The following is a 57,671-nucleotide window of genomic DNA, read 5'->3' on the forward strand; positions in this document are numbered from 1 at the left end:
CCATGTCTTTCCCATCATTAACAGTCCAAGCATTTAAAATCACTTTATTGTCTTTTGCTTCTTGGATCCACTCTGGATGCTTTTGAAAAACTGAATAATGATAATCAACTCCGTTAATTTTATCTGTTTTTACTTCTTTTGGAGATTTGTTTCCCTCTAAATACTGCAGAGAAGTCTTTGAATCGATCTCTCTGATTTTTTTTTCAAAATATCATAATCAAAACTGATGTAGCAGGTATTTTTATGGCTTTTAATTTTTTAATGGTTTCGACTGCTGCTACACCGTTTTTGTCCTCTTTCTTTACTGATTTCTGAAGGTTTTATTTCGCAAACCAAAAGAGTGTGTTTATTATTTCGCATTCCTTCTGAAATGTATTCATGAAGGGTTGGAAGTTTCTCTCCATTTGAAAGTTTAAATTTTATTAAATCTGCATAATTCGTTTCTTCAATAAGCATTTTGTTATAATGCGCATCATGATTGATGACAAGCGAATCATCTGCTGTTCTCCAAACATCAAACTCTGAGCCAGGTAATTTTAAATCTATTGCATGTCTTAACGATGCAATTGAATTTTCTGGCAGATGATTCTTTTTCCAAGCTCCGCGATGCGCTACTATTGCATTTTTTTGTGCATAGCTAGACGAAAAAGCCATAAGACAAACGGCACTAAATATTTTAAAAGTATTCATATAATCGTAGTTAAAAAATTACAAAAAGGTCTTGAGATTTAGAAAAAAAGCCCTCCAAACGAAGGGCTTTTCACTAATCAAATAAACCAACTATTTAGTTAACTCAAAACTAACTTTTTTATCAGCATTTGAATTTCCTCCAACGAAAACATCAAACTGCCCAGGCTCTGCTACGAATTGTAAATCAGAGTTATAGAATTTTAAATCTTCAACAGTAATATCAAAACTTACTGTTTGCTTTTCACCTTTTTTAAGTGCTATTTTCTGGAAACCTTTTAGCTCTCTAACCGGTCTTGTTACTGAACCAACTAAATCTCTAATGTATAATTGAACCGTTTCTTTTCCGTCAAAATTTCCAGTGTTTGTTACATCAACCGTTACTTTCAATTTTCCTGATGGATTCATTTTATCAGAAGAAATTTTCAAGTTTGAATAATCAAAAGTGGTGTAACTTAAACCAAATCCGAATGGGAATAAAGGCTCGTTTCTTTCGTCAATATAATTTGATCTGAATTTCTCAAATTTTCCTTCTGTATTAGAAAGCGGTCTTCCTGTATTTTTGTGAGCGTAGTAAATTGGCAATTGACCAACGCTTCTTGGAAAAGTTGAAGTTAATTTTCCAGAAGGATTTACATCTCCAAATATTACATCAGCAATAGCATAACCAGCTTCAGTACCAGCAAACCAAGCATTCAAAATTGCTGGAACTGTTTTTTCTTCGTCAGTAATTACCAACGGACGACCGTCAAATAAAACTAAAACAACTGGTTTTCCTGTTTTTAATAAAGCGTTTAATAAATCTTTTTGCGCTTGTGGAATTTCTAAGTTTGTACGGCTGCTTGATTCTCCGCTCATTTCAGCAGATTCACCTAAGGCTGCTACAATTACATCAGATTGTTCAGCAACTTTTAAAGCTTCTGCTAATAATTCTTCTTTTGTACGAGCATCACGGTGTAATGTTTTACCGAACATTGTTGCGTTCGTTTCAAAAGTTTCATCATAATCTAAGTTGCTTCCTTTAGCATATAAAACTTTAGTTCCAGCTCCAGCAACTTCCTTAATACCTCTCAATAATGAAACGGCATTTTCCATTTTTGTAGCCACACTCCAAGTTCCTGGCATATTTTCTTTAGCATCTGCTAATGGTCCGATTAAACCAATTGTTCCAGATTTTTTAAGAGGCAACAACTGATTTTGGTTTTTTAATAATACTAAAGATTGAGCTGCAATATCACGTGCTTCTTTTCTGCTGTCTGTAGTGAAAATTTCAGTTTTAGCTCTTTTCTCATCACAGTATTTATATGGATCTTGGAATAATCCTAAATCGTATTTTGCTTCTAAAATCAATTTTACAGCATTATCGATCGTTTCGATTTTACTTTTCCTTCGTCTAAAGATTTTTTCAAAGTCCCTAAGAAACCTTCACCAACCATATCCATTTCAACACCAGCATTCATAGCTAATGCAGACACATCTTGAAGATTTCCCATTCCGTGTTCGATCATTTCAGGAATACCTGTAAAGTCTGTTACTACAAATCCTTTGAAACCCCATTGTTTTCTTAAAACATCTGTCATTAACCATTTGTTTCCAGTTGCAGGAATTCCGTCAACTTCGTTGAAAGAAGCCATTACAGAACCTACACCAGCATCAACCGCTGCTTTGTACGGAGGAAAATAATCGTTGAACATTCTAATGTGGCTCATATCTACTGTGTTGTAATCACGTCCCTTCTGGAGCCCCGTATAATGCGAAATGTTTAACGCAAGCTAAAATTGAATTATTTTTAGAAAGATCGCGCTGTTGGTAACCGTTTACCATCGCTTTTGCAATCTGGCTTCCTAAGTACGGATCTTCTCCTGAACCTTCAGAAACTCTTCCCCATCTTGGGTCACGAGAAATGTCAACCATTGGAGAAAACGTCCAGTTAATTCCATCTGCACTAGCTTCTTTGGCAGCAATTTGAGCACTTCTTTCGATAAGATTCATATCCCAAGTACAAGACAATCCAAGCGGAATTGGGAATGTTGTTTCGTAACCGTGAATTACGTCCATACCAAAAAGCAAGGGAATTTTTCAAACGGCTTTTCTCAACCGCAATTTTCTGTACTTCTTTAATTTTTTGAACTGATTTAATGTTAAACAAACCGCCCACTTTTCCTTCAGCAATATTTTTTGCCACATTTGAGCTGTTTGCCTGCCCTGTGGTAATATCACCAGATGTTGGCAAGTTTAACTGACCCAATTTCTCGTCTAAAGTCATTTTTGACATTAATTCCGCCACAAATTCAGACTTTGGTTTAATTTTCACTGTATTTTAGCAGGCTTTTTTGAGCATAACCCAAAACCGCGCATCCTAAAAAAAGTAAGACTAATTTGTTTTCATTCTATTCTATTTATTTGTTTGTATTCGTTTTCTTCTGCTGTAACATCCAGTCGTAGATTGCTGCATTATCATAAACTCTTGTCCAACTGTCATGATTTGCATCATCAAAAATGGTCAGCTTCACGTCTTTAGCATTACACTTTTTCAATTCTTTGTAAATCGTGATGGCATAATTAACATCGACCACTTCATCTAATAATCCGTGGTAAATTCTGGTTGGAATATTGGCTATTTCACATGCTTTTTCTAACTGAATCAAATCTACAAGCCAGCGACAGGTACATTTGCGGCAAATAGATCCGGATGTGCAAAAGCCAAATTCCAAGAAGCCCAACCTCCTGAGCTCAAACCAGTAACATATATTCTTTCTGAATCGATTTTATTCTCTTTCTGAATTTTTACAATCAGCTGATAAATCGATTCTGTATCCCAGTTCTCATCTTCTTTACATTGCGGAGCTAGAACATAAGCATGTAATTGATGCGTTTTTAAATATTTCAAAGGACCATGAATCTTCACTTTCTCAAGATCAGTTCCTTTTTCTCCATCACCAGATATAAAAACTATTAATGGCTTTTTCTCTTTAATATTTACAGGCTTATGCAATACATAGCCCAACTCATATTTAGACATTATAACTGTATTAATTTTTCCAGTTGTTTCGTTTTGTGCCGAAACAATCATAGAAAATAATAGAAATACAAATGCCAGTTTATTTTTCATAGAAAATTAAATTCCGTATTTACCAGATTTAAATCCAAGTTTTGTTAAACCTTGTTTTACTTCCGGTGCATTCATAAATAATTTCCACAACAATCCTGTTCTGTAGTTTTCAATCATTACCACTTCTGGGCCTTGATCAATAGCTAAGTAACGTTTTGCCACCCATTTATTTCCTAAACTTAAAGCATCATAAAAACCGGCATCTCCCCAAGTTTCATCTTTATGGTTTTCGTATAAGTTTCTAATCAAAGCCATTGATTCCTTGGCGTATAAACAATTGAACTGATAGCAGCTGTTGGCGAAATCACACCTTGATCGTTGCTTGGCATGTGTGCGTTGTACCCAATAGAACCGTCAGGATTCTAGAATAAGAAGCTGTTAATCCCCAATATTCAGGTCCATAACCAGCATTTTTATTTGGATTTTCAACACAATATTGGTAATTGATTTTGGTCTGATTTACATTTAAATCCCAATAGTTCGCATATTTATCGCTTAATTGATTTGGATCTAAACCTACATAAGAATAATGAGCCCAGATAATGGACCACCAAATTCTTCTGCACCATTGTGCTTTAAAATAAGTGGGATATTATATTTGTTTTTGAAGAAACTATGCCACCGCTTCTCGCCCATCCTTCATGATATGCTTTCGCATCGATAGTATGTGTTGGCGAAGACGCTGCCATTAAATACGTAATAAGGCATTCGTTTATATCCTTGTAGTGGGAAATTCATCTCCCAAGCATAACTCGGAGACCAGTGCCAATATAATACATTTTTTGATTTGTGTACCATTGCCAATCAACACCTTCCAAAGTGCATCGTATTTTTGTGCTACTGCTTTTTCTTTTTCAGAACCATCTTTAAGATATTCACGAACTGTAATCATTCCTGCAACCAAAATGAGGTTTCAAACTAAATCTCCTCCATTATCCTTGGTTCCAAAAGGTTTTACTTTTCCTGTATTTTCCGTCAATCCAATGTGACCATGCTCCGTGAAACGATCAGCTTTGCCTAAAAAGTCCGCAATTTTGTTCAATCTTTCTACTCCTTGATCTTTCGTAATATAACCTTGTGACATTCCAGAAACAAGTGCCATTAATCCAAAACCTGACCCTCCTGTTGTTACGATATTAGAATCGTTTTCAGGATAAACTCCGTCTGGATGATAACGTTCTCTGGCTAATCCAGAATTTGGTTCTGCATAATCCCAGAAATATTTAAATGTTTGTTTTTGAACAGCATCCAAAAGCTGCTCATCTGTTAATGCAGTAACGCCAGAAGTATTTTCCTGTACATTTCCTTTCGACTTATCGGCATTAGATCCACAACTAAAAAAAGTAAAAGCTAAAAATAAAACTGAAATTCTAACCATTATAAAAATTTAAGATTGTATAAATAATCACTTCCTTCAGGAATCTGAAGGAAGTGATATCTGAGATTTTTGATTAATAACCAGGGTTTTGAGCTGATAATCCATCTGCTTGTAAAATGAATGATGCCGGAATAGGAAATAATTCATTTTTACCTACTGTAAATACTTTTCCATCTGCAGCAAAAGCACTTTCTGCCTGACCAGTTCTAACTAAATCAAAGAATCTGTCAAATTCAAAAGCAAGCTCAACTCTTCTTTCTTTCCAAATTGCACTTCTAACTGCTGTTTGAGAAGTTGCTGGAGTATCTCCTAATCCTGCTCTGTGTCTAATTTGGTTTAATAAACCAATTGCTTCAGAAGTTTGTCCTAATTCATTCAATGCCTCAGCTTTCATTAAAAGCACTTCACCATATCTTAAATATTTGATATTTGCATCTGTTTCCCATGCATCAGTGTATGCAGAAGAATATGCTTTGAAATTATACATAGGATTTTCTACCGTTTCAGGAACAACTCTTCCATCGTATAATGTTGAATTTCTAAAGATAATTGTAGCATCTTTTCTAACATCTCCAGGCTCATATGCATTTAATAAGCTTTGTGATGGAACATTGAATCCCCATCCCCATCCACCGGCACCACGTGCACCTTGTGTGTTAGAGTATCCAGCAATTCCTTTAGTAGGTACAGCACCATTTCCGTTTATTTCAAAAATTGACTCAATGTCATTTTCGCCTTCTAATCTGAACATTTTAGCGTAGCTTGGGTTAAGTGCGTAGCCTGTAATTTGATTACAGTTATCAACTACCTGTTGCCATTTCTTTTGATATAAACTTACTTTTGCTAATAAAGCATAAGCTGCACCTTTGAAGCTCTTGCTTTTTCATCTGCTGCATAAGCACTTCTATTTGGTAGTACTGCAATTGCTTCTTGCAAATCTTTTTCAATAAAAGCGTAAACTTCAGCTACTGGTTTACGAGTAAGCAACATTTTTTTATCTTCCTCTGATGTTGGACTTTGTAAACGATCAACTATTGGAACACCTCCGTAACATTTTACAAGAGTAAAGTACATGAAAGCTCTTAAAAATTTTGCCTCTCCTATTAATCTTTCTCTTAATGCAGGATCTGCCTTATCCAATTTAGGAATCATATTTAAAGCTTGATTACATCTATTGATACCGTCATACTGAGCGATAAAAGTACTTTCTGCAGATGGATTCGAAGCATTATATGTTAATGCATCTAAAACATCTTTATCAGTTCCAGTATCACCAGGAGAAGACCCTTTGTCTGCATCATCAGACGTAATACTTGCTAAACCAATCCAACCAAATGAGCTCATATCCCAATCTAAGAATTTAGCATAAATTGAAGTTACAAATGTCTTTGCACCACTATCTGTATTATAAAGCTCAACATCTGATGTTGGTATAGATTGTGTTGGAGCAACGTCTAAAAAATCATCTGCACATCCTGTAAAGAACAATGCTGACAATGCAAACATTGATATATATATCTTTTTCATAATATTAAAATTTTAAATTAGCACCAATAACGAAAGATCTTAAAGTAGGATAGGCATCAAGCTCAATTCCTTGCGTTCCGTATGGATCACCATTACCGTTCAATTCTGGAGAGAAACCAGAGAATTTTTGAGTAATGAATGGGTTAATTGCATTAACATAAAGTCTGCAATAATTGATAAAACTTGTTTCAGTTAAAGGAAGTTTATATCCTAAAGTGATATTGTTAATTCTAAAGAAATCCCCTGATTCCATATAGTATGTTGAAGCAACTGGCACTTCATTAAACGGCTTAGGATTTGCTGCTGTAGTATTAGTTGGTGTCCAATAGTTATTAGTTAAAGATGCCTCAATGTTTTCACCTGTAAAACGTTGTGCTTTTTTACCATTATAAACTTTAGCACCACCAGTACCATAACCATCAACAGAAAATCAATGTTTTTGTAGTTTAATCCTAAGGTAACCCCATAGTTGTTTTTAGGTAAAATAGAACCAACATATTTTTTATCTTTATTTGCATCAAGTAAGTTTTGAGTCACTTTATCGCCCGCTGCATTATAGTAAAGCATTTTACCATTTGTTGGATCGATGCCGGCATACTCATATAAGTAGAAACTTCCTAAAGGCTGGCCAACTGATGTTTTATTCAATATTTTAGTGTCCTGACCGTTACCTAAATTACCACCAATTAAAGGCGAAATATCAAAATCTTTTAAACTTGCAAGTTTGTTTGTATTATGAGAGAAGTTTCCGCCAACCCAATAGCTTAAGTTATCATTAATCTTATCATCCCAACGTAAAGCAACCTCAAAGCCTTTATTAGAAACCTCCCCTACGTGTGCTGGAGTTGAAATTGTCATACCAGATGTCGTGTATGGCTTCGTGTTTAAAATAACATTGTTTGTATTTTTATCATACACATCAAAAGAACCTTTTAATCTGTTGTTTAGGAATTCAAAATCGACACCTGCAGAGGCTTCTTCTGTAACCTCCCAAGATAAGCTTGGATCAATTTGAGAGTTAATTGTTGTTCCTTGATATAAAAGCGAACCTCCTAAATAAGCATTAAGTCCTGAAGCATAGGCTTGAGTGTTTAGAGGAACATTTTGATTTCCTAGTTTACCCCAGCTACCTCTCAATTTAATTAAATCAACACCTTTAATATCAGATAAGAAACTTTCTTTAGTCATAACCCAACCAATACCAAAAGATGGGAAAGTACCCCAACGGTAATCTTTAGCAAAGTTTGAAGAACCGTCACGTCTAATTGTTCCAGTAAATAAATATTTGTCCATTAATTTATACTGAACCCTTCCAAAGTATGAAGCTAATCTGCTTTCGTTGTATTTTATATCATATAAACTAGTAATATCAGCTACGTAATCTACCCCTTTTGCGTCTTTAGTATTATATAAAGACCAATAGTTAGAATTTTCGCTTACATTTTTTCTAGCAATTGTCAAAGTTTCTCTAGGTCCTTTTACAGAAGCCTCAATACCTGCGGTTAACTCAACATCGTGAATGTTTGCAAAAACTTTATTATAAGTAAAGTAGTTAGATAGATTCCAATTAAAGTATTCTTCTCTACCTCTTGTCAATAAGTTTACTGGGTCCGATGCGTGAGTAGCCACATAGTCTGCTGCTGTTGTATTAGGGTTAGCAGCCATCCAGATACCTTGCTTATCTTCAAAATTATATTGTTTCCAATTATAATATTCACCATTAAATTGAGAAGTGAATTTTAAACCATCAATAATTTCCCAGTCTAGTTTTAATCCTCCTTGTAGAGTAACACTTCTTTGTTGCTCATCATAGAAATCTAGTTGAGCAACTGGATTCCCTACGTTATTAAATGATGAACCTACAGGACCTGCTACACCATTAGCATCTACACGAGACACACCATATTGACCGTCAGCAAAACGTACTGGGACTATTGGCGATTGTTTGTATGCATTTGTAAAAGCTCCTAAAGGTTTTGGAGCAGATTTAGATGATGTAAAACTTAAATTTTGATTTAACGTAACTTTCTTAGACAATTTAAACTCATTATTGTTTCTGAATGTAGTACGTGAGTAATCAAGACCATTTAAAATTGCTTTTTCTTCATAATTTCCAGCACTAAAGAAATATTTAATATTTTCTGAAGCTCCTGAAACCGAAACGTTATTTTGAGTATAAGATCCTGTTCTTGTAATTTCGTCTAACCAGTTTGTGTTAACAGGCTGATTTGCTGCAAAAGTGTTTGTACCTAATGCAGCATTTGAGTAAGCAGCATACTGGTCTCCATTTGCCATTTTTACTTTTTTAAGTGGTGTTCTAACACCTGCAAAACTTTCAACTTCTACAGATACCTTATCTCCTTTACCTTTTTTAGTAGTAATAATGATAACTCCGTTTGCTGCTCTTGTTCCATAAATAGCCAATGCAGAAGCATCTTTTAAGATTTCATAAGAAGTAATATCATTTGTATTAATATTATTGATGTTTTCTGTTGGCATACCATCAACAATGTATAAAGGATTTCTACCTCCAAGAGCAGTACCTAAACCTCTAATAACTACAGAAGGTGTGCTTCCTGGAGCATCTGAAGAAGTTACTTGAACACCCGCGGCTTTACCTTGAATAGCTTGAGAAGCATTTAAAACTTTTGTTTTAGTAACATCCTCAGCTTTTAATGAAGCAACAGCAGAAGTGTTGTCAATTTTCTTTCTGGTTCCGTAACCAATAACTACCACTTCTTTTAAGGCTGTATCGCCAGCCTCTTTTAATGTGATCTTCATATCACCAACAGCTGCCGGAATAGAAACCGAATCGAAACCAAGCATAGAGATTTTTAAGGTTTCTCCAACTTTCGCGTTAATGGTAAAATTACCATCGAAGTCAGCATCAGCAGTAGTTCTAGATTCTGAAGCAGTAATAATTGCTCCCGGAACTCCCATTCCACTACTGTCTACTACTTTTCCTTTAATTGCTTGTGCTTGCCCCATCATATATGTAGGTAGCAGCAAGAGAGCTAAAAAGCTAAAAATAAAATTTTTCATACAGTACGTAATCGTTTAAGTTAGTAGAGCCAAATTAAGCAATTACAACGTTGTAGTACATCAAATACCACTACAACATAGCTACATCATTGTGTTAAAATTTTATATTATTATACTGATTATCAAACCAATAAATGTTAACAAAAATTCCTTAACATATCATTATGATGTAGTAATGATGTATCGTAATTATATAAAAAATGATATCGAAAAATATAAATTCTGTAAAAAATAAAATCAAATCTTACAGACTTAATAAAAACTTTGACAGGTTTTCGTCTTGCGTGAGGTTTAGCTTCTTTCTAAGACGATATCTATGCAGTTCTACACCTCTAAAAGAGATATTCATCATAGGAGCAATTTCCTTCGACGAAAGATTCATTTTAAGATAAACGCATAGTTTTATGTCCTTTGGAGTTAATTGTGGGTATTTTTTGGATAGATTTATAATAAACTCGTTATGGATTTGATTCAAATTGGTTTCAAATGTTTCCCATTCGTGTTTATTTACTTCATTAATCTTAATCGCTTTTCTAATTTCATTTTTAAGCTTACCAAAATCTTTCTCGGTTTCTAAAATACCTTGGATTTTATCAATCATTTCGGTTTGCTTGGCAATCGATAATGATTTGCCTGCAACTTCTGAAGATTTTGCTTGCAATTCTAATTCTAAAATATGCTTTTCGTATTCTTGAATGTTGAGTTCGTTTTCTTTTTTCAATTCCATTTCAAGAATTTCTCTCTGATGTTTTAATTCTTCAGCCTGCAATTTTAATTTTTGCATATAGCGGAGTTTATTCCATTTATAGTAGAAAAATAAAACTGCTCCGATTACAAGAAAATACAGTAAAATCATCCAAAATGAAAAATACCAAGGTTCTGCGACTTTAAATTTGTATGAGGAAACTGTTTCATAAGTTGCGCCATCATGTTTGAATATTTCTACAGTATGATATCCACTGCTTAAATTATTCAAAACAATCAATCCGTCTGAAATTGGAATGAAATCTTTTTCTTTATCTAGTTTATAAAATAAATTTGGTCTGCTTGCTCCATAAATTCCAGAAATAACATTAATCTTTAATTCGGTATTGAATTTAATTTTCTCATCACTCGGAATTAAAGCATCATCACTAAATGCTTCGATTTTAACTTCTGAATTCTGCTTATTTTCATATTCAAGTTTAAGCGAAATAAATCCGTCATCCAGATTAAATAAATAATAATTGTCTTTCTTGAAAATTCTTAGATTTTCATTAATCAATTTTCCTTTATAATATTTCTCCTGAATAATATTCCAGACAAATTTGTTTCCTTCAGCATAAATATGATATAAGATTCCGTTTTGCAGAACCATAAAATGATCTTCATCTATAGAAACGACATCTGTTACATTTCTAAAATTTGTATTAAACAAACTATTTTCTTCCAATTTATTGGATATCGAATTGTAGGTATACCAAGAATTATTAATTAGAAAAAGTATTTCTTTTCTAAATTCAAAAATCTTAATTCCAAAATCATTTTGGATTTTGCTTTGCTGCGTGACATTTTCAACTTTAAGCGTATTATAATTATCATCTAGCAAAACACGATACAAACCACGGTAATTATCGGCCGCCCAAATTTCATTCTTTTTATTTTGAGCCACATATTTGATCGGCTTTGCCAAATCTTTTATAATTTTATAATGGGACATGTTTGACGGATCATCATAAACCAAAATACCACTGTAAGTGGATTGAAAATAAGTATTATTAATACTGCTTTTAGACATATTCCAGCCTCCGCTTACCCCATTTATTTTCGTTAGAGTGTTATTTTCATATGAAAAAGTACCATCATTATGGCCAATAATATATTTTCCATCAATTAGAGAAATATTCCAACCTTGCCCTTGTGTATTTGGCATCATGTTAAATTTTCCAGCGCTGTATTCAAAAATACCGTGATTAGAAGCAATTAAATAACCTTTATTAATTGCAGCCACAGCATAAACAGAGCCTAAAAGACCCGAGTTGTCGTAGAAGAAAGAAATTGGAGAATTAACCTCAACATGGGCAATTCCATTATCTAAACCAACCCAGAGATCGTTTTCTTTATCCAAACCTAAACTTAGAACCGAATTATTCATGAGAACATTATCGCGTTCAATATTTTTATAAGAGTTGTTTTTTAAATCTAAAATAAAAATCCCACGATTTCCAGTTCCCACGATCAGCTTGTCATTTTTAACAAATTTTGCCACATTGATTGTTGCCGATTTTAAAGTTTCATTTATTGGATGTTCCCAGCTTTTTAATCCATTTCTTTCTACAATGAAAACCCCTTTTTTCTGTGTGAAGATATAAGTCTTGTTTTGAAATTTTTCAATGGCATGAACAACCGTATTTTTTAAAACGTTCCAACCTTTTGGATTGGCAATGTGTTTGCCATTCATTTTAAAAATTCCATCTCTGACTGAGGCTACATATAAATTTTCATCTACTCCAAAACAATACGAAATAAGAAAAGGAAACTTAATTTTCTTAATTGTTTTTCCGTTGTAAATAAAAACATCATTAAAAGATTGAAAATAAAGAGAGCCCTTAAACCTAAATATTTTCCAGATTTCTTCATTGTCCTTTTCATCAAACAATCTGAGATTTTTGGTAATCGAAACATAATGCATCGTCCCATCTTTTCTATACCAATAGCCAAATTCTTTATAAGAGCCAGAATAAATTTTATCTCCTTCAATCAAAATAGATCGAATGATGGTTTTGTTCGGAAGCGTATATTTTTCCCATTTTACCCCGTCATAACGAAGCAAATAGTGATTGTTGGCAAAATACATTGAATTGTCATTGCCTTGTGCTACATTCCAGATCTGATTATCTCCCTGATAATCTGATTTGCTGTAATTTTCGACAAAGGGAAGTAATTCTTGTGCTTGAAGCTGTAAAGCGATGAAAAAGAAGAAAACTGATTTAAAAAGTATCGATTTCAAGATATTCGTTTTTAAATTCAAAGATACTGACAAAAACTTAAACTGAAAGCATAAAAAAGGCTCCAAAAAGGAGCCTAAAATTAAGTTTAAAATAAAACTTTCTAATTTTCAAGTAATTGATAAACCTGATTTGCAATTTCGTATTCCTCATCAGTAGGGATAACCAGAACTTTTACAATAGACTTTTCTGAATTGATTTCTCTTAATTCTTTTGAACGTAGTTCATTTTTTCCTGTGTCAATTTCAATTCCGAAATAATCCATATCGGTACAAATCAAATTACGCATATAAGATGAATTCTCTCCGATTCCTGCTGTAAAAACAATGGCATTTAATCCGTTTAAAGCCGCTGCATAAGCTCCGATTGTTTTTCTAATTCTGTACGCATTCATTTGCAATGCCAAAATACAATCTTTATTGCCTTTTTCCGCTTCAGCTTCAATATCACGCAAGTCGCTATAACCCGTCAATCCAAGCATACCGCTTTGTTTCAGTAAAACAGCATTTACCTCGTCTGGAGTATATCCTAAATTTTTAATCATATAAAAAACAACAGACTGGTCAATATCTCCTGCACGAGTTCCCATAATTAAACCGTTTGAAGGCGAGAATCCCATTGAAGTATCAATACATTTTCCATCTTTAATCGCAGCCATACTGCAACCATTTCCTAAGTGAATGGTAATAATTTTAGAATTATCTTTTAAGTAATTAATGGCTTTTTCAGAAACATATTTGTGGCTTGTACCATGAAAACCATAAACACGCACTTTGTTTTCCGTTAAGAGATAATTCGGTATAGCATATTTATAAGCTACTTCTGGCATTGTCTGATGAAAAGCCGTGTCAAAAACGGCTATTTGTTCAGCCGAACTGAAAATTTCTTCTGCCACATTAATTCCTTCCAAATTGGCAGGATTGTGCAAAGGTGCCAATTCAAAAAGCTGCTTGATTTTTTCTTTTACTTTATCATCAATTTTTACTGTAGCGCTAAAATCGCTTCCTCCATGCACCACACGATGCCCGACAGCAGCAATTTCAGAAGTTGATTTAATTACTCCTTTTTCAGAATCTAAAAGCATATTGGCCACTTTCTGCAAACCTACTTTATGATTCGGAATTGGAAGTGTTTCTTCACGTGAAGCGGTTGCGGTTTTTAAAGTAATATTTGAAGTTTCTAAACCAATTCGGTCAATCATTCCAGAACAGATTACTTCGTTTTCTGGCATCACCATTAATTGATATTTAATTGAAGAACTTCCTGAATTTATAATTAGTATTTTCATTTTTTTAAGTTGCTAAGATGCTAAGTTTCTAAGATTCTGAGTTTTTTCCCAAAACAGAAATTTTTAATTTTTAATTCTCAATTTTTAATTGAATTTACATTCCTTGTGCCTGAATGGCTGTAATGACTACTGTATTGATAATATCATCTACAGTACAGCCACGGCTTAAGTCGTTTACCGGTTTGTTTAAACCTTGAAGCATTGGACCAATTGCCAAAGCTCCGGTTTCTCTTTGAACGGCTTTGTAAGTATTGTTTCCTGTATTTAAATCTGGGAAAATTAATACGCTGGCCTGGCCTGCCACTTCTGAATCTGGCATTTTGCTTTTCCCAACGCTTAAATCAACTGCCGCATCGTACTGAATTGGGCCTTCTATCTTTAAATCTGGTCTTTTTTCCTTTACAATGGCTGTAGCAGTTCTTACTTTATCAACCTCGTCTCCTTTTCCTGATGATCCAGAAGAATAAGAAAGCATGGCAATTTTTGGTTCAATACCAAAAGCTAAACTTGATTCTGCAGAAGAAATAGCAATTTCTGCCAATTGTTCTGCCGTCGGGTTTGGATTAATAGCACAATCTCCAAAAACAGAGACACGATCTTCTAAACACATAAAGAACACAGAAGAAACCACAGATGAATTTGGTTTTGTTTTAATGAATTGCAATGCGGGCAAAATGGTATGCTGTGTTGTATGTGCTGCGCCAGAAACCATTCCGTCCGCATGGCCTTTGTAGACCATCATGGTTCCAAAATACGAAACATCTTCCATTAAATCTCTCGCCATTGTAATACTTACATTTTTATCTTTTCTAAGCTCATAATACGTATTAGCATAATCTTCATACATTTCAGATTCTATCGGATTGATGATATCTACTTTAGAAAAATCAAATGTAAGTCCAAGCTCTGCAACTTTACTTTCAATTTGTTTTTTATCGCCAATAATAGAAATATCAACCACATCCATATCTAACAATCTTGAAGCAGCTGTAATAATTCGGTCATCATTTCCTTCTGGCAGGACAATATGTTTTCTGTGCTGTTTCGCTCTTTTAACCATATTGTATTGAAACATTTTTGGCGTCATACCTTCTGGCTGGAAAGTAATTACTCTTTGCGATAAAGCTTCAATTTCGACGTATTTTTCGAAAGTATTGATTGAGGTTTCAATCTTGTGTGTATTGTTGGCATAAATCTGCGATTTTATAGAACCTATTTTATTAGTAATATGATACGTTCCGCCATCAACCGCAATAATCGGAACAATGGCTGAAAGCCCTTCAATGAGTTTTAAAATACTTTCTTCTGGAACAATATTACCTGTTAGGATAATTCCTGAAATGGTTGGATAATTGGCCGATTCATTTGCCTGTAAAGCTCCCAAAATAATATCAGAACGATCTCCAGGAGTAATTACCAAAGCATTGTCATGCAAATGCACTAGATAATTATGAAGCTGCATGGCTCCAACACTATAGTGCCCGATTTCGTTATTCAGATAATTTTCTCCAAAAAGAACTTTAGCGTTCAATTCGTTTACAATTTCCTGCATCGTCGGATTATTCAAACTTGAAATAATCGGAATGGTGTTAATCAATACATTCGAAGGAAGGCTTTTTTGCAGACTACTGGTAACCAATTCGATATTTTCCGGTTGCACTTTATTGGCAAAAACTGATAAAACTTCAACCTCTTTTATTTTAAAAGAATCATAAACCAGATACAAACTGTCTAAAAGCTCTTCTAAAGTTTTCCCAACTCCAGAGCCAACAATTATAGTCGGAATTCCAAGGTTTTTAGCAATTAAAACATTCAAATCCAGTTCAATAGAAGTTCCCTCGCCAGTAAAACTTGTTCCTTCAACCAAAACAAAATCAAAGCGTTCTTCGAGTTTTTTATACTTTTCAATAATTAAATCCAGAACCTCTCCTATTTTACCTTTGTTCTTTTTCTTGATTAATTTGCTTTTGGTAATGGCATAAGCATCTTCAAACTTAATATCAAGGTTAAAATAAGACAGAACAGTTTCGATATGATTATCTACCTCACCATCGACAAAATCTTCAATTATAGGTCTAAAATATCCTACTTTGGCAGTTTTACCAAGTAAGATGCTCATCAAGCCAAGCGTAATAATTGATTTACCGCTATTATGGTCGCTAGTGGCTATATATATTGCTTTACTCATAATTATTTATTTTTATTCTAAATACCAAATTTACAAAATCAAATTTTTCAAATATAAAAGAACGCTAAAACCAGCGACGTTTTTTGAAATAGATGATCAGGGCAATTACCAGCAAAAACATTACACCCATGACTATAAAATAGCCATTTTGCGTTTTGAGCTCTGGCATGTTTTCAAAGTTCATTCCGTAGACTCCAACTATAAAAGTTAGCGGAATAAATATGGCTGATATGATAGTCAGCGTTTTCATGATTTCGTTCATTTTTCGGCTTTGTTCCGAAAAATAAAAATTAGAAGCACTTTCTAAAGCACTCATATCCGATTCTATCTGATCTAAAAGCTCCAAACTTTTTTGATGCAGCCTGATAAAGAAATTGAATGTTTCTTTCTGTATTAAGCCGTTATCATCGTCATCATCTTTCTTCGTTTTCAAATAATAAAGCGAATCTCGAAGTGGCACTATGGAACGTTTTAGAAAGTTTAAGTTATCACGATGATTTTCAATTTTCTCTAAAATAACTGGTTTAGCATCTTTTTTAGTCAAATTGATTAAGTCTTCGATTTTATCTTCTTCATCTTCCAATGTAATGTAGAAATTTTCCATAACAGCGTCTAAAAGCAAATACAAGAGATAATCTACCTTTTTGGTCCTAACGATTCCCGCATGGGTACGCAAACGCTCACGGATATGCGTAAAAAAGTCGCTTCGCTTTTCTTGAAAGGAAATTAAAATTCCATCTTTTAGAATAAAGCTTAATTGCTCGACGCTAATATTATCTGAATATTCAGAAGGAAGAAGTGATTTTATATTAAAGAACAAAACATCTTGCTGGTCTTCTAGTTTAGTTCTTTTGGTAGTGTTTAAAATATCGGCAAGCAGAAAATCATCTAATTTGAAATGCGTGCCGATCGTTTTAATAAGATTGATATCATTAAGCCCATGAATATTGAGCCAATTATTTTTAGTATAATCAAAGCAAGAATTTAAAGCCAAGACCGTAAACTTATCATATTCGACAACATCAGCATCATTATATACAAAAAGTTGCATCTCTGTTTCGTGCTCTTTATGTATGCCAGTATACTCTAAAGTAATGTGTTGCAACTTACGCCCTTTCTTGTATTTAATCTTTCTCATTCATGAAAATTTACAATAGTAATATTACGAAAAAGAATTTGAACAGGAAATGACAATTATCAGTTTGTGAAAAACCTAAAATTTAGACGCACTGCCTACGTTAATTAGCAAAAACAAAAAAACCGAGTCATTTCTGACTCGGTTTTCTATCTTAATACTTTGTAGTAATTACTTAATACTAAAGAATTATTTTACTTCTTCGAATTCAACGTCTTCAACATTGTCTCCAGATTGCTCTTGTTGTGGAGCAGCTTGTTGACCTGCTTGGTCACCACCTTGAGCGTACATTGCTTCTGTAGCTGTTTTCCAAGCTGCATTTACATTGTCTAATCCTTTTTGGATTGCGTCAAGATCTTGAGATTGGTGAGCCATTCTTAATTCAGTTAAAGCGTATTCAATAGCTGTTTTTTGATCGTCTGTCAATTTATCTCCCAATTCTTTCAATTGACTTTCAGTTTGGAAAATAGTACTATCAGCTTCGTTCAATTTCTCAGCTCTTTCTTTTGCAATTCTATCTGCATCAGCATTAGCTTCAGCATCTTTTTTCATTCTTTCGATTTCTTCAGCTGTTAATCCAGAAGAAGCCTCGATACGGATATCGTGAGATTTTCCTGTTCCTTTATCAGTTGCAGAAACTTTGATAATACCGTTAGCATCGATATCGAAAGTTACTTCGATTTGAGGAACTCCTCTTGGTGCTGGTGGAATACCATCTAAGTGGAAACGACCGATAGTTTTGTTATCAGCTGCCATAGCTCTTTCTCCTTGCAATACGTGGATTTCAACAGATGGTTGAGAATCAGCAGCAGTAGAGAATACTTGAGATTTCTTAGTTGGGATAGTTGTGTTAGCCTCAATTAATTTAGTTAATACACCACCCATAGTTTCGATACCTAAAGAAAGAGGAGTTACGTCAAGTAACAATACATCTTTTACATCTCCAGATAAAACTCCACCTTGAATAGCAGCTCCAATAGCCACAACCTCATCAGGGTTAACACCTTTAGAAGCTTTTTTACCAAAGAATTTTTCAACTTCGTCAGCGATTCTTGGCATACGAGTAGAACCTCCTACAAGGATTACTTCGTCGATATCAGATGTAGATAAACCTGCATCTTTTAATGCTTTAGCAACTGGCTCCATAGAACGTTTTACTAATGCATCTGATAATTGCTCAAATTTAGCTCTAGTTAATTTTTTTACTAAGTGTTTTGGTCCAGAAGCAGTAGCTGTTACGTAAGGTAAGTTTACCTCAGTCTCAGCAGAAGAAGATAATTCAATTTTAGCTTTCTCCGCAGCTTCTTTTAAACGCTGTAATGACATTGGATCTAAACGTAAGTCAATACCTTCTTCAGATTTGAATTCGTCAGCTAACCAGTCAATAATAACTTGGTCAAAGTCATCACCACCTAAGTGAGTATCACCGTTTGTAGATAATACTTCAAATACACCGTCTCCTAATTCAAGAACAGAGATATCAAAAGTACCTCCACCTAAATCGTAAACAGCAATTTTTTGATCAGTTCCTTTTTTATCTAATCCGTAAGCAAGTGCAGCAGCAGTTGGCTCGTTGATGATACGCATAACTTTAAGACCAGCGATTTCACCAGCTTCTTTTGTAGCTTGACGCTGAGCATCGTTAAAGTAAGCAGGAACAGTGATAACTGCTTCAGAAACTGTTTGACCTAAATAGTCTTCAGCAGTTTTTTTCATTTTTTGAAGTGTCATTGCAGACAATTCTTGTGGAGTATATAAACGACCGTCAATATCCACACGTGGAGTATTGTTGTCACCTTTTACCACTTTGTAAGGAACTCTTTTTGCTTCACCTTCAGTTTCTGCAAAAGTGTGTCCCATAAAACGTTTAATAGAAGCAATCGTTTTTGTAGGATTCGTTACTGCTTGTCTTTTTGCAGGATCACCTACTTTAATTTCGCCACCTTCAACAAAAGCGATGATAGATGGTGTAGTTCTTTTTCCTTCTGCGTTAGGGATAACAACTGCTTCGTTACCTTCCATTACAGAAACACAAGAGTTCGTCGTACCTAAGTCAATTCCGATTATTTTACCCATTTTTTATATATTTAATTTTTGATTTTATTTTAATAACTCAGGTGGCATAAGTCAATCTTTGTGCCAATATAAAAAACCAAATAAAATTGTCAGTTTTACTGTCGAGACTAAAAAATCGTCTGACAACATGACATTTTTTAAACCTGACAATCATGGCATGGTCTATTTTTTTTATGTCATTATGAAGGTTTTAAGAAGCTAATTCCCGCTATCCGCTATATCTTTTATGGTGAACCCCACCATAAAAGGATGCCGCTCCTATCGGGGCTAGAGCATCTGTTTTCATAATGATGATATTTTTATAAAATCAGACTACTTTGATTAAATTGAAATTAATTACATTAGCATTTTTTCAAAATTAGAGAATGGAAAACTACAGCATTATCATCTTTATACTTGCTATCGTAATAGGACTATCGGCTTTTGCAGACAAAGCAAAACTTCCCTACCCCATTCTGCTTGTGATTGTTGGAGTTGCTATTGGGTTTATTCCGACTATGCAGGAAATCGAAATCAATCCTGAAATTATTTTCCTGATTTTTCTTCCTCCGCTATTATACGATGCTTCTTTTAATATCTCTCCAAAAGATTTCAAAACCAATATCAATACTATTGGTGCTCTTGCAATTTCTTTGGTCTTTTTAACAGCAAGCGGTATCGCTGCCGTTGCTTATCTTATAATTCCAGAAATGACCTGGCCATTAGCTTTTGTTCTAGGCGCTATACTTTCTGCTACCGATGCTGTTGCAGCAATCAATATCACTAAAGGATTAAAAATCTCTCATAAAACCATTACGATTTTGGAAGGCGAAAGTTTAATTAATGACGCTTCTGCACTGGTTGCTTATCGTTTTGCCGTTGCCGCTGTAATGGGTTCTGCATTTATAATATGGAAAGCGACTTTGCAATTTATGTTTCTTTTAGGAGGTGGTTTTCTTATCGGATTTATAATGGCAAAAATCCTTTCGTTTATTTTAACCAAAGTTCACAAAAACATAAATGTGACAATCAGTTTTATGCTTTTAATGCCATTTGTCACTTATTTGGTCGCTGAACATCTGCATGTTTCTGGCGTCATTGCGGTTGTTATTTTAGGATTAGCAATTGCCAGATTCAGCAAAAAAATATTCCCTGAAAGCCTAAAAAATCAATCTCGAAACCTTTGGGATATTATCATTTTCTTGCTAAACGGATTAATTTTTATTTTAATCGGACTTAATTTCAGATACATTCTAGAAGACATCGAGAGCTATTTAATACTTCCTTACATTGGTTATGCAGCCATTATTACAATCGTGGCTTTGCTTATTCGAATGATTAGAATTTATTTGCAGAAAATCAATCTACAAAAAGCATTTCAAAAGAGTAAAAATGGAAAAAGAAAAGTGAGCGAAAATGCGCTCCTTGACTTTGGAAACAGTTTAATTATAAGCTGGTCAGGAATGCGAGGTATTGTATCGCTAGCCATTGCAATCGGACTTCCGAGATTTCTCGAAGACGGAACTCCTTTTCCGCTTAGAAATGCCATTATTTTCATTTCTGTCGCAGTGGTGCTTCTGACATTAATCGGACAAGGATTGACATTGCCATGGATTGTAAAAAAAATAAATGAAATTGAAGAAAAAAACAGCTAAACCAATAAAATCCTGAATACACTAATTAACCAAATTTAAACCAAAACTATGGAACAAGAATTAAAAGGTCATTTTGACGAATTTGAAAAACCTGCTATTATAAGACGAAAACTATTGCCATGGTGGATAAAAGTTTTCTGCTGGATTTTTATGTTTATGGCCATTTGTGCAATTGGTTCTCTCATTACCAATCTTTTTGTTCCCAACGTAAATTTATCTCTATACGGATTCTCAACCGACACTGCTTATTCCGGAACTGGATTATTTATAATTGCCATTATGCTTTTAAAGGGATTTGCAGCCTATTCGCTTTGGTTTGAAAAACCTAATGCTATCATGATTGCCAAAATAGATGCACTTGTAGGCATTGCAATTTGTGTTGCTTCTCTTTTTATACTTCCTTTCAGCACAGGAAAAGATCATTTTTCTTTTAGATTAGAAATTTTACTGCTTATTCCCTATTACATGAAAGTAAACAAAATAGAATACGAATGGGATAATCTTGAAAGTATCTAAAAATAACGTAATTTTATGACTGCGCATTTTTGTTTAATTTAAAACGATCAAAAAATGACTTCAGAAATTCTATCCACAACACCTGATTCAGAAGTGGTAACAACACGAATTCTGAATTTCCCTCAAGAACTTGTTTTCAAGGCATGGAGCGATCCTGAACATTTAAAAAACTGGTGGGGACCAAAAGGCTTTACAAACACTTTTCATGAATTTAATTTTTGCGAAGGCGGCAAATGGAGCTTCATCATGCATGGCCCTGAAGTTGGAAATTATGCCAACGAATGCGAATTTATAAAAATTGACAAACCGAATCTTATTGCTTGGAAACGTCATTCAAAACCGCTTTTTCAAATTCTAACCACATTTGAAACTATTTCTGAAAATGAAACAAAAGTAGTTTTTAAAATGCTTTTTGAAACCGAAGAAGAATGCCAAAAACTGAAACCTTATGTAGTTGATAAAAACGAAGAAAACTTCGACAAACTTGAAGTTGAATTAGCTACAATGACATTATAAATATTTTGATCAAGAAACATAGCAAGATTTGGATTTTTTTGCTTCCTAACAAATATGATTTTTGCTTAAAAAATTATGGAAACAAATTTTAAAATCAAGTCTTTAAATCATACAGAGTTTTTAGGCTACTTTGAATTAACAGATCTAGAACTAGAAAAAATCGGCGCAATCAGAATGACTGTCGATAAATTTCCGGGATTTCCTTGTAGAGTTAGTCTAGAAGATGCTCAAATTGGCGAAGAAGTAATTCTTTTACCCTACAGCCATCATAAAACAACCTCACCTTATCAAGCAAGCGGACCAATTTTTATACGAAAAAAAGCCACTACAGCTACATTCGAAACCAACCAAATTCCGCAAATGCTGAATCACAGATTACTTTCGTTGCGCGGTTATGACAAAAATGGCATGATGAAAGAAGCGTCTGTGGTTGAAGGAAATACCCTCAAAGAAAGCATTATCAAGACTTTTGAAAACGAAAAAATAGAGTACATCCACATTCATAATGCAAGACCAGGATGTTATAACTGTCTAGTCGAAAGAGCATAATTGAAAGTATTTTACAACATGCTGCAAATTCAAAAACAACAAAAAAATATGCATGCATAGTAATTTTATGATATTCGTTTGTTTTTTATTCGTAATTTCGATTTCTCATTAAAATTACAATTATAAAATGGCTTCATTTGTAAAAGAAATATCTTTCCGCTGGTCAGATCTAGACCCGAATTTTCACGTTCGTCATAGTGCTTATTACGATTTTGGCGCACAGCATCGTATCGAAATCCTTGAAGAACTGGGATTAACTCTAAAAGTAATGCAGACACAAGGTTTTGGACCTGTTTTATTTAGAGAAGAATGCGTTTTCAGAAAAGAATTAAAACTTTCAGACAAAATATTCATTCATACTAAAACTTCAAAAATGAAAGCCGATGCTTCACGTTGGTCTATCATTCACGAATTTAGAAGAGAAGATGATACGCTTTGCGCAACGATTACAGTAGACGGAGCTTGGATGGATACCAAACTTAGAAAATTGGCTTCTCCAACCCCAGAAATAGCGATTGAAGCTTTGAGTATTTTCCCTAAAAGCGACGATTTTGTTGGGTTATAAACCGACGATGTCATAAACTTATAAAAAATCCCAAAGACAATTGCTGAAATTGCCTTTGGGATTTTTTTCTCAACAAACTTTTATTTTTAATTTCGTTATTCAAACTTTAATCCGAAGTTTACCCTTTCAAAAGTAGTACTGCAGGAAAAGGCAAATCGTCCGACATTGACAGTTCCGAAAATCCCACCAACTGAATGCCCAGAATAAAATCCTCCAGCAGAAAATCGGCGAACCTGATATTTTAAAGCAATGTCATTTACTCTCGAACTCAATTGTCCAAAAGCAATCACATTTGGGATAATTTCATAACTTCCAAAAACTTTGGGAACGAGTTTTTTATAGTAATCAAAACTTTCATCGGTATCATAATCAATTATTGATGAATGCAGATTTTCTAAATTTCCTCCAATATAGATATTTTCAGAAAAATGCCATGAGATGCTAAAACCCGTAAAAGTCCCCTCATAACCGCTTCTAGAATCGACATATCCTATGCCAATTGTAGCTCTAAATTTATCGCAAATTTTACCGATATAACCCACATAAGTACGATCGATTTCAGACTTGTCAATTCCAGCACCAAAAATAATATCGTCTTCACACATCGTAAGAGCATACTGAAAATAAGCTGAATATTGATCTTGATTTGCCGCAACAACGCTACGGCCTTTATCAAGGTCTATATTTGCAGAAATTAAGGTTGAGTTTATAACGGCGAAATCAAAAGTATTGAGTTCTTGGGCAAATGTGGGGACTGTGAGCAGGAGCAAAAGTATTGTCTTTTTCATAATACTAATATTTAAGGCTTACAACATTCTGAAACTAAATTACATCCATTTTTCCTATTAATAAAAGAAGTCCTTTGAAGTGCTACATTACTCGTCAAAATACATTATTTTCACAATCATCATCATTTAATCGATAAAATTTCAATAAATCATCGATTATTGACATCAAAAACAACGAAACCATTTTAAAAGCTTTTTTTCTGATAACTTTAAGATTTTGAGCTTTGTTTTAAAACTGGTTCGGTTTAACTTTATAAATCATTAAAAAAATTGCCTCTCAAATGAAAATCCTGAAACTATTATTCATACTCATTCCTTGCTTAAGTTTTGGCCAACAGGGAAATATAAAAGCATTAGATATTAATTTAACGAATTACGAATATCCTTTTCCTGTTCATTTTATTGAACTGAGCAACCAACGCCAGTACTTGAAAATGAGCTATATGGATATTATACCAGAAAACTATAATCAAAAAAACATTGTTTTACTGCACGGAAAAAATTTCAATGGTGCCTATTGGGAAACTACAATTAAAGCGCTAACAAAAGAAGGGTATCGTGTGATTGTTCCAGACCAAATTGGTTTTGGGAAATCTACAAAACCAGACCATTTTCAATACACTTTTCAGCAATTGGTCGAAAACACCAAAAGACTTTTAGATCATTTAGGAATTCAAAAAACCACAATTTTAGGTCATTCTATGGGTGGAATGCTGGCAACGCGTTTTGCATTGATGTATCCAGAAACTACAGAAAAACTGGTTTTAGAAAATCCGATTGGTTTAGAAGATTGGAAATTAGTCGTGCCATACCAACCTGTTGATTGGTGGTACGAATCGGAATTAAAACAGAATTACGAAAGCATTAAGCAATACCAAATGGCAAATTATTATGACGGAAAATGGAATGACGATTTTCAAAAATGGGCTGAACTTGGCGCAGGCTGGACAACTGCACCAAATTATGACATTGTGGCTTGGAACTCGGCTCTTTTGTACGATATGATTTTTACACAGCCTGTTTTGTATGAATTTAAAAACATCAAATGTCCAACATTATTGATTATCGGAACGAGAGATAAAACTGCTTTGGGAAAACTATTGGTTTCTGAAGAAGTGAGAAAAACAATGGGAAATTATGCTGAATTGGGCAAGAAAACTCAAAAAGAAATTCCGAATGCAAAACTCGTTGAGATTCCAAACACAGGACATTTACCACATATCGAATCTTTTGATTCGTTTATAAAATCATTAATCGTATTTTTGAAATAATATTTTTTTGCCACGAATTACACGAATTTACACGAATTAATTTTCTAAAATCTTTAAATAAAAAATTCGTGTAATTTTTGGCGAAATCTAAAATTTAAAATCAACAATCTAAAATTAAAATTATGTTTACAATAGATCAAATAAAAGAAGCGCACTCTAAAGTTAAAACTGGTGCAGATTTTCCAAATTACATTCAAGATTTAATAATCCTTGGCGTTAAAGGGTATGACACTTTTGTACACGACGGAAGCGTTGTTTACTACGGATTAAACAATTACACAGCCGCAGCTGAAGAAAAATATCCTGAAATTAAAGTTGCTGACTATCCTAATAAAGAACTTTTTATAGAACATCTGGTAAAGCATCAGCACGGAGAAACCGATTATATGACTTTCTGCAATCATTGCGCTCAATGCGGTATTGCGAAATGGCGTGTTGATATTGTGGAAATGACTTGCACTTATTTTGATAAATCGGAACATGAAATTTTAATCGAAAAAATCCCAGTTTAATTATTCCAACATTCATGACTATTTTAAACCAAAACCACCAAACCTTTTTTAAAAGAAGCATTTTAGTTTTTCTTTTAACGTTTTCTCTGTTTGGCTTTTCGCAAAAGAAAAAAGAGAATCCAAAATTTAAAGTCATTGCTTTTTATACTGCAAAAAATGATCAGGCGCATATCAGTTTTGTGCATGAAGCCAATAAATACTTTCCAAAATTAGCAGAAGAGAACCATTTTGAATATGATTCTACCAGCAATTGGGACAATTTAAACGCTAAGTTTTTGGCAAAATATCAGATTGTTTTATTTCTAGACACACGTCCTGAAAAAAAAGAACAACGCGAAGCTTTCCAGAAATACATGGAAAATGGTGGCGGTTTTATCGGATTTCACTTTTCGGCATTTGCATTAAACAATTCAAGCTATAATCAAGATTGGAATTGGTATCACAATACTTTTTTAGGTTCTGGCGAATATGGAAGCAATACTTGGAGACCAACTTCGGCAGTTTTGAGAGTAGAAAATCAGCATCCTGTGACCAAAAATCTACCTAAAACTTTCTCTTCTGCTCCAAACGAATGGTACAGATGGTCTAACGATTTAACCAAAAATCCGGACATCGAGATTTTATTAGCGATAGATGAATCGAGTTTCCCTTTAGGAACTGGTCCAAAAGCGCATGAAATTTGGCACAGCGGTTATTATCCTGTCGTTTGGACCAATAAAAAATACAAAATGCTATACGTAAACATGGGACATAATGATATCGATTATGAAGGCGGAACAAACAAAACCTTATCGTATACTTTTGAAAACAAAACACAAAGTCAATTAATTTTGAATGCTTTGCTTTGGCTTGGCAATTCTAAGAAAAAATAAAAATGTCTACTACTCTTTCTCCATTAATTACAGCTGAAGAATTAATTGCCAATCCTAAAATCATTCTGATTGATGCTCGAACTGGCGCAAACACTTTTGAAACTTATCAAAAAGAACATTTAAAAGGTGCACGTTTTGTCGATTTAAATCGTGATTTGGCTGCAGTTCCTGAAAATCCAGCAAATGGCGGAAGACATCCGCTGCCATCTTCACAAGATTTTGCGAAAACTCTTTCTTCATTAGGAATTTCACCTTCAGATCATGTTGTTGTTTATGATGATAAAAACGGATCTAATTTCGCAGCTCGATTCTGGTGGATGATACGTGCGATTGGGCATGAAAAAATTCAGGTTTTAAACGGCGGTTATCCAGCAGCAATTCAAGCAGGATTTCCGACTAATTCTGGAATTGAGACTTTTGAAAAAACAACATATCCTTCGCAGGAATGGAAATTGCCTTTAGCCGATATTGAAGAAGTCGAAAAAGCCCGAAAAAACGATCAAAACATTGTAATTGATGTTCGTGATAAAAACAGATTTGACGGTCTGGTAGAACCATTGGATTTAATTGCAGGACATATTCCTGGAGCCGTTAATGTTCCGCTAACGGAAAATCTTGATGAAAACGGATTCTTTAAACCAGCTAATGAATTGGCTGAAAAGTATAAAGCTGTTTTGAAAGATATAAAACCAGAATACACAATCGTTCACTGCGGCTCTGGAGTTACAGCATGCCATACGTTATTGGCGATGGATTACGCTGGACTTCCAATTCCGAAATTATACGCAGGTTCTTGGAGCGAATGGTCTAGAAATGACCGCGAAATGGCTTTAAAAGAAAACAAATAATACTTTACAAAAAATATAATGCAACACTGGGATATACTTTTATCAAATCAGGTAAATAAAAAAAAATTAATCGAAAATATATTAAATGGCGAAGCAACTGGAGAATTAGCCATTTTTAATAATCAAAAAGGAATATTGTTTTCTGATATTGCGATCGAAAAATTCATCGAAAAAGAATTTCAATATGACAGCGTTGAAGCTTCTCCAGATTCTCACAGACAGCTTCGAACTTTTTCCTCTGGCGAACGTAAAAAAGAGTTTTTAAAATACTGCATCAATCAAAAACCAGATTACATTATTTTTGATAATCCTTTTGATCATTTAGACCAAGCTTCACGAGTAGTTTTAGCCGATTCCTTAAAAGATTTGACGAATGATATTGCGATTATTCAGCTTTTAAACCGTACTGTTGATGTTCTTGAATTTGTGCCCAATAAAGCTCAAATAAAAGACAATACATTCGAATTGCATCCATTTAAAAAAGCCGAAAATCATTTCAAAACATTAAATACAACAGCAATTCCAAAAGCAACAGAAACTCACATTTTTCCCGAAAATGAATTAATCAGATTGGAAAATGTTTCGGTAAGTTATGAAGAAAGAAAAATCCTGAACAACATTTCTTGGACCATCAAACAAGGAGAATTCTGGCAGTTAGTCGGTCCAAATGGATCTGGAAAAAGTACCATTTTATCTTTGATTACAGGAGACAATCCGAAAGGTTTTGGGCAGAATTTATTCTTATTTGGAAGAAAAAAAGGAACTGGAGAAAGTGTTTGGGATATTAAAAAACAAATCGGAATTTACGCCACTTCTATGATGGATTTATTTCAAAAAGGGCACACATTGGAGCAAATGATTCTCTCAGGATTTTTTGACCAAATCGGATTGTATACAGAGCCCACAACACATCAAAAAAACATCGTGACGCAATGGCTTGAAGTGATCGAAATGACACACTTGAGAAAAAAGCGTTTTATAGACCTTTCTATCGGGCAGCAGCGCGTTGCATTAATTGTTCGCGCCGTTTTAAAACATCCGCCTTTATTGATTTTAGATGAACCTGTAGAAGGTTTAGATGACGAAAATGTAGATTTGGTAATTCAACTTATCAACACCATAAAACAAGAAACCAACGTTTCTATACTATATGTTTCTCACCGAATCGAACAAGGCCTTGCTCCTACTTCTGTTTTCGAACTTTTGCCTTCAGAAACAGGTTCAATCGGAAAAATAAAATATCATTCAGAATTAAATTAAATGAAAACAAAATTTGCAGTATTTCTCCTTTTACAATTCATCTTGATTTCGTGTTCTAGCACAATTTCAACAGTAAAAAAAGAATATACTTTAAACAATTCAAAAGAGCTAAAAATAGATTGGACAATTAATTCTAAAGAATGGATTCTAAAAAATGATACTCTTACAGGAAAGGGTTCTCTTTCACCATGGGGCGTTTTAGTTTCAAAAAAACAGCTTCCAGAGAATTATGAAATCGATTTGAAAGTCAATATGACCAACGAATCTTTATTTGAAATTATGCTCAATTTAGATAAAGGAAAATACATTAGAACCTATTTGTATCAAATTGATCAAAATATTGTAATTGGTGACGGAGTCTACGATAAGAAAGACGATTCGTATGGCAAACGAGGCGGAAAAACCTTATTTAGAAAGCCAATGCCATTAGCAAACAATAAATGGTATGCTGTAAAAATTAAAGTCATGAACAACCAATTATCATTTTCTGTCGACGGTAAAACGAGTTTAGAATGTTCTTTAGAAAAAAGCAATCTAAACCAAAAAGGAAAATTAGGCTTTATAACCAACGGAGAAGTCAAAATAACTGATTTAAACATTAGAACACTTTAAAGCATAAGTTTAACCATTAAGATATTAAGTTAATTAAGTGCTGCGCTTAATTTTCTTTGCTAAGAAAACATTAAGTTATTAGGCATATCTTAATTAACTTAATAGCTTAATGGTAAAAAAGAAAAAGCTCCATCAGGAGCTTTTTTTTAATATATTCTATGTTAAAGAATTTAATTCTCTTCTTCAGTATTATGCGACTTCACATAATTACGCCATTTCTCGATACAATCCTGAAAATCCTGAGGCAGTTCTGTATCAAAACGCATTAATTCTCCCGTATTCGGATGAACAAATCCAAGCGTTTTAGCATGCAACGCCTGACGTGGTAAGGCTTTAAAACAATTCTCGATAAACTGTTTGTATTTTGTAAAAGTCGTTCCTTTCAAAATCAAATGACCGCCGTAACGCTCGTCATTAAACAACGGATGACCAATATGCTTCATATGCGCACGAATCTGGTGCGTTCTTCCTGTTTCCAATTTACAAGAAATAAGAGTTACATAACCAAAACGTTCCAAAACTTTATAATGCGTAATAGCAGGTTTCCCAATTTCTGGATCATCAAAAACCGCCATTTGCATACGGTCTTTCAAATGTCTCGCTAAGTTTCCTTCAATTGTACCGCTATCTGCCACAACATTTCCCCAAACTAGAGCAATATACTCGCGTTCGGTAGTTTTAGCTTCAAATTGCTTTGCTAAATGCGTCATAGCAGCTTCTGTTTTTGCCACAACCAAAAGACCAGAAGTATCTTTATCGATTCGGTGAACCAAACCTGGGCGTTCGCTGCTGTTCATTGGCAGATTTTCAAAATGAAATGCCAAAGCGTTCACCAAAGTTCCAGTATAATTTCCGTGACCTGGGTGTACAACCAATCCCGGTGGTTTATTGATCAGCAATAACGCATCATCCTCATAAACAATATCCAACGGAATATCTTCTGGATCTACCCTATTTTCAAACGGAGGATGTGACAACATTACCGTTATCACATCAAAAGGTTTTACTTTGTAATTTGATTTTACCGGAATATCATTCACAAAAATATTACCGTTAGTTGCCGCATTCTGAATTTTATTTCGTGTGGCATTCGGAATCAAATACATTAAATATTTGTCAATACGTAAAAACGCCTGACCTTTAGGGACTTCAAATCTGTAGTGCTCAAATAATTCGTCTTCCAGATCTAAATTTTCTTCAATATTATTGTTCATCACTTGGGGTTTCTGCAGGCACCGCAGTACTATCTGTTGCCTGACTTTCATCTACATAACTTGCTTTTCCATCTCCTAAAACCAAATCAATTTTAGAAGCTTTAAGCACTCTATCTCCAACTTTTAAGTTTCTTCCTTTTAAACGCATTTCCAAAACCATATCTTTTCCAAGATTCGGAATATACGTGATCGTTCCCGGCTCAAGACCTAACGCTTTTAAGGTTGGCACAGCCTCACGATATGTTTTTTCGATCAAATCTGGAATTTTTACAGAAGAAAAACCAGAAGCATTAATCTTGATATAAATTTTTCTACCCACTTTTACCATGGTTCCAGGAAGCGGATCTTGCTCAACAACACTATATTTTGGGTATTCACTTCTGTAATCAACGCTATCCAATAAAACATAGTCCAAATCCAGTTCATCCAATTTCTCTTCTACTTGTTCCTCAGTCAATTTAGACAAATTCGGCACCGCAATTTCGTGTCCGTGATCTGTTGTAAAAGTTAACCAATGCATAAATAAATAACCAATAACAGCGATTATAGCTGCGGCCGCAAGCAATTGCAAGAAAAAAACTCGGCTTGTTAAATACTGACGTAAACTCATAAATTTATTTTTAATAGCGACAAAGATAAAGTATTTCGTTTCAAAAAAAATGATAATTTTGTTTAAAACAAGAAAGTCCCGAGATTGTCATCCTGAGCGAAGTCGAAGGATAATTTTCTGGAGCTAATCCCGCTTTCGCCTATATCTTTTTGTCTGCAGAAAAAGCAGCCAAAAAGGATACCGGCTCTATCGGGGCTAGGGCACTCGGTTTCATAAAAACGATCTTTAACAGAAATTAGTACAGTTTTATTCTCGAAAGAAGTATAAATATAAAGTTTGTCTTCCTAAGCAAAGCCGAAGGATTTACACAAAGTAAATAGACAATCTTTGTAGAGCTACTTGCGAAGATTTCTCCTCCGTCGAAATGACAATATTGAGGAAAAATCTTTTTAATTAGTGCAATCAGTGGCAAAAAACTTGAAACATTAAACTTGAAACAATTAAAAAATAAAAACATACAATGAAAAACATTGCCATCATCATGGGCGGCTATTCCAGCGAATACAAAATATCTTTAATTAGCGGAAATGTCGTGTATCAATATCTTGACAAAACAAAATACAACGGATTCCGCATTCACATATTCAAAGAAAAATGGGTTTATGTAGACGAAAATGAAGCCGAATTTCCAATTGATAAAAATGATTTTTCAGTTACAGTAAACGGTCAGAAAATCACTTTTGACTGTGTTTTCAACGCTATTCATGGAACTCCAGGAGAAGACGGATTAATGCAGGCGTATTTCGAATTGATCGGAATGCCGCAATCTTCTTGCGATTATTACCAATCGGCTTTAACATTTAACAAAAGAGATTTATTATCTGTTTTAAAACCATACGGAATCAAAACAGCAATTTCTTATTATCTGAATAAAGGAGACGAAATCAATACAGCAGAAATCGTTAAAAAAGTAGGATTGCCATGTTTTGTAAAACCAAACAAAGCAGGTTCTAGTTTCGGAATCTCAAAAGTAAAAACAGAAGCTGAATTGCCAATCGCGATTGAAGTAGCATATAAAGAAGATAACGAAATCATCATTGAAAGTTTCCTTGACGGAACTGAAGTTTCTGTAGGAGTTATCAATTACAAAGGCGAAATTATCGTTTTACCAATTACAGAAATTGTATCAGACAATGATTTCTTTGATTACGAAGCCAAATATGAAGGGAAATCGCAAGAAATTACGCCAGCTAGAATCTCTGACGAATTGACTAAAAAAGTCTCAGAAACTGCGAAACGTGCATACGAAGTTTTAAAAATGAGAGGTTTTTCAAGAAGCGAATTCATTATTGTAAACGGCGAACCACATATGCTTGAAATGAACACCATTCCAGGTTTAACAACAGAAAGTTTGATTCCGCAACAGGCAAAAGCAGCCGGAATTTCTCTAGAAGACTTATTTACAAATGCAATTGAGTTAGCTTTAAAATAAGATGCTAAGATACTAAGGTGCTAAGATTCTAAGATTTTAGTACCTTATTTTTTTTATAAAACAATTTAATTTTTGCTTCTCTGAACCTTAATAAAATATGCTATTTCTAGTCGGAACTCGAGATTCAAATACAAAAAATGGGATAATTTCAAATGAAAAATGTCCCAAATGCAAGATTGAAAACACATTGCATTTTAGTATATACAAAACGTATACTCATATTACAATGATTCCTCTTTTTCCTGTCGGGAAATATGTAAATATACAATGTAGTAACTGTCAAACTTTATTTGATTACGATGATTTATCTTCCAGCGGACAAGAAAAATTACGAAATGAAAAATTAGAAAGTTCAGTTTGGATGTTTTCTGGAAGTATTATAATGCTTTTAGCTATTATTTATGGCATAAACACTTACATTAACAATAATAATGAAACTGCTGTTTTAATAAAAAAACCAGAAGTTGGAGATGTATATAATTTAAAATTTTCTAATGGTTATTATTCGACTATGAAAATAGATAGAATAACAACCGACAGCATTTTTACAACGCATAATGATTTTGATGCTTATCTACCTTATGAAGTTGACGATTTAGATAAAAATGAAAACTATTCAGATCGAAAAGTATCTTATTCAAAAAAAGCAATCCTTGAACTTTATGAAAATAATGAAATAATAAAAATCAGACGAACTAAATATCCATTAGAAGCGGAAGAATTTGAATACAAAATTCCAGTAACAAAATAAAAACTTAGTATCTTAGAATCTTAGCAACTTAGAACCTTAAAAAAATGAAAGAAATCTTTGAATGGAATAGATTATTTTACAACAATCTCCCCGAAATCTTTATTCTGGAAGTGATATTCCGTTCAACGGTAATGTTTACGATTTTACTCCTTACTTTAAAGTTAGCTGGAAAAAGAGGCGTTAAACAATTATCTGTATTTGAAACCGTAATAATTATTGCATTAGGTTCGGCAGCGGGAGATCCAATGTTTTATGAAGATGTCGGAATCATTCCGGCAGCAATGGTATTTTCAGTTATTATAATTTTATATCGATCTGTTACTTGGCTTACTGGAAAAAGCAAAAAATTTGAAGAATTCATAGAAGGAAAAACCGAATGCTTAATCAATGACGGAAAGTTTTCCTTATCAAGTTTTAAAAAAGAAAGTCTGGCACAAGACGAATTTTTCTCTGAACTTCGTGTAAAATCTATTGAGCATTTAGGACAAGTAAAACATGCCTTTATCGAACCAAGCGGAGAAATAAGCGTGTTTTTTTATCCAGACGATGAGGTAAAATACGGACTACCTATTTTGCCATCGCTGTTCAATGAAAAAAATAAAAACATCACAAAAGATGGAATTCACGCTTGCACCTTCTGCGGACACACTCAAAAGCTGACAAAAGGAACTGCAAACTGTGAAATCTGCCATAAAGATGAATGGGTGACAGCAATAAATACAAAAAAAATCACTTAGAATAAATTTTAAAAATTCCAAATAGTAAATTCCAAATTCCAATAAAAGAATTTAAGATTAAGTATAATAACTCAGTAACGTAGCATCTCAGAACCTTAGCACCTTAAATAAAATGCGAAAAGCCATATTCCCAGGATCATTTGACCCAATAACATTAGGACACGAAGACATTATCAAAAGAGGAATTCCTTTATTTGACGAAATTGTAATTGCCATTGGTGTCAATGCCGAAAAAAAATATATGTTTTCATTAGAAGAAAGAAAACGCTTTATAGAAGAAACCTTCAAAGACGAACCAAAAGTTACGGTTATTACGTATGAAGGCTTAACGATTGATTTAGCTAAAAAAGAAAAAGCCAATTTCATTTTAAGAGGCTTACGCAATCCAGCCGATTTCGAATTCGAAAAAGCAATTGCACACACCAACAGAAAACTTTCGAAAATAGAAACTGTTTTCTTGCTGACAGCTGCAAGTACCTCATTTATCAGTTCGAGCATTGTACGCGATGTATTGCGTCATGGAGGCGAATATGAGATGCTGGTTCCAGATGCGGTTAGGGTTAAGAAGTAAAACAATAAACAATAAACAATAAACAATAAACAATAAACAATAAACAATAAACAATAAACCTGAAACTTGCCAGCGAAGCAAATTATAAGTAATTTCGCATTTTTAAAACAAACACCAAACAATGAGTATCGAGAGAGAATTAAGCAAACGAAGCGGATCTAAATGTGAACTTTGCGGTAATGAAGAGAATTTAAAAGTTTATCAAGTCCTTCCTACTAGAAAAGGTGGAATTGATGAAGCAATATTAGCCTGTAACACTTGTATTGACCAAATTGAAAATCCAGACAATGTCAATTTAAATCACTGGAGATGCCTTAACGACAGTATGTGGAACGAAAATATTCCTGTTCAAGTTGTAGCATGGAGAATGCTTAGCCGTATGCGTGCCGCAGGATGGCCACAGGAATTGCTTGACATGATGTATCTAGACGACGAAACGCTAGAATGGGCAAAAGCAACAGGAGAAGGCGAAGATGAAGAAAATAAATTAGTTCACAAAGATAGTAATGGAGTGATTTTACAGCACGGAGATTCGGTTGTTTTAATCAAAGATCTTAAAGTAAAAGGTTCAAGCATGGTTGCTAAACAAGGAACTGCTGTGAGAAACATTCGTTTAGACCACGAAAATGCTGAATATATTGAAGGAAAAGTTGATGGTCAACAAATTGTGATTATTACGCAATACGTTAAGAAGATATAGTTCTTTTTTAGGCAACAAAGGTTCAAAGGGACAAAGATTTCTATTTGAAATCAAAACCTTTTGAACCTTTGTTGCTCTTAACCTTTTAAAAAATCTAAAAACAAAAAAGCTGTTCTAATCGAACAGCTTTTTTTTTATCATATTTATTGAAAGAGACAAGTAAAAAAACTTTGTCCCTTTGTTACTTTGTTTCTTTGAACCTCAAAGAAATTATTTTTGGAATAATTTATTGATTTGGTCTTTTACGAAAGGCTCAGAAACGTTGTTTGTATCAGCATCTCTTTCTTTGCTAGAAACCATAAATTGTACAGTTGCTTTGTCTGGAACCACATTTCCTGTGTAGTGCAACCAAATGTAGTTATTTGGCAATTCTAATTTGATGTCATACAAAGGCGTTGCAGTAAATCCTCCAACAATAATGTTATAAAGATTGTTGTAGGCATTATCGATGTTTTTGAATGAAAACTTTCTTAAGTTAGAAGAATCCTCATCGTTTTGGATAATAGTGTAATACACCGTGTACTCATCTCCAATTTTTTGGATGTAATTGTTATTTACTTTTCCTAATTTCTCAACAGGAACTGTCTCTAGGACTTTAACTTGACCAAAAGATACAAAGCTAACGAACAGAATAGCAAGGGTAATAATGTTTTTCATACTGAATTTGGGGTTTACAATTTTACTGTAGCAAAAAAACATAGAATTATTGAAAAAACACCTATCAAATCATTATTTTTTTAACATAAAATTGTAAAACTTAATTACACAATTCTAAACTATTGAAATACAATAAAATAAATATTAAAAAATTCAAACAGTAATTTCCAATTTCTTAATATCTGCATCTTGCTTCTTGCATCTTTTACCTAACTATCCAAAATCAATGCTTTCCTCTCTTCTCATCTTCTACTTTCTTGATGACATTGCGGGCAACTTCGATTTTAAACTTCTTGCCTTTCATTTTTTCATCTTTGATATTTTTTAAAAGGTCTTTGACTTTATTGTATTTTACCGCCGCAAACGAAACAAAATCTTTTACTTCGATCAAGCCTAAATCGTCTTTTTCCAGTTTTCCTTTTTGCGAAAAGAATCCAACAATATCAAATTTGTTCAGTTTTGTTTTCTTTCCGCCACTAATGTAAATAGTTTGAAATTGAGGCGGTTTTGGAAGCGAAACTTTTCCTTCCACATCAAAAACCTCCATTTCATAGTCTAAGTAGTCTAATTGTTTTTCACTTTCGTGAATAATTACATACGCCGTTCCTGTTGCCTTCATACGCGCTGTACGGCCATTACGATGGGTAAACTCATCTTCTTTTAACGGAAGATGATAATGAATAACGTGTTTCATTTCAGAAATATCCAAACCTCTCGCAGCCAAATCTGTCGTAACCAAATACGTCACACTTCCGTTTCTAAACTGAATTAAAGCCCTCTCCCGCTCTTCCTGATCCATTCCCCCATGATAATACACCGAATAGATTCCTTTTTCGTTTAAGGTATCGCTAATACGTTCTGCAGCATCACGATGGTTACAGAAAATAATAGCCGATTCTGATTGCAGTGAGCAAATCAAATTGAATAAACTCTGCAGTTTATCTTTGGCTGGCGAAATCACCATTTTCATAGAAAGATTCGCCTTTTCTTCTTCCTCTGGAATAAAATCCAAAACCGTCGGATTTACAACACGTGTATATTTCGGAATCTCAATATCTGAAGTTGCCGAAACCAAAACTCTTTTATTCACTTTCGGTAATCTTCCAATAATAAAAGACATCTGTTCGTGAAACCCTAATTGAAGCGATTTATCAAACTCATCTAAAATTAGAGTCTGAATTTTATCTGTTCTAAAAGTTTCTCTGTCAATATGATCGGCAATTCTTCCAGGTGTTCCAATTAAAACCGCTGGCGGATTGCTCAAGTTTTTTATTTCCGTTTCAATCGAATGTCCGCCGTAACAAATATTTACTTTGTACTGCGTTCCCATTTTCTTCCAAACCTGTTCGATCTGAAGCCCTAATTCGCGTGACGGAACCAAAATCAAACATTGAACCGATAAGATTTCTGGCTGCAATAATTCTAAAATTGGAAGTAAAAACGCTAATGTTTTTCCAGATCCTGTTGGAGAAAGCAATAAGACATTATTATCGTTCAGAATAACGTCATGAGCAGTTTCCTGCATTTCGTTGAGATTCTGAATCCCTAAATTCGAAAGTATATCGTCGGAATGGTGTTTTTTCATGCTGCAAAAGTAGTTAAAAGGTTTCAAGTTTCAGGTTTTCTTTGTTTCAAGTTGTTTAACCGCACAGATTTTATCTCTCGCAGATTTAGCAGATTTAGCGAATTTTTATTTAATATTTAAATTTAATCTGTTTGATCTGCCAAATCTGCGAGAGATAAATAACCACAAAGTATATCAAACTTGAAACCTGAAGCTTAAAACTTTAAAACAAATAAAAAACCTATATTTGATTCTTAGTTAAAACCAAAACCATGAAACTTTTTACATTTCTCTTTTCACTTCTTACACTAACCATTTCTGCACAAAACAATAAAAAATACGATACGTTTTTTGAAAAAGGAAACGGAAACCAATCGGCTTCGTATCAGGAAACTATCGCTTATTGGAAAATGCTTGCAAACGATTTTCCAACCATTCAAATGAAAGAAATGGGATTGACCGATTCCGGCGAACCTTTACACATGATTACTTTCAATCCTGACAAGGAATTTGATTTCGATAAAATCCAGAAAACTAAAGCCGTTTTGTTTGTAAATAACGGAATCCATGCGGGAGAACCTGACGGAATCGACGCCACAATGCAATTCTACAGAGATTTAGCTACAGGAAAATTGAAAGCGCCAAAAAATACCGTTTTGGTTACGATTCCAGTTTATAATATTGGAGGAGCTTTAAATAGAAATTCGACAACGCGCGCGAATCAAGACGGACCAGAAGTTTATGGTTTTAGAGGAAATGCGAGAAATTACGATTTGAATCGTGATTTAATGAAATCGGATACCAAAAACACTAAAAGTTTCGTGGAGATTTTCCAGAAAATAAATGCCGATGTTTTTATTGACAATCACGTAAGCAACGGTTCTGATTATCAATACAAACTGACGTACATCATGACACAGCACAACAAATTGGGAACAATTTTGGGCGATTTTATGAATAACGAAATGATGCCAGCTTTGGTAAAAGATCTTCAGAAAAAGAAAATCGAAACCACGCCTTATGTCGATTCGTTTAAAGATACGCCAGACAAAGGCTTCGGGCAATTTGTAGATAGTCCGCGATATACAACGGGTTATACTTCGCTGTTTAATACGATTGGTTTTGTGGTCGAAACGCACATGCTGAAAAAATATGCCGAACGCGTAAAAATGACCTACGAATACATGAAATCGACTTTGGATTTTACTGATGCCAATTATCAAAAAATAAAAGATTTACGAGTAAAAAATTTAGAGCAATATCAGCCTAAAAAATCATACACTTTAAAATGGGAATTGGACAGCACAAAAGCAACCACTTTTTCGTTTTTAGGATATGAAGCAGGTTACAAAAAAAGTGACGCTACAACCGGAAATCGTTTGTATTATGACCGAAACAAACCGTACAAAAAAGACGTTCCGTACATCAAAGAATTTAAATCGGTTAAAGAAGTTGTGATTCCAACGGCTTATATTGTTCCGAGAGGATATTGGAACATTATTGACCTGCTGAAAAACAATAATATCTCGTTTAAGCAAATTAAAAACGATACGATTATAGAAGTTGAGAGCTATAGAATTGCCGATTTTAAAACCGTTCCATCAGCTTACGAAGGGCATTATTTACACAGAAATACAACCGTAACTTCTAAAATCATTAAAATGGCTTTTGCTAAAGGAGATTACATCGTGCCAACGAATCAAAAAGGCGTAAAATATCTTCTTGAAGCTTTTGAACCAGAAGGCGTTGATTCGTTCTTTAACTGGAATTTCTTCGATCCAATTTTACAGCAAAAAGAACATTACTCAGAATATATTTTTGAAGATACTGCCTCGCAGCTTTTAAAAGATAATTCAACTCTAAAAGCAGAATTGGAAACCAAAAAACAAAACGACCGCGAATTTGCAAAAAGCGCCGAAGCTCAATTAGATTGGATTTACAAACATTCTGTTTATTATGAAAAAGCACATATGCAGTATCCTGTTTATCGTGTGCGTTAATTTTTTTTAACGCAAAGTACGCTAAGATTTTTTTTTGATTGGGTTGAGAAAACGAACGCTAAGAGCGCAAAGCTGTACATTTAGAACTTTGTCAAAGTTTGAAACTTTGACAAAGTTAACAGGTAATTTAAGCTATTATTTAGATTATGGATTTCCGTAATTCCTCTAACCTAAATGTTTATATTTTTGAATATTCATTAATTAAAAAGTATAAAATTATGGCTTGGAGTTTTCGCAAACGTATTAAAATTATTCCAGGAGTTCATCTTAATGTTAGTAAAAGCGGTATTTCTACCTCAATAGGTGTCAGAGGAGCAAGCATGACTTTTGGAAGCTCAGGAAGCTATTTAAACACCAGTATTCCTGCATCAGGAATTAGTAGTAGAAAGAGACTGTCTTCTTCAAATTCCAATTCTAATCCTGAAATTTATAATGAAACATTAGAACTCTCCGATAACATTTTTAGTTCTGATATTCATGAAATTACAAGTCAGGATATGCAAGGAATCAAAGAAGCAATTATTTTGGCTAATCAGCAAAGAAGAGACTTAAAAAAAGATTTACTAAAAATCCAAACTTCATTGAATACTTCAAAATTAAAGCTTGGTTTAAGTTACTTTTTAATTTATGGTTTAGTTAAAAAAAATATTCCTGAAAGTATAAAAACAGATATTGAAACAAAAAAAGAAGCTTTAAAACAAACAAAAGAACAAATAGGAAATAGCTTTGTTAAACTTGATATCGAATTTGATCCAGAAATTATGGAACAATACAAAGTACTTGTAGAAGCATTTACAAAACTCATAACTTCCCAAAAAATTTGGGATGTTACAAGTGCACACTATCAAGATAGAGTTGCTGCAAGATCATCTGCCAGTACATTAGTAAAAAAAAGAGATGTTAGATTTGCATTAAAATCACTCCCAGATATAAAATCAGATTTTAATGCACTGTATTTTCAGAATGCAAATGGTGCAGATTTATATTTTTATCCAAGTTTTATAGTTATGTATTCAAACAATACAAATTTTGCATTAATAGGGATTGATGAAATAGTTTTTAGTCAAAGCTATGTAAGGTTTACAGAAACTGGTTTGATTCCTAAAGATTCTAAAGTAATTGATCGAACTTGGGCGAAAGTAAATAAAAATGGAACACCTGATAAAAGATTTAAAGGTAATTATCAAATTCCTGTTGTTCGTTATGGAGAAATTAAGTTGAGAACAAACACTGGATTAAATGAAGAATACGAATTTAGTAATTATGAATTTACAGAGGAGTTTGGCAGAGCTTTTAGAGATTACCAGTCAACAATAAAATCTTTAAAATATCTTAATTAAAATTGCTCTTCTATCTAGCGCGAGCTCCCGCTTGTGAACACAATCTAAATCAATACGTAAAAAGGCACGAGCGGGACGCTCGCGCCAGCAAAACTTGAAACTCGAAACTTTAGACCTCAAACAACCAGATAGCGCGGATTTGCAATCCTTGTCTGCACAGAGAAGAAATACCAAATACAAAATTAAACATACTCTGTGGGCACGGATCTTACAACTTTTAAATTTATTGAGATGTTCAGTTTATTTCTCTTTTCCAAAAAAACATTAATAAATTAAAAAGCAAAGAAAAAGAACTTACAAACATAAAAATTACGGGATTCCGTAGCGAAATATAAAATTTTAGTCTTTACTTTATAATTATTTTTTTAGAACGAAAAACAAAAATTTAGATATTATGGATGTAATTGTAAAAGATTATAGCTATAGCTTGATGGCATGGCAAATTATTTGTATACTTTTTTGGATATCAATACTTTATTTACTGTACAAAATTTATAAAAAGGTCAAATAAATTATCCGATTTTTAAAAACCAGAAGAAAATTTGGCGAAAGCCCGACAGCAATAAAAAAAAGACCCAATGAACGCAAAGTTGATTGGGTCTTTTCTTTTATTGGTGGCACGTCCAAATAACTAAGTTTCAATTTTTAAATTCCAAATTCCAATTAAATACTGATTAACTGTTGGAATTTGGAATTTTTTCTATTGATTTTTTTTCCGTGGGAATTTTTTCTTCTTCAAACAATAATTTGATGTTTTCGTATGAGTTTTTAAGTGCTTCCTTGATTTGTTCTGGGTTTAACCACGCTACTTTTTCTATTCCTTCTTCTAATTGTCCGTGTGGCGTTCCTTCAAAATCGGAAAACATTTCGAACCAATGCGTGATTTTAAGTTTGTATTTTCCGTTGCGTTTAAAGATATGATAGGTTTTTTGAAGTTTATTCGTAATACGAAGCTGGTTTACTCCTGTCTCCTCCTCTACCTCACGCATAGCCGTCGCTTCAATGTCTTCCCCTTTCTCGATGCCGCCTTTTGGCAAATCCCATTTTCCGTTTCTAAAGATAAACAAGACTTCGCCTTTCTTGTTGTAGACAAAGCCACCGCCCGCTTTATTTACCGGAATTTTGGCTTTTAGGGTTTTCATCATCTCACTTTCGTCGGGATGATATAGAATGGCTTTTTGAATTTTATTTTGAAAAATTTTTATAATAAGCTGTTCGATATCAATACTCTCCAACAAGAACAATTGGAAATCTGTTTCTTTCGAGATTTCATTTGTCAAAAAAAGTGGTTTGTCGTTTACAAAAACTTTATACATTTGTACTATGATTTTTAATAAAGATACTGCCGAAAAAACAGCCGAATTGCTTTTGCAAATAAATGCAATTAAATTGAATCCCGAAAATCCTTTTACATGGGCTTCTGGTTGGAAATCTCCTATTTACTGTGATAATAGGTTAATTCTTTCATTTCCGAGCATCAGAAATTATGTTCGTGATGAGTTTGCTAAAAACATCGAAAAACAATTTGGAAAGCCTGATGTGATTGCTGGTGTTGCTACTGGAGCCATTGGAGTTGGAATTTTGGTTGCCGAAAGTTTGGGCCTTCCGTTCGTATATGTGCGTCCAGAGCCTAAAAAACACGGAAGACAAAACCAAGTGGAAGGTTTTTTACAAAAAGGACAAAATGTTGTGGTTGTAGAAGATTTAATCAGTACTGGAAAAAGCAGTTTACTAGCTGTTGAAGCTTTAAGAAACGAAGGTGCTAATGTTAAAGGTATGGCGGCTGTGTTTACTTATGGTTTTGGCGTTGCCGAAGAAAACTTCAAAGAGGCTAATGTTGATTTATTCACATTGAGCAACTACGAAAACCTATTAGATCTAGCAGTTCAAAAACAATATATTACAGAAGATCAGCAATCGACTCTTCAAGAATGGAGCGTAAGCCCATCAACTTGGGGACAAGAAAGCTAATTTTAGATTTCTGATTGCAGATTTTAGATTTTAGATTTCTGTTCTGTACGATCAAGATTTTTGGAATTTGTCCCGATAGCTATCGGGATTAAAAATTGAAATTTTATTTAACGTTTCAGCTTTGCGAACTTAAATAAAGTCAAGCATCATAAAAAAAACCTTGCGTCCTTTGCGGTAAAAAAACAAAAACAAAAAAACAAAAAACAATATGAACTTAGAAAGTCCAAAAGTTACTGTTCAGAAATCGGCTCAGGATCTATTTGATCAACTGACTGATGTAAAGAATTTCGAAAAATTAATGCCAGACAATATCGCTAAATTTGAAGTGACTGGCGAAGACGCTTTTATTTTTGGATTGAAAGGGATGCCGGAAATCAAATTAAAAATGAAAGATAAAGTAGCTCCAAACAAAATTGTTTTGGGTGCTGCAAGCGATAAACTTCCGTTTACACTAACTTCAAACATTGACACTGTTTCTGATTCAGAAAGTGCGGTTCAATTGTTCTTTGAAGGAGAATTCAATGCTATGATGGCAATGATGGTTAAAGGCCCAATCAGTAAGTTTATTGAAACTTTAGCAAACAATATGCACAAGCTTTAATAATGGTGAATTATTAATTGTGAATTACAAATGAAAGCCTGATTTAATGAAATCGGGCTTTTTTTTGAATGCGACGAAGACGCCAAGGCACGAAGTTTTTTTGTTTCTAAAATAATATACTAGACGAAAAACTTTATCACTTTGCCTCTCCGTTACTTTGCAACTCTCAATAAAGCATTTTAACCTCTTTAATCTCAAACTCCGCAACAGAATCATCTTCTAGCAAAACCTGCAATTTTCCTATTGGAGAAACGCCCTGAATGATTCCCATAAAGTCTTGGTTATTATTATCTCTAAATGCAGTTGGAATTCCCTTTTTAAATAAAAATTTAAAATAATCATCCCAAAAAGTCTGCGATGAGGTATTCCACAAGTGGATTTTCTCTTTTAGTTTTTCGACGATTAAAACTGCCAATTCTTCTTTATCAAAAGATTTACCAGCAATTACTGCCATAGAAGAAGCGGTTGGCAATTCAGCAAAATCGGTTTGATTGACATTGATTCCAATTCCTGCAACTGACACGATTCTGCCATCGCTTTTTAGGGTATTTTCGATTAATATGCCAACTAGTTTCTTATTGTATGACAGAATGTCGTTTGGCCATTTAATACAAATATCAGGAATATTTAATGTTTTTAAAACCTCTGCAACCGATAAAGAGACAACTAGACTTAAATTGAAAACTTCGTCGTTATTAAAGAGAAAATCTTTAATCAAAACGCTCATAGTTAAGTTTTTACCAGCTTGAGTCTTCCATACGCCACCTACTTGCCCCTTTCCTTTTGTCTGATTTTCAGCTGTTACCGTTGTAAAATTCTCTAGTTCATCTTGACTTGCCAAAGCCTTTAGAAAGTCATTTGTAGAATCTATGGCATCGAGTTTGATTAGTTTCATTAAATAATTTAAATATCTTAATTTAATATTTTGTTAAGGTTCAAAAATAATCACAAAATTTGGTAACTTTACAAATTCATATAAAATAATTCATGGCGAAAAAGACTATTAATAATGATGTTCTACTGGCGAACATAATCAAAGGGATTGAGGAAGTAAAAGGAAATGATATCGATATTCTTGACTTAAGAGAGATAGATACTGCTGTATGCGACTATTTTGTTATTTGCAACGGTAGCTCAAACACCCAAGTAAACGCCATCGTAAACTCAATTCAAAAAACAGTATCAAAAGACTTAAAAGATAAACCTTGGCACGTAGAAGGAACAGATAACGCAGAATGGGTTTTGATGGATTATGTACACATTGTAGTACACGTTTTCCAGAAACATATTCGCGAATATTATAACATCGAGAGCCTTTGGGGCGATGCCAAAATAACTTCAATCGAGAACAAATACTAAAGAAACTTTCATTAAATGGCTAAAGATAATAATCCAAATCCGAATAAATTTAAAATAAGTCCTTGGTTAATATACACCGCAATACTTTTAGTTTTTTTATTCATAAGTTTTGCCACAGGAGGATCAAGCTTAAGCGAACCTGCTCAATTAACTTCTTCTAAATTCAACACGCTTTTAGAAAAAGGCCAGATTGAAAAAGTGATTGTTTACAATAAAGCAGAAGCTGAGGTATATTTGAATGCTGCGGCTCTTAAAGACCCAGCAAACAAAAAAGTTGCTGAAGATATTTTCAAACAGCCAAACAAAGGGCCACATTACACTTTGGAAATTGGTAATGATCAAATCTTTCAGACTAAACTGGAAAAAGCAGTTAGCGAAGGAAAGCTGAAAGATTTCAACTTTCTTCAAAAAAATAACTGGAGCGATATTTTAATCAGCTTACTTCCTATCATCATCATTGTTGGTGTATGGATTTTCATTATGCGTAAAATGTCTGGCGGAGGCGCTGGAGGCGGTGGACAGATTTTCAATATCGGAAAATCTAAAGCGAAACTGTTTGATGAAAAAACAGACATTAAAACTACATTTAAAGATGTTGCTGGTTTAGAAGGCGCTAAAGAAGAAATTCAGGAAATTGTTGAATTCCTTAAAAACCCTGAAAAATATACAAATCTTGGAGGTAAAATTCCGAAAGGAGCTTTATTGGTAGGACCTCCGGGAACTGGTAAAACTTTATTGGCAAAAGCTGTTGCTGGTGAAGCACAAGTGCCTTTCTTCTCGCTATCAGGTTCTGACTTCGTAGAAATGTTTGTGGGAGTTGGTGCTTCACGTGTACGTGACTTATTCAAACAAGCTAAAGAAAAATCTCCTGCTATCATCTTCATCGACGAAATCGATGCTGTTGGTAGAGCAAGAGGAAAAAGCAATATGTCTGGTGGAAACGACGAAAGAGAAAACACTTTAAACCAATTATTGACAGAAATGGATGGTTTTGGAACAAACTCTAACGTAATCGTTTTGGCCGCAACCAACAGAGCTGATGTTCTTGATAAAGCTTTAATGCGTGCTGGACGTTTTGACAGACAAATTTTTGTTGATTTACCAGACATTCGCGAAAGAGCTGAAATCTTTAAAGTACACTTAGCTCCTATCAAAAAAGTTGAAGGTCTTGATTTAGATTTCTTAGCAAAACAAACTCCAGGTTTCTCAGGTGCTGATATTGCCAATGTTTGTAACGAAGCCGCTCTTATTGCTGCCCGTAATAACAAAGCTGCTGTTGACAGACAAGATTTCCTTGACGCTGTTGATAGAATCATTGGCGGTCTTGAAAAGAAAAACAAAATCATTACTCCAGAAGAGAAAAGAGCAATTGCAATTCACGAAGCTGGTCACGCTACTGTAAGCTGGATGCTAGAACACGCTGCACCTCTTATTAAAGTAACTATTGTTCCTCGTGGACAAAGTTTAGGTGCTGCTTGGTACTTGCCAGAAGAAAGACAAATCGTGAGAACAGATCAAATGTTGGACGAAATGTGTGCTACAATGGGTGGTAGAGCCGCTGAAAAAGTAACTTTCGACAGAATTTCGACTGGTGCATTAAGCGACTTAGAAAAAGTAACGCGTCAGGCTCGTGCAATGGTAACTATCTACGGATTGAACGATAAAATTGGAAACGTGACGTATTACGATTCAACTGGACAAAGCGAATATAATTTCTCTAAACCATATTCTGACGAAACAGCAAAAATTATTGACAAAGAAATTTCAGATTTAATCGAAGGTCAATACCAAAGAGCAATTCAGATTCTAGAGGAAAACAAAGATAAGTTAAATCAACTTGCTGATATTCTGATTGAAAAAGAGGTAATCTTTAAAGATGACTTAGAAAACATCTTCGGAAAACGTACTTTCGACAAAAATTTAGAAGAGGTAGTTTCATAACGAATTAGCAAATACATAATAATATTTTTCAAAATCTTAATTCAAAAGTCCCTTTTGAATTAAGATTTTTTTATCTTTGAACGTTTTCAATTAACATGTAAAGCATTTCATATAAAAAATGAATTTTTTCAAAAAAATATTTGGCTCTAGTGAGGCCGCTTCTGATGAAGTGAACGAAAGCGAATATGCAGGAACTTCTGCGCAGAACAGTCATTTATCCTTAGATGAACAATTTATTTTCAATTTCAAAAAAAATGGAGGTAAATTCTTGTACTGCGAAAACATGGGAGAGGTTTCTGAACAATTTGAAAATATCTTAGAAGAAAATGATTGGTTTGAACAAGAAGTTTTATGTTACGAACCTGCCTTATTTGGTTTATTAGACGAAAACAAATTATTTTACATTGCCCCTGCTAAACCAAAATTCTTATTGGCAAGCTGCGAGAACCTTATTGCTGATGAAGGCTCTATTTTATTTTCATCAAAACAAATCAGACAGAACAAACCAAACGAATTACCTGCAAATATTGTTATTATAGCCACTACCAGCCAAATCCTACCAATGAAAAGCGACGGATTGAGCGCTATAAAACGCAAATACGAAAGAGACATACCTACTAATATCACTACAATAAAATATTTCGAAAAAGCGAAAGACGAAGATTTTACTCAATACGGAAGTGTTGCAAAAAACCTTTATTTACTGCTTTTAGAAGATCTTTAAGATGAACGAAACACTGAAGAGAACCATTTCTGGTGCTGTTTATATCGCTTTATTACTAACTTCGATATTGTTTTCTACAGAAAGCTTCATTACCCTTTTTGGTGTTTTCCTGATTATTACGATATACGAATTTTCTAATATCGTAAACCTGAATAAAATATTTTCTATTCTCTTCGGAATTTCAATTTATGCCGCAATTATCCTTGTAAGTCACTACAACAAACAGACTACTGCATTTATAAACGATACATTTAATTCTAATATCAGTTTAGACACTAATATCAAACAGCTGGATTTAATTCTTCTGGCAGTTACCATTGTCGTTTCTATAAAATGCATCATATTCTTGTTTTACGATTCTGTTCAAAAAGTAAGCACTTCATCAAAATATTTATATCTGCTTGGATATATTACGCTTCCTTTTGTATTTATTGTCAAAATCTCTTTTGGAACAAATGATTATAATCCAAAAATTATCTTAGGATTATTTGTTTTGATTTGGACGAATGACACTTTTGCTTATTTGGTCGGAAAATCAATGGGAAAACACAAATTATTTGAACGTGTTTCTCCCAAAAAAACAATTGAAGGTTTTCTTGGCGGTGTAGTTTTTGCCGCATTTGCCGGCTTTCTAATTTCTAAACTCTACATTCAGCCAAAACCTGAATTCAGCAGCAAATCGATTTTAATCTGGACCATTATAGCGTTAATTGTGAGCCTTTTTGGAACTATTGGCGACCTGATAGAATCCAAATTTAAACGAATTGCAGGTGTAAAAGACAGCGGTTCGATTATGCCTGGTCATGGAGGTATTTTAGATCGATTAGATAGTGTTATATTTGTAGCACCAATTATATTTTTATTTTATCAAATTTTATATTATGTTTCATAAAGAAGGTGGCCCGTCTATTTTATTAGGTTCTGTTTTTACAGTAGCAGTACTTTTAATTGCTGATAAATTCATTGATATTGCTTGGCTGAGAATGCTTGTTCAATTTGCAGCACTTGTAATTCTGATTATTATTTTACAATTCTTTAGAAATCCTAAAAGAATTGCAGTTAGAAACAGCGATCACATTTTAGCTCCTGTTGATGGAAAAGTGGTGGTTATCGAGGAAGTTTATGAAGGAGAATATTTTAAAGATAAACGTTTACAGGTTTCTATTTTTATGTCGCCAATCAATGTGCACGTAACGCGTTACGCAATGGATGGAATCATTAAATTTAGCAAATACCATCCTGGAAAATTCCTTGTTGCTTGGCATCCAAAAGCAAGTGAAGAAAACGAAAGAACTACTGTAGTAATCGAAAACGAAACTTTTGGCGCTATTTTATACAGACAAATTGCTGGTGCTTTGGCTCGTAGAATTGTAAACTACGCTAAAGAAGGAATGCAAGTTGTTCAGGGAACTGACGCTGGTTTCATTAAATTTGGTTCAAGAGTAGATTTATTTTTACCTTTAGGTACACCAATCAATGTTGAGTTAAATCAAAAAGCAATTGGTGGAAAAACAATTATTGCTACAAAAGCATAAATGGCTGATAAAGATTTAGATATTCGCTTTAATAAAGCTGTAGAAGTCGCCATGACAATGACTCAAGCTTCGCTGCCACAAGACGTGCAGTTAAGACTTTATGCTTTTTACAAACAGGCTACTTTTGGAACAGCAGTTTACAACCAATCTCAAAATTTTGATTTACGAGATGCTTTTAAAACTAATGCCTGGATGCAGATAAGCCATATGTCTGTAGATGAAGCTAAAGAAAATTATATCGAGATTATCAATTCATTAACATCAAAATAAAAACATTATGAAGAAAAACGTTGTTCTTTTCAGCACTTTAGCTTCATTTTTACTATTATTTTCCTGTAAAGAAGATAAGCTGGTTGAAGTTGTTGAAGTTCCTCTTCCAACAAAAGAAGAAAAAATAACTATCGGTTCGCCAAATGATGTTAAAGCCGATCCTGGTTCTTTTGAAATGACAAAATTGCCATTTAATTATGATGCATTGGCACCAGACATTAGAAGCTTAACTTTAGAAACACATTATTCTAAGCATTATTTGTCGTATACAAATAATTTCAACAAAGAAATTCTTTCGACTGAGTTTGAAAATATGCCTATTGAAGACATTTTAAAAAAAATGCCTCTTACGAATTTAAAACTTCGTCAGAATGCGGGTGGATATTATAATCATACTTTGTATTTTAATATTCTCAGCCCGAAAGAACAAACTCCAAAAGATACTCTTGCAGGCTCTATAAATAAAGAATTTGGTTCTTTCAACAATCTGACAAATCAGTTTAAAGCACAGTCAGAAAAGCAGTTTGGTTCTGGATGGGTTTGGCTGGTTGTGGATAGATATGGCAAGCTACAAATTACTACCACAGACAATCAAGATAACCCATTGATGAAGAATGCTCTGATTCCAGGAACTCCGATTATGGGAATCGATCTTTGGGAACATGCTTATTATTTAGATTACCAAAACAGAAAAGGCAGTTATATTGATGCTTTTTACAATCATATCAATTGGGAAAAAGTAAACGAATATTACGTTGAAGCACTCAAGAAGGTTAAAAAAGTATAGAAAACAAGCTGATGCAATTAAGTGTCAGCTTTTTTTTATACCTTTTAGGTACTTAAACGAAGATCATGAAAGATATTGCCAATCGTTTTGCAGAAAACCCTATATTATCTCCATCAGATATACCACCAAGCAGAGAAGGTCTTGAAATTACCTGTCTATTAAATCCCGGCGTTTTTAGGTTTCAAAATAAAATCTGGCTGGCCGTACGTGTCGCAGAAAGACCTAAACAAATAGAAAATAGTATTTCGTTTCCAATTCTGACAGAAGCAGGAACAATTCAAATTATTGAAATCTTAAAAAATCATCCCGAACTTATTGCAACAGATGCCCGTGTAATTAACTATCAAGGAATCGATTATTTAACCACTTTATCACACATTCGCTTATTGTGCAGCGAAGACGGAAAACATTTTTATGAACCCGAAGATTACCCGCACTTGGTTGGCGAAGGAATACTGGAAACTTTCGGAATTGAAGATTGCCGCGTTTCTTTAATAGAAGATAAATATTACCTGACTTTTACTTCTGTATCTCCTAGCGGCGTGGGCGTGGGCCTACGAACCACAACCGATTGGAAAAACTTTCAAAAACACGGAATGATATTTCCTCCTCACAATAAAGACTGTGCGATTTTTGAAGAAAAAATAAACGGCTTGTTTTACGCCTTACATCGTCCAAGTAGTGTAGACATTGGCGGAAATTATATTTGGATTGCCTCTTCTCCAGATGGCGTTCATTGGGGAAATCATAAATGCATTATCAAAACTAGAAAAGAAAGTTGGGACAGTAAAAGAGTCGGCGCGGGAGCTGCCCCCATAAAAACAGAATTGGGTTGGCTAGAAATTTACCACGGAGCCAACGAATTTCATCAATATTGTCTCGGTGCTTTTTTATTGGATTTGGAAGATCCTACGAAAGTAATTTCTAGAACAGAAACCCCAATTATGTTTCCGAAAACAAATTATGAATTGAGCGGTTTTTTTGGAAATGTCGTTTTTACAAACGGCCATATCCTTGATCCGGATGGCGATACACTAACAGTCTATTATGGCGCTTCAGACGAGTTTGTATGCGGGGCGACATTTTCTATAAAAGAGATTTTTTCTTTGCTGAAAAAGGTTTAAAAAACAAAAAAACTTGTTTAGCCAATCCCAAACAAGTTTTCTTTTCTATAATATTTCAATTGCTTTTATATCAATTCTAAAATCAAAGATTCTGATGGCTCAATTGAGATTTTAGCTTCTCCTTGCCCATTTTGCACTTTCAATACAAACGTTTTATCTTTGTACAATTGATCTTTTAAATGATATTCCCCATCTTTTAAATTCCATTTTGAAATGAGTGATGAAGGCACTTTTAAATCAAATTCGCTTCCTTTTTCAGAAGAGAAATTAGCAACTACAATCAGCTTTTGACTTTCAGACCAACGTGCGTAAGAATATAGCAAAGCATCATAATTTTCATTATTTTGACGGTTTACCGTTTGAATTTCTTCAAAATTTTCCATCAAAGCACTACTGTTAATAGTAAAATTCAATAATCGTTTGTAAAAATCACGAAGCTGTTTTTCAGATTCAGAAAGCTGACCTCCATCAAATTTACCGCCATTCATCCAGCGCTGATGGTTTGGAACTCCGATATAATCAAAAATCGATGTTCGTGAGCGTTTTCCAAAACCAGCATCTTCATTTCCTGCCTCTCCTACTTCTTGTCCAAAATAAATCATTGTTGGCGAAGTGCTTATTGTTGCCGAAACCACCATTAAAGGCTTTCCTCTTTCTGGCGTTCCAGCAAATTCTGGACTTGCCAAACGCTGTTCGTCATGATTATCTAGAAAATGAAGCATATGATGCTCAATATCAGACATCCCGTTCTGAATTTTTGTCAATTCGTCTGGAGAAGATTTTCCACGAATAATATCTTTCAGTTTATCATAAGTTTCTACTTTATCGTACAGATAATCCATTTTTCCCAAACGGATATAATTGCGATATTCATTCGGATTATAAACTTCTGCCAATAAAAATGCATTTGGATTTTTTATTTTAATGGATGAATTCATATAACTCCAGAATTCATATGGAACCATTTCGGCCATATCATAACGGAATCCGTCAACGCCTTTTGCTGTCCAGTATAATGCAATATCTCTAAATTTCTTCCAAGAATCAGGAACATCTTTATCTTGCCAAAAAGCAAAATGCTCTTGATACGATTTCTGGTCAAAACCAGCAGGAAGTTCAGGAAAATCTTTGCTTTCATCTGGACGCACTCCATAATTTACTTTTACCGTTTCGTACCAGTCATTTTGATCCGGCTTAATTTTACGAGAGCCATTTCCTGTCCATTTTGCTGGATTTTCATCAAATTTCCCATCAATAAGCGGATTTTTCTCTCCGTTTAAAGGAATGTCTCCATCAGGAATTTCAAAATGTTGTTGCGGAATATAATAGAAATTATTGTCTCGTTTGTATTCAACCGTAACATCATCATCTGCACCAAAATCTTTTACTCCTGCTGGATTTGATTTCCCTTCATATTTTCTTGCAATATGATTTGGGACAATATCTATAATAACTTTCAAACCTGCATTATGAGTTCGCTTAATTAAAGCCTCAAATTCTTCTAATCGTTTTGCAGGATTTACCGCCAAATCTGGATTTACATTATAATAATCTTTTACGGCATAAGGAGAACCTGCACGACCTTTTACCACTTCTGGATCATCATTTGAAATTCCGTATGCCGTATAATCACGGACCAAAGCATGATGAGGAACTCCTGTGTACCAAATATAAGTAACACCCAAATCTTTTATTTCTTGAAGCGCTTTGTCTGTAAAATCATTAAATTTTCCCACTCCATTCTCCTCAATTGTTCCCCACGGTTTGTTGGTTGTATTTTTATTTCCAAAAAGACGAGTAAAAACTTGATAGACTACAACTTTTTTTTCTGTTGCAGTTGGTTCGTTTGCTGTGCTCATTTTTAAATCTTTTGTTTTACAGGCTGAAAATAGAACCGTTAATGTTATTCCGGCTGCGATTATTTTTTTACTTATCATATTTTGGGCTATTCTTAACTTATCTTATTAGTTTTGATTCAAAAAAACTTGAAACAATTTTCTAAAATAGGTCATTTTTTAAAACTCCGAAAACGATTTATCTAATTTACAATGTTTTCAGCTTAAAAAACAACTACTACAACGTGAGAGTTGGAGTTTTTGTTGAAAAATTAAATAGCACTTGAATCCTACTTTAGACTGTTAATGACTTATTATAAATTAATCCTAATATCAGCCACAGGTTCTAACCTTTTTTATAAATTTGACAAAAATTTAATCAGTTGAAGAAATCACTCTTTTTCATATTCTATTGTCTGTTTCTTAGCGTACAATTTATTTCTGCGCAGGCAAAAAAAACTGCACAAACCCCGAAAACAATCGTCATCGAGAATGCTGACTTTTCTGATGTGGATCAGGTTAATGTGCCAGATGCGCTTTTACTTACCGGAAATGTAAAAGTAAACCATGATGGTGTAGTATTGACTTGCAACAAAGCCTATTTTTTTCAAAAAGAGAATTATCTAAAAGCATTCGGAAATGTACAGTTAGTACAGGGAGATACCTTATTTCTGAATAGTAAATATGCTGAATATAGCGGTAATGCAAAAAAAGCCTTTGCTACAGGAAATGCCGTTTTAACTTCACCAGATGCTACTTTGCAAACCGACACTATTAATTTTGATAGAAATGTTCAGGAAGCATTTTACAACACCAAAGGAACCATTGTCAATAAAGACAATACTTTGGTAAGTAAATCTGGAAAGTATTTTGTGAAAGAAAAGAAATTTCAGTTTCTGACTGAAGTTACGATTACAAATCCAAAGTATGTAATAAAATCAAACCATTTGGATTATTACAGCAATTCGGGACATACCTATCTTCTTGGCCCTTCCACTATTACGAGCAAGGCTAATTATATTTATACCGAAAAAGGTTTCTATGATACCAAGAAAAACTTAGCACATTTTCTTCGAAAATCATACATAAAATACGATGACAGGCGTATAGAAGGCGATAGTTTGTTTTACAATCGAAATACCGAATTTGCTTCAGCAACACGAAATGTAAAAATTACCGACTCCATCAATAAAGGAATTGTAAAAGGCCATTATGCAGAGCTTTACAAACTGAAAGACTCGATGTTTGTTACCAAAAGAGCTGTTGCAATTAATCTTGTTGAAAATGACTCAGTTTACATTCACGGACAAAAATTAATGGTTACAGGAAAAGAAGGAGAAAGAATTTTGAGAGCATATAAAAATGTTCGCTTTTACAAAACAGATATGAGCGGTAAATGTGACTCTATACATTCTGATTCCAAAATAGCCTTAACAAAATTGATCGGAAATCCAATTCTTTGGAATGGAGAAAACCAAATTACAGGAGACGTAATGCACTTGATTGGCGATAATAAAACAAGAAAAATTGACTCTCTAAAAGTATTGAACAATACTTTCGTCTTGTCCAAGGATACACTCGGAACAGGATTCAATCAGGTCAAGGGACTCAATTTGTTTGGAAAATTCAGGGATGGAAAACTTCATGATGTTGATGTCATCAAAAACACCGAAGTAATTTATTATATGCGGAATGACACCAATGAACTGATCGGAATTAATAAAAATGTCAGTAGTAAAATCAATATGATTTTGGAAAATAATGCCATTGAAACGATTACGTTTTTCAATAAAGTCGACGGAGATATTTTCCCTGAAGATGAACTTCCTGAAAATGCTAGAAAACTGCGAGGAATGAAATGGCGTGGTGACGAAAGAATAAAATCGAAAGACGATATTTTTACCGCAGAAGAAAACGAAGAAAATGACAAATTGATTAAACAAGGAAAAGACGAAGAAGAAAAAGGCAAAAACGTTCCACTGAAAGTCAGAAAGGAAACTTTGAATTACGATAAGAAGAATCCTGCTGCTAAGACAGATACGAAAGCCAAAAGTAAGTAGTTTTCAGTCTCAGTGACAGTTTACAATGCTTTGCTATTGTTTAAACCACAAAGTTAACTTAAGCGTAAAGTCAAAACCTTAGAACCTTAGAACCTCAGTAACTTTGCTACTTTGAACCAAAAAAGTTTTCAGTCACAGTCACAGTTTACAGTTAAAAACACAGAAGCTCAGAATCTTAGTATCTCAGCAAATTAGAAGCTAAAAAAATGAATCCAGATTTTATAAAATACCAAGCGCAAACTTCTCCTTACCCACTCGGAATGGAAGTTTCGCATGCCATTGGCTCATACATTTACGATACAAACGATAAAAAATATTTAGATTTTGTTGCCGGAGTTTCAGCTTGTACTTTAGGACATCAGCATCCGAGAGTCAATCAAGCTATAAAAGATCAGTTGGACAAATATTCGCACGTAATGGTTTATGGTGAATATTCTCAAAGTCCAGCCGTTCAATATTGCAAAATGATGGCTTCTCTGCTTCCAGAATCTTTAAATAAAACCTATTTGGTTAATTCAGGTACTGAAGCGATCGAAGGCTCTTTAAAATTAGCCAAACGCGTTACAGGACGCAGCCAGCTTATTTCTTGCCACAACGCTTATCACGGAAACACAATGGGTTCTATGAGTGTAATGGGATTTGAAGAGCGAAAACAAGCTTTTAGACCTTTGCTTCCAGATATTGATTTTATCACTTTCAATAACGAAGAAGATTTACAAAAGATAACTACTCGAACAGCCGCGATTCTTTTAGAAACTATTCAAGGAGGCGCAGGTTTTATTCAGCCAGAAAATAACTTTTTACAGAAAGTCCGCAAACGCTGCGATGAAGTTGGAGCATTAATGATTGTTGATGAAATCCAACCAGGTTTTGGAAGAACTGGAAAACTTTTTGGTTTTCAAAATTATGATGTTGTTCCAGACATTGTGGTTATGGGTAAAGGAATGGGCGGCGGGATGCCAGTTGGCGCTTTTACTGCTTCTGCCGAAAAAATGGATCTTTTAACCGAAAACCCAAAATTAGGACATATAACCACTTTTGGAGGCCATCCTGTCATTGCGTCAGCTTGTCTCGCTACTTTGCAAGAATTAACTGAAACAAATTTAATGGCAGAAACACTAGAGAAGGAAAAACTCTTCAGATCGCTTTTGGTACATCCTTTGATTACAGAAGTTAGAGGAAAAGGATTAATGCTTGCCGCCATGACAGAATCGGCAGACATTACAAACGAAGTCATTTTAACCTGTCAAGACAGAGGACTTATTTTATTCTGGCTTTTATTTGAAGGATGCGCCATAAGAATTACACCTCCTTTGACCATTTCTGAGGACGAAATTAGAGAAGGATGCGCGATTATTTTAGAAGTGATGGATGAAATAATGAAGAAGAACAACAACTAAATATAAAAAATTATTTTGAGCGCTGTTTTTAATAAAATAGACAGAAATTAAAGCTCAATTTCTATTTCTAAAAAGTCTTCCAATAGAAATAAAAAAATGACAAAACTGAAGCTAATCCCTTAAGAATAAAAGAGATTTCTTCCCAAAATAGAATAAAAAACGCCATATATTGTTAATTAAATTGTTCAAAACAATTAATTTCTTATCCTTACAGCGATTATATGGTTGCCTAAATTTATAACAGGCTAATTTCAAATATACGAAGTATGCAATTAAGCAACGAAGAAGAAGATTATAACCTATCCCTATCCAAATTTGAGTCGATGTTAAAAACCAACAAAGTACTCTTTTTTGATTCTGAAGAATTCGAAGAAATAATTCTTCATTATTTAGACATAGGTAAGGCTAATTTAGCAAAAAAGGCCTTGAAACTTGCATTAGACCAGCATCCAAAATCTACAGGCTTAAAATTAGTACAAGTAGAAATGCTAGTTTATGATGACAAACTCGACATTGCTGAAAAGCTTTTGAATGAGTTATACGCAATTGAACCTAACAACGAGGAAATCTATATCCAAAAAGCCAATATCTGTTCCAAAAGAGATCAGCACGAAAAAGCAGTTGAACTGTTAAAAATTGCGCTTCAATATACTGACGATTATGCTGACGTGTATAATTTGATTGGAATGGAATATCTTTTTATGGATAATCTCGAGCTTGCAAAGGACAGTTTTATCAAATGTCTTGAAGAAGACTTAGAAGATCAATCTGCTCTCTATAACGTAGTGTATTGTTTTGAATTTTTAGATCAAAACCAAGAAGCTATTGTATATCTTAACGAATATATCAACAGAAATCCGTACAGCGAAATTGCTTGGCATCAGCTTGGGCGTCTTCATTATGGCGTAAAAGAATACGAAAATGCCATTCGCGCATTTGATTATGCAACGCTGATTGATGATGAATTTTTAGGGGCTTTTATGGAAAAAGCGAAAGCTTATGAGCGCCTTAAAAAATACAATGAAGCAATTGAAAGCTATAACAGAACCATCGAATTGGACGATGCCACTTCGTATGCTCTGTTGCGAATTGGAAAATGTTACGAAAAACTTGGAAATTTAGCGA

Annotated in this window: 49 protein-coding genes and 3 pseudogenes (1 of these 52 running past the window's edge); 31 read left to right on the forward strand and 21 right to left on the reverse strand. The window is 33.9% G+C overall.

All coding sequences use genetic code 11. The features are described from left to right. Positions 1-258 precede the first annotated feature (258 nt). From BB050_RS21995 to dnaK, 13 genes and pseudogenes are all read right to left on the reverse strand, one after another. Positions 259-690 (reverse strand): glycerophosphodiester phosphodiesterase family protein, encoded by a 432-nt coding sequence (locus BB050_RS21995; protein WP_083219786.1) that lies wholly within the window; start codon positions 688-690, stop codon positions 259-261. Positions 691-780: 90 nt separating this feature from the next. Next, positions 781-3,035, reverse strand: a pseudogene (bglX, locus tag BB050_RS00010) (beta-glucosidase BglX). A gap of 51 nt (positions 3,036-3,086) precedes the next feature. Next, positions 3,087-3,335 carry a prolyl oligopeptidase family serine peptidase gene (locus BB050_RS22160; protein ID WP_250637242.1) on the reverse strand — a complete coding sequence of 83 codons (249 nt, stop codon included), beginning with the start codon at positions 3,333-3,335 and terminating at the stop codon, positions 3,087-3,089. A gap of 2 nt (positions 3,336-3,337) precedes the next feature. Next, positions 3,338-3,799, reverse strand: a complete 462-nt coding sequence (locus tag BB050_RS22165) for a carboxylesterase family protein (protein ID WP_250637243.1) — start codon at positions 3,797-3,799, stop codon at positions 3,338-3,340. Positions 3,800-3,805: 6 nt separating this feature from the next. Beyond that, positions 3,806-5,177, reverse strand: a pseudogene (locus tag BB050_RS22170) (glucoamylase family protein). 73 nt (positions 5,178-5,250) lie between these two features. Next, positions 5,251-6,704: pseudogene (locus BB050_RS00025) on the reverse strand (RagB/SusD family nutrient uptake outer membrane protein). Positions 6,705-6,708: 4 nt separating this feature from the next. Beyond that, positions 6,709-6,957, reverse strand: coding sequence for a hypothetical protein (locus tag BB050_RS22015; RefSeq protein ID WP_236940395.1), 249 nt, complete (start codon positions 6,955-6,957; stop codon positions 6,709-6,711). An 83-nt stretch (positions 6,958-7,040) separates the two neighbouring features. Next, positions 7,041-9,746 (reverse strand): SusC/RagA family TonB-linked outer membrane protein, encoded by a 2,706-nt coding sequence (locus BB050_RS00030; protein WP_236940396.1) that lies wholly within the window; start codon positions 9,744-9,746, stop codon positions 7,041-7,043. Positions 9,747-9,990: 244 nt separating this feature from the next. Beyond that, a complete protein-coding gene (locus BB050_RS00035) occupies positions 9,991-12,735 on the reverse strand; it encodes a helix-turn-helix and ligand-binding sensor domain-containing protein (RefSeq protein ID WP_066035067.1) in 2,745 nt (914 codons plus the stop codon). 101 nt (positions 12,736-12,836) lie between these two features. Beyond that, positions 12,837-14,021 (reverse strand): acetate/propionate family kinase, encoded by a 1,185-nt coding sequence (locus BB050_RS00040; RefSeq protein WP_066032137.1) that lies wholly within the window; start codon positions 14,019-14,021, stop codon positions 12,837-12,839. 94 nt (positions 14,022-14,115) lie between these two features. Then, positions 14,116-16,209, reverse strand: a complete 2,094-nt coding sequence (gene pta, locus BB050_RS00045; protein ID WP_066032138.1) for a phosphate acetyltransferase — start codon at positions 16,207-16,209, stop codon at positions 14,116-14,118. 64 nt (positions 16,210-16,273) lie between these two features. Next, a complete protein-coding gene (gene corA, locus BB050_RS00050; RefSeq protein WP_008462939.1) occupies positions 16,274-17,347 on the reverse strand; it encodes a magnesium/cobalt transporter CorA in 1,074 nt (357 codons plus the stop codon). Positions 17,348-17,533: 186 nt separating this feature from the next. Next, the gene (gene dnaK, locus BB050_RS00055; protein ID WP_008462816.1) at positions 17,534-19,420 is read right to left on the reverse strand and encodes a molecular chaperone DnaK; all 1,887 of its coding nucleotides are present in this window, start codon (positions 19,418-19,420) and stop codon (positions 17,534-17,536) included. Between the two features lie 365 nt (positions 19,421-19,785). Here dnaK and BB050_RS00060 point away from each other — a divergent pair, with 365 nt between their 5' ends. The 5 genes from BB050_RS00060 to BB050_RS00080 all read left to right on the forward strand — a co-directional run bounded on the left by BB050_RS00060 (position 19,786) and on the right by BB050_RS00080 (position 23,200). Then, entirely contained in the window at positions 19,786-21,054 is a 1,269-nt protein-coding gene (locus BB050_RS00060; RefSeq protein WP_066032139.1) for a Na+/H+ antiporter, read from the forward strand. Positions 21,055-21,102: 48 nt separating this feature from the next. Further along, positions 21,103-21,570: a hypothetical protein gene (locus tag BB050_RS00065; RefSeq protein WP_066032140.1), complete on the forward strand. Its 468-nt coding sequence runs from the start codon at positions 21,103-21,105 to the stop codon at positions 21,568-21,570. Between the two features lie 54 nt (positions 21,571-21,624). Beyond that, a complete protein-coding gene (locus BB050_RS00070; protein WP_008462815.1) occupies positions 21,625-22,086 on the forward strand; it encodes an SRPBCC family protein in 462 nt (153 codons plus the stop codon). 75 nt (positions 22,087-22,161) lie between these two features. Continuing rightward, complete coding sequence (locus BB050_RS00075) at positions 22,162-22,635, forward strand: DUF1203 domain-containing protein (protein WP_066032141.1); 474 nt, start codon at positions 22,162-22,164, stop codon at positions 22,633-22,635. Positions 22,636-22,762: 127 nt separating this feature from the next. Further along, complete coding sequence (locus BB050_RS00080; protein WP_008462813.1) at positions 22,763-23,200, forward strand: acyl-CoA thioesterase; 438 nt, start codon at positions 22,763-22,765, stop codon at positions 23,198-23,200. Between the two features lie 95 nt (positions 23,201-23,295). Here the strand turns inward: BB050_RS00080 and BB050_RS00085 are convergent, their stop codons facing one another. After that, positions 23,296-23,988: a hypothetical protein gene (locus BB050_RS00085; protein WP_066032142.1), complete on the reverse strand. Its 693-nt coding sequence runs from the start codon at positions 23,986-23,988 to the stop codon at positions 23,296-23,298. A gap of 281 nt (positions 23,989-24,269) precedes the next feature. Between BB050_RS00085 and BB050_RS00090 the strand changes: the two genes are divergently transcribed. From BB050_RS00090 to BB050_RS00115, 6 genes are all read left to right on the forward strand, one after another. Beyond that, complete coding sequence (locus tag BB050_RS00090; RefSeq protein WP_066032143.1) at positions 24,270-25,259, forward strand: alpha/beta fold hydrolase; 990 nt, start codon at positions 24,270-24,272, stop codon at positions 25,257-25,259. Between the two features lie 122 nt (positions 25,260-25,381). Beyond that, a complete protein-coding gene (locus BB050_RS00095) occupies positions 25,382-25,771 on the forward strand; it encodes a DUF1398 domain-containing protein (RefSeq protein WP_008462809.1) in 390 nt (129 codons plus the stop codon). Positions 25,772-25,785: 14 nt separating this feature from the next. After that, the gene (locus tag BB050_RS00100) at positions 25,786-26,643 is read left to right on the forward strand and encodes a ThuA domain-containing protein (protein ID WP_066032144.1); all 858 of its coding nucleotides are present in this window, start codon (positions 25,786-25,788) and stop codon (positions 26,641-26,643) included. 2 nt (positions 26,644-26,645) lie between these two features. Next, the gene (locus BB050_RS00105) at positions 26,646-27,491 is read left to right on the forward strand and encodes a sulfurtransferase (RefSeq protein WP_066032145.1); all 846 of its coding nucleotides are present in this window, start codon (positions 26,646-26,648) and stop codon (positions 27,489-27,491) included. An 18-nt stretch (positions 27,492-27,509) separates the two neighbouring features. Further along, the gene (locus BB050_RS00110; RefSeq protein WP_008462806.1) at positions 27,510-28,751 is read left to right on the forward strand and encodes an ATP-binding cassette domain-containing protein; all 1,242 of its coding nucleotides are present in this window, start codon (positions 27,510-27,512) and stop codon (positions 28,749-28,751) included. Further along, positions 28,752-29,363, forward strand: a complete 612-nt coding sequence (locus BB050_RS00115; protein ID WP_066032146.1) for a 3-keto-alpha-glucoside-1,2-lyase-like domain-containing protein — start codon at positions 28,752-28,754, stop codon at positions 29,361-29,363. Positions 29,364-29,533: 170 nt separating this feature from the next. Here BB050_RS00115 and BB050_RS00120 read toward each other — a convergent pair whose 3' ends face one another. Next, on the reverse strand, positions 29,534-30,577 hold the full coding sequence (locus BB050_RS00120) for an RluA family pseudouridine synthase (protein WP_066032147.1): 1,044 nt from the start codon (positions 30,575-30,577) through the stop codon (positions 29,534-29,536). After that, on the reverse strand, positions 30,567-31,187 hold the full coding sequence (locus BB050_RS00125; RefSeq protein WP_008462802.1) for a PASTA domain-containing protein: 621 nt from the start codon (positions 31,185-31,187) through the stop codon (positions 30,567-30,569). Before BB050_RS00125 ends, BB050_RS00120 begins: the two co-directional genes overlap by 11 nt. A 460-nt stretch (positions 31,188-31,647) precedes the next feature. Here BB050_RS00125 and BB050_RS00130 point away from each other — a divergent pair, with 460 nt between their 5' ends. The 5 genes from BB050_RS00130 (at position 31,648) to BB050_RS00150 (ending at position 35,378) form a co-directional block, all read left to right on the forward strand. Further along, positions 31,648-32,619 carry a D-alanine--D-alanine ligase gene (locus BB050_RS00130; protein ID WP_066032148.1) on the forward strand — a complete coding sequence of 324 codons (972 nt, stop codon included), beginning with the start codon at positions 31,648-31,650 and terminating at the stop codon, positions 32,617-32,619. Between the two features lie 97 nt (positions 32,620-32,716). Continuing rightward, on the forward strand, positions 32,717-33,370 hold the full coding sequence (locus BB050_RS00135) for a zinc ribbon domain-containing protein (protein ID WP_066032149.1): 654 nt from the start codon (positions 32,717-32,719) through the stop codon (positions 33,368-33,370). 44 nt (positions 33,371-33,414) lie between these two features. Then, positions 33,415-34,107, forward strand: a complete 693-nt coding sequence (locus BB050_RS00140; RefSeq protein ID WP_066032150.1) for a DUF421 domain-containing protein — start codon at positions 33,415-33,417, stop codon at positions 34,105-34,107. 112 nt (positions 34,108-34,219) lie between these two features. Beyond that, positions 34,220-34,678, forward strand: a complete 459-nt coding sequence (gene coaD / locus BB050_RS00145) for a pantetheine-phosphate adenylyltransferase (RefSeq protein ID WP_008462795.1) — start codon at positions 34,220-34,222, stop codon at positions 34,676-34,678. 121 nt (positions 34,679-34,799) lie between these two features. Beyond that, positions 34,800-35,378 carry a PhnA domain-containing protein gene (locus tag BB050_RS00150; RefSeq protein WP_066032151.1) on the forward strand — a complete coding sequence of 193 codons (579 nt, stop codon included), beginning with the start codon at positions 34,800-34,802 and terminating at the stop codon, positions 35,376-35,378. A 210-nt stretch (positions 35,379-35,588) separates the two neighbouring features. Here BB050_RS00150 and BB050_RS00155 read toward each other — a convergent pair whose 3' ends face one another. Both BB050_RS00155 and BB050_RS00160 read right to left on the reverse strand, forming a co-directional pair. Beyond that, a complete protein-coding gene (locus tag BB050_RS00155) occupies positions 35,589-36,035 on the reverse strand; it encodes a hypothetical protein (protein ID WP_008462792.1) in 447 nt (148 codons plus the stop codon). 223 nt (positions 36,036-36,258) lie between these two features. Then, complete coding sequence (locus tag BB050_RS00160) at positions 36,259-37,620, reverse strand: DEAD/DEAH box helicase (protein ID WP_066032152.1); 1,362 nt, start codon at positions 37,618-37,620, stop codon at positions 36,259-36,261. Positions 37,621-37,871: 251 nt separating this feature from the next. Here BB050_RS00160 and BB050_RS00165 point away from each other — a divergent pair, with 251 nt between their 5' ends. Next, a complete protein-coding gene (locus BB050_RS00165) occupies positions 37,872-39,599 on the forward strand; it encodes a M14 family metallopeptidase (RefSeq protein WP_066032153.1) in 1,728 nt (575 codons plus the stop codon). A 218-nt stretch (positions 39,600-39,817) separates the two neighbouring features. After that, positions 39,818-40,939, forward strand: coding sequence for a DUF4236 domain-containing protein (locus BB050_RS00170; protein ID WP_066032154.1), 1,122 nt, complete (start codon positions 39,818-39,820; stop codon positions 40,937-40,939). 674 nt (positions 40,940-41,613) lie between these two features. Here the strand turns inward: BB050_RS00170 and BB050_RS00175 are convergent. After that, on the reverse strand, positions 41,614-42,255 hold the full coding sequence (locus tag BB050_RS00175) for an NUDIX hydrolase (RefSeq protein ID WP_066032155.1): 642 nt from the start codon (positions 42,253-42,255) through the stop codon (positions 41,614-41,616). A 7-nt stretch (positions 42,256-42,262) separates the two neighbouring features. Here BB050_RS00175 and pyrE point away from each other — a divergent pair, with 7 nt between their 5' ends. Together pyrE and BB050_RS00185 are read left to right on the forward strand one after the other, a co-directional pair. Further along, complete coding sequence (gene pyrE, locus BB050_RS00180) at positions 42,263-42,910, forward strand: orotate phosphoribosyltransferase (RefSeq protein ID WP_066032156.1); 648 nt, start codon at positions 42,263-42,265, stop codon at positions 42,908-42,910. Between the two features lie 208 nt (positions 42,911-43,118). Further along, the gene (locus tag BB050_RS00185) at positions 43,119-43,511 is read left to right on the forward strand and encodes a hypothetical protein (protein WP_008462773.1); all 393 of its coding nucleotides are present in this window, start codon (positions 43,119-43,121) and stop codon (positions 43,509-43,511) included. 166 nt (positions 43,512-43,677) lie between these two features. On the opposite strand, the gene BB050_RS00190 is transcribed toward BB050_RS00185, so the two are convergent. Beyond that, entirely contained in the window at positions 43,678-44,406 is a 729-nt protein-coding gene (locus tag BB050_RS00190) for a biotin--[acetyl-CoA-carboxylase] ligase (protein WP_066032157.1), read from the reverse strand. Between the two features lie 92 nt (positions 44,407-44,498). Here BB050_RS00190 and rsfS point away from each other — a divergent pair, with 92 nt between their 5' ends. The 8 genes from rsfS (at position 44,499) to BB050_RS00230 (ending at position 51,251) form a co-directional block, all read left to right on the forward strand. After that, positions 44,499-44,870 carry a ribosome silencing factor gene (gene rsfS, locus BB050_RS00195; RefSeq protein WP_008462770.1) on the forward strand — a complete coding sequence of 124 codons (372 nt, stop codon included), beginning with the start codon at positions 44,499-44,501 and terminating at the stop codon, positions 44,868-44,870. Between the two features lie 15 nt (positions 44,871-44,885). Then, positions 44,886-46,811: an ATP-dependent zinc metalloprotease FtsH gene (gene ftsH / locus BB050_RS00200; RefSeq protein ID WP_008462768.1), complete on the forward strand. Its 1,926-nt coding sequence runs from the start codon at positions 44,886-44,888 to the stop codon at positions 46,809-46,811. Between the two features lie 118 nt (positions 46,812-46,929). Continuing rightward, positions 46,930-47,535 (forward strand): lactate utilization protein B/C, encoded by a 606-nt coding sequence (locus BB050_RS00205; RefSeq protein ID WP_066032158.1) that lies wholly within the window; start codon positions 46,930-46,932, stop codon positions 47,533-47,535. A gap of 1 nt (position 47,536) precedes the next feature. Continuing rightward, positions 47,537-48,427 (forward strand): phosphatidate cytidylyltransferase, encoded by an 891-nt coding sequence (locus tag BB050_RS00210; RefSeq protein ID WP_066032159.1) that lies wholly within the window; start codon positions 47,537-47,539, stop codon positions 48,425-48,427. After that, positions 48,417-49,070 (forward strand): phosphatidylserine decarboxylase family protein, encoded by a 654-nt coding sequence (locus BB050_RS00215; RefSeq protein ID WP_008462760.1) that lies wholly within the window; start codon positions 48,417-48,419, stop codon positions 49,068-49,070. The genes BB050_RS00210 and BB050_RS00215 overlap by 11 nt, the downstream gene beginning before the upstream one ends. Continuing rightward, a complete protein-coding gene (locus tag BB050_RS00220) occupies positions 49,071-49,340 on the forward strand; it encodes an acyl-CoA-binding protein (protein ID WP_008462758.1) in 270 nt (89 codons plus the stop codon). A 7-nt stretch (positions 49,341-49,347) separates the two neighbouring features. After that, entirely contained in the window at positions 49,348-50,127 is a 780-nt protein-coding gene (locus tag BB050_RS00225; RefSeq protein WP_008462756.1) for a superoxide dismutase, read from the forward strand. 65 nt (positions 50,128-50,192) lie between these two features. Continuing rightward, positions 50,193-51,251: a glycoside hydrolase family 130 protein gene (locus BB050_RS00230; RefSeq protein ID WP_066032160.1), complete on the forward strand. Its 1,059-nt coding sequence runs from the start codon at positions 50,193-50,195 to the stop codon at positions 51,249-51,251. A gap of 65 nt (positions 51,252-51,316) precedes the next feature. Here BB050_RS00230 and BB050_RS00235 read toward each other — a convergent pair whose 3' ends face one another. Further along, entirely contained in the window at positions 51,317-53,188 is a 1,872-nt protein-coding gene (locus tag BB050_RS00235) for an alpha-amylase family protein (RefSeq protein WP_066032161.1), read from the reverse strand. Between the two features lie 281 nt (positions 53,189-53,469). On the opposite strand from BB050_RS00235, the gene BB050_RS00240 reads away from it, so the two are divergent. The 3 genes from BB050_RS00240 to BB050_RS00250 form a co-directional block, all read left to right on the forward strand. Further along, positions 53,470-55,146, forward strand: a complete 1,677-nt coding sequence (locus BB050_RS00240) for an OstA-like protein (RefSeq protein WP_083219787.1) — start codon at positions 53,470-53,472, stop codon at positions 55,144-55,146. A 206-nt stretch (positions 55,147-55,352) separates the two neighbouring features. Beyond that, complete coding sequence (locus tag BB050_RS00245) at positions 55,353-56,546, forward strand: aspartate aminotransferase family protein (protein ID WP_066032162.1); 1,194 nt, start codon at positions 55,353-55,355, stop codon at positions 56,544-56,546. A 266-nt stretch (positions 56,547-56,812) separates the two neighbouring features. Then, positions 56,813-57,671 carry the 5' portion of a tetratricopeptide repeat protein gene (locus BB050_RS00250; RefSeq protein ID WP_035690620.1) on the forward strand. The gene runs 536 nt beyond the window's last position, so 859 of the gene's 1,395 nt are visible here — the first part of the coding sequence; it begins with the start codon at positions 56,813-56,815; its stop codon lies beyond the right edge, outside the window.

The sequence above is a fragment of the Flavobacterium anhuiense genome, assembly GCF_001705175.1.
GTDB classification, from domain to species: Bacteria; Bacteroidota; Bacteroidia; order Flavobacteriales; family Flavobacteriaceae; genus Flavobacterium; species Flavobacterium anhuiense.

Coding starts and splice junctions, on each gene's coding strand:
- BB050_RS21995 (WP_083219786.1), bottom strand. CDS start 690: ATGAATACTTTTAAAATATTTAGTGCCGTTTGTCTTATGGCTTTTTCG.
- BB050_RS22165 (WP_250637243.1), bottom strand. CDS start 3,799: ATGAAAAATAAACTGGCATTTGTATTTCTATTATTTTCTATGATTGTT.
- BB050_RS22015 (WP_236940395.1), bottom strand. CDS start 6,957: ATGGAATCAGGGGATTTCTTTAGAATTAACAATATCACTTTAGGATAT.
- BB050_RS00030 (WP_236940396.1), bottom strand. CDS start 9,746: ATGAAAAATTTTATTTTTAGCTTTTTAGCTCTCTTGCTGCTACCTACA.
- BB050_RS00040 (WP_066032137.1), bottom strand. CDS start 14,021: ATGAAAATACTAATTATAAATTCAGGAAGTTCTTCAATTAAATATCAA.
- pta (WP_066032138.1), bottom strand. CDS start 16,209: ATGAGTAAAGCAATATATATAGCCACTAGCGACCATAATAGCGGTAAA.
- corA (WP_008462939.1), bottom strand. CDS start 17,347: ATGAGAAAGATTAAATACAAGAAAGGGCGTAAGTTGCAACACATTACT.
- dnaK (WP_008462816.1), bottom strand. CDS start 19,420: ATGGGTAAAATAATCGGAATTGACTTAGGTACGACGAACTCTTGTGTT.
- BB050_RS00060 (WP_066032139.1), top strand. CDS start 19,786: ATGGAAAACTACAGCATTATCATCTTTATACTTGCTATCGTAATAGGA.
- BB050_RS00065 (WP_066032140.1), top strand. CDS start 21,103: ATGGAACAAGAATTAAAAGGTCATTTTGACGAATTTGAAAAACCTGCT.
- BB050_RS00070 (WP_008462815.1), top strand. CDS start 21,625: ATGACTTCAGAAATTCTATCCACAACACCTGATTCAGAAGTGGTAACA.
- BB050_RS00075 (WP_066032141.1), top strand. CDS start 22,162: ATGGAAACAAATTTTAAAATCAAGTCTTTAAATCATACAGAGTTTTTA.
- BB050_RS00080 (WP_008462813.1), top strand. CDS start 22,763: ATGGCTTCATTTGTAAAAGAAATATCTTTCCGCTGGTCAGATCTAGAC.
- BB050_RS00085 (WP_066032142.1), bottom strand. CDS start 23,988: ATGAAAAAGACAATACTTTTGCTCCTGCTCACAGTCCCCACATTTGCC.
- BB050_RS00090 (WP_066032143.1), top strand. CDS start 24,270: ATGAAAATCCTGAAACTATTATTCATACTCATTCCTTGCTTAAGTTTT.
- BB050_RS00095 (WP_008462809.1), top strand. CDS start 25,382: ATGTTTACAATAGATCAAATAAAAGAAGCGCACTCTAAAGTTAAAACT.
- BB050_RS00100 (WP_066032144.1), top strand. CDS start 25,786: ATGACTATTTTAAACCAAAACCACCAAACCTTTTTTAAAAGAAGCATT.
- BB050_RS00105 (WP_066032145.1), top strand. CDS start 26,646: ATGTCTACTACTCTTTCTCCATTAATTACAGCTGAAGAATTAATTGCC.
- BB050_RS00110 (WP_008462806.1), top strand. CDS start 27,510: ATGCAACACTGGGATATACTTTTATCAAATCAGGTAAATAAAAAAAAA.
- BB050_RS00115 (WP_066032146.1), top strand. CDS start 28,752: ATGAAAACAAAATTTGCAGTATTTCTCCTTTTACAATTCATCTTGATT.
- BB050_RS00120 (WP_066032147.1), bottom strand. CDS start 30,577: ATGAACAATAATATTGAAGAAAATTTAGATCTGGAAGACGAATTATTT.
- BB050_RS00125 (WP_008462802.1), bottom strand. CDS start 31,187: ATGAGTTTACGTCAGTATTTAACAAGCCGAGTTTTTTTCTTGCAATTG.
- BB050_RS00130 (WP_066032148.1), top strand. CDS start 31,648: ATGAAAAACATTGCCATCATCATGGGCGGCTATTCCAGCGAATACAAA.
- BB050_RS00135 (WP_066032149.1), top strand. CDS start 32,717: ATGCTATTTCTAGTCGGAACTCGAGATTCAAATACAAAAAATGGGATA.
- BB050_RS00140 (WP_066032150.1), top strand. CDS start 33,415: ATGAAAGAAATCTTTGAATGGAATAGATTATTTTACAACAATCTCCCC.
- coaD (WP_008462795.1), top strand. CDS start 34,220: ATGCGAAAAGCCATATTCCCAGGATCATTTGACCCAATAACATTAGGA.
- BB050_RS00150 (WP_066032151.1), top strand. CDS start 34,800: ATGAGTATCGAGAGAGAATTAAGCAAACGAAGCGGATCTAAATGTGAA.
- BB050_RS00155 (WP_008462792.1), bottom strand. CDS start 36,035: ATGAAAAACATTATTACCCTTGCTATTCTGTTCGTTAGCTTTGTATCT.
- BB050_RS00160 (WP_066032152.1), bottom strand. CDS start 37,620: ATGAAAAAACACCATTCCGACGATATACTTTCGAATTTAGGGATTCAG.
- BB050_RS00165 (WP_066032153.1), top strand. CDS start 37,872: ATGAAACTTTTTACATTTCTCTTTTCACTTCTTACACTAACCATTTCT.
- BB050_RS00170 (WP_066032154.1), top strand. CDS start 39,818: ATGGCTTGGAGTTTTCGCAAACGTATTAAAATTATTCCAGGAGTTCAT.
- BB050_RS00175 (WP_066032155.1), bottom strand. CDS start 42,255: ATGTATAAAGTTTTTGTAAACGACAAACCACTTTTTTTGACAAATGAA.
- pyrE (WP_066032156.1), top strand. CDS start 42,263: ATGATTTTTAATAAAGATACTGCCGAAAAAACAGCCGAATTGCTTTTG.
- BB050_RS00185 (WP_008462773.1), top strand. CDS start 43,119: ATGAACTTAGAAAGTCCAAAAGTTACTGTTCAGAAATCGGCTCAGGAT.
- BB050_RS00190 (WP_066032157.1), bottom strand. CDS start 44,406: ATGAAACTAATCAAACTCGATGCCATAGATTCTACAAATGACTTTCTA.
- rsfS (WP_008462770.1), top strand. CDS start 44,499: ATGGCGAAAAAGACTATTAATAATGATGTTCTACTGGCGAACATAATC.
- ftsH (WP_008462768.1), top strand. CDS start 44,886: ATGGCTAAAGATAATAATCCAAATCCGAATAAATTTAAAATAAGTCCT.
- BB050_RS00205 (WP_066032158.1), top strand. CDS start 46,930: ATGAATTTTTTCAAAAAAATATTTGGCTCTAGTGAGGCCGCTTCTGAT.
- BB050_RS00210 (WP_066032159.1), top strand. CDS start 47,537: ATGAACGAAACACTGAAGAGAACCATTTCTGGTGCTGTTTATATCGCT.
- BB050_RS00215 (WP_008462760.1), top strand. CDS start 48,417: ATGTTTCATAAAGAAGGTGGCCCGTCTATTTTATTAGGTTCTGTTTTT.
- BB050_RS00220 (WP_008462758.1), top strand. CDS start 49,071: ATGGCTGATAAAGATTTAGATATTCGCTTTAATAAAGCTGTAGAAGTC.
- BB050_RS00225 (WP_008462756.1), top strand. CDS start 49,348: ATGAAGAAAAACGTTGTTCTTTTCAGCACTTTAGCTTCATTTTTACTA.
- BB050_RS00230 (WP_066032160.1), top strand. CDS start 50,193: ATGAAAGATATTGCCAATCGTTTTGCAGAAAACCCTATATTATCTCCA.
- BB050_RS00235 (WP_066032161.1), bottom strand. CDS start 53,188: ATGATAAGTAAAAAAATAATCGCAGCCGGAATAACATTAACGGTTCTA.
- BB050_RS00245 (WP_066032162.1), top strand. CDS start 55,353: ATGAATCCAGATTTTATAAAATACCAAGCGCAAACTTCTCCTTACCCA.